The organism is Acinetobacter sp. 1207_04 (genome assembly GCF_052850415.1).
Window position 1 is genome coordinate 115,344 of sequence record NZ_VXCQ01000007.1, and the last position, 57,671, is coordinate 173,014.

General features: G+C 37.4%; 50 protein-coding genes, 4 tRNA genes, 1 other RNA gene and 1 pseudogene (2 of these 56 cut by a window edge). 33 read left to right on the forward strand and 23 right to left on the reverse strand.

The window, feature by feature from the left end; all coding sequences use genetic code 11:
• Positions 1 to 819, reverse strand: partial view of an AAA family ATPase gene (locus tag FW754_RS08195; RefSeq protein ID WP_446324351.1) — the 5' end (the start) only. It extends 1,806 nt beyond the left edge of the window; the window shows 819 of its 2,625 coding nt (coding positions 1–819); its start codon is at positions 817 to 819; the stop codon falls past the left edge of the window.
• A 181-nt stretch (positions 820 to 1,000) separates the two neighbouring features.
• Between FW754_RS08195 and FW754_RS08200 the strand changes: the two genes are divergently transcribed.
• From FW754_RS08200 to rpmE, 4 genes are all read left to right on the forward strand, one after another.
• Positions 1,001 to 3,199 (forward strand): AmpG family muropeptide MFS transporter, encoded by a 2,199-nt coding sequence (locus tag FW754_RS08200; RefSeq protein WP_446324352.1) that lies wholly within the window; start codon positions 1,001 to 1,003, stop codon positions 3,197 to 3,199.
• Positions 3,199 to 3,600: a lactoylglutathione lyase gene (gene gloA / locus FW754_RS08205; RefSeq protein WP_409511010.1), complete on the forward strand. Its 402-nt coding sequence runs from the start codon at positions 3,199 to 3,201 to the stop codon at positions 3,598 to 3,600. Before FW754_RS08200 ends, gloA begins: the two co-directional genes overlap by 1 nt.
• Before the next feature lie 174 nt (positions 3,601 to 3,774).
• Entirely contained in the window at positions 3,775 to 4,776 is a 1,002-nt protein-coding gene (locus FW754_RS08210) for a bile acid:sodium symporter family protein (RefSeq protein WP_409511011.1), read from the forward strand.
• Between the two features lie 218 nt (positions 4,777 to 4,994).
• Positions 4,995 to 5,222, forward strand: a complete 228-nt coding sequence (rpmE, locus tag FW754_RS08215) for a 50S ribosomal protein L31 (RefSeq protein ID WP_409511012.1) — start codon at positions 4,995 to 4,997, stop codon at positions 5,220 to 5,222.
• 129 nt (positions 5,223 to 5,351) lie between these two features.
• Here rpmE and FW754_RS08220 read toward each other — a convergent pair whose 3' ends face one another.
• The 3 genes from FW754_RS08220 to epmB are packed head-to-tail and all read right to left on the reverse strand — an operon-like array spanning position 5,352 to position 10,289.
• Complete coding sequence (locus FW754_RS08220; protein WP_446324353.1) at positions 5,352 to 7,520, reverse strand: EAL domain-containing protein; 2,169 nt, start codon at positions 7,518 to 7,520, stop codon at positions 5,352 to 5,354.
• The gene (locus FW754_RS08225) at positions 7,502 to 9,253 is read right to left on the reverse strand and encodes a GTPase (protein WP_409511014.1); all 1,752 of its coding nucleotides are present in this window, start codon (positions 9,251 to 9,253) and stop codon (positions 7,502 to 7,504) included. Before FW754_RS08225 ends, FW754_RS08220 begins: the two co-directional genes overlap by 19 nt.
• A 19-nt stretch (positions 9,254 to 9,272) precedes the next feature.
• Positions 9,273 to 10,289, reverse strand: a complete 1,017-nt coding sequence (gene epmB / locus FW754_RS08230) for an EF-P beta-lysylation protein EpmB (RefSeq protein ID WP_446324354.1) — start codon at positions 10,287 to 10,289, stop codon at positions 9,273 to 9,275.
• A gap of 285 nt (positions 10,290 to 10,574) precedes the next feature.
• Between epmB and efp the strand changes: the two genes are divergently transcribed.
• The 9 genes from efp to FW754_RS08275 all read left to right on the forward strand — a co-directional run bounded on the left by efp (position 10,575) and on the right by FW754_RS08275 (position 19,064).
• On the forward strand, positions 10,575 to 11,144 hold the full coding sequence (gene efp, locus FW754_RS08235) for an elongation factor P (protein WP_409511016.1): 570 nt from the start codon (positions 10,575 to 10,577) through the stop codon (positions 11,142 to 11,144).
• A gap of 271 nt (positions 11,145 to 11,415) precedes the next feature.
• On the forward strand, positions 11,416 to 13,518 hold the full coding sequence (locus FW754_RS08240) for a carbon starvation CstA family protein (RefSeq protein ID WP_446324355.1): 2,103 nt from the start codon (positions 11,416 to 11,418) through the stop codon (positions 13,516 to 13,518).
• Between the two features lie 18 nt (positions 13,519 to 13,536).
• A complete protein-coding gene (locus FW754_RS08245; protein WP_409511018.1) occupies positions 13,537 to 13,839 on the forward strand; it encodes a YbdD/YjiX family protein in 303 nt (100 codons plus the stop codon).
• A 172-nt stretch (positions 13,840 to 14,011) separates the two neighbouring features.
• Positions 14,012 to 14,971 carry an AAA family ATPase gene (locus FW754_RS08250; protein WP_446324356.1) on the forward strand — a complete coding sequence of 320 codons (960 nt, stop codon included), beginning with the start codon at positions 14,012 to 14,014 and terminating at the stop codon, positions 14,969 to 14,971.
• A 10-nt stretch (positions 14,972 to 14,981) separates the two neighbouring features.
• Positions 14,982 to 15,887: a DUF58 domain-containing protein gene (locus tag FW754_RS08255; RefSeq protein WP_409511081.1), complete on the forward strand. Its 906-nt coding sequence runs from the start codon at positions 14,982 to 14,984 to the stop codon at positions 15,885 to 15,887.
• A 91-nt stretch (positions 15,888 to 15,978) separates the two neighbouring features.
• Entirely contained in the window at positions 15,979 to 18,036 is a 2,058-nt protein-coding gene (locus FW754_RS08260) for a transglutaminase family protein (RefSeq protein ID WP_446324400.1), read from the forward strand.
• 25 nt (positions 18,037 to 18,061) lie between these two features.
• Positions 18,062 to 18,138 (forward strand) — tRNA-Val (locus FW754_RS08265).
• Between the two features lie 175 nt (positions 18,139 to 18,313).
• Positions 18,314 to 18,634, forward strand: coding sequence for a hypothetical protein (locus FW754_RS08270; RefSeq protein ID WP_446324357.1), 321 nt, complete (start codon positions 18,314 to 18,316; stop codon positions 18,632 to 18,634).
• Between the two features lie 130 nt (positions 18,635 to 18,764).
• Entirely contained in the window at positions 18,765 to 19,064 is a 300-nt protein-coding gene (locus tag FW754_RS08275; RefSeq protein WP_446324358.1) for a hypothetical protein, read from the forward strand.
• 366 nt (positions 19,065 to 19,430) lie between these two features.
• Here FW754_RS08275 and FW754_RS08280 read toward each other — a convergent pair whose 3' ends face one another.
• Positions 19,431 to 20,576 (reverse strand): DUF1624 domain-containing protein, encoded by a 1,146-nt coding sequence (locus FW754_RS08280; protein WP_446324359.1) that lies wholly within the window; start codon positions 20,574 to 20,576, stop codon positions 19,431 to 19,433.
• A 768-nt stretch (positions 20,577 to 21,344) separates the two neighbouring features.
• Here FW754_RS08280 and FW754_RS08285 point away from each other — a divergent pair.
• The 4 genes from FW754_RS08285 (at position 21,345) to FW754_RS08300 (ending at position 25,513) form a co-directional block, all read left to right on the forward strand.
• Positions 21,345 to 21,764 (forward strand): SDR family NAD(P)-dependent oxidoreductase, encoded by a 420-nt coding sequence (locus FW754_RS08285; RefSeq protein WP_446324360.1) that lies wholly within the window; start codon positions 21,345 to 21,347, stop codon positions 21,762 to 21,764.
• A 57-nt stretch (positions 21,765 to 21,821) separates the two neighbouring features.
• On the forward strand, positions 21,822 to 22,163 hold the full coding sequence (locus tag FW754_RS08290) for an SDR family oxidoreductase (protein ID WP_446324361.1): 342 nt from the start codon (positions 21,822 to 21,824) through the stop codon (positions 22,161 to 22,163).
• Positions 22,164 to 22,484: 321 nt separating this feature from the next.
• Positions 22,485 to 24,545: a TonB-dependent receptor domain-containing protein gene (locus tag FW754_RS08295; protein ID WP_446324362.1), complete on the forward strand. Its 2,061-nt coding sequence runs from the start codon at positions 22,485 to 22,487 to the stop codon at positions 24,543 to 24,545.
• Between the two features lie 248 nt (positions 24,546 to 24,793).
• Positions 24,794 to 25,513, forward strand: coding sequence for an SDR family NAD(P)-dependent oxidoreductase (locus FW754_RS08300; RefSeq protein ID WP_446324363.1), 720 nt, complete (start codon positions 24,794 to 24,796; stop codon positions 25,511 to 25,513).
• 46 nt (positions 25,514 to 25,559) lie between these two features.
• On the opposite strand, the gene FW754_RS08305 is transcribed toward FW754_RS08300, so the two are convergent.
• The 6 genes from FW754_RS08305 to FW754_RS08330 all read right to left on the reverse strand — a co-directional run bounded on the left by FW754_RS08305 (position 25,560) and on the right by FW754_RS08330 (position 28,957).
• A complete protein-coding gene (locus FW754_RS08305; RefSeq protein WP_446324364.1) occupies positions 25,560 to 26,192 on the reverse strand; it encodes a glutathione S-transferase family protein in 633 nt (210 codons plus the stop codon).
• A 115-nt stretch (positions 26,193 to 26,307) separates the two neighbouring features.
• On the reverse strand, positions 26,308 to 26,739 hold the full coding sequence (locus FW754_RS08310; protein ID WP_446324365.1) for a MarR family winged helix-turn-helix transcriptional regulator: 432 nt from the start codon (positions 26,737 to 26,739) through the stop codon (positions 26,308 to 26,310).
• 10 nt (positions 26,740 to 26,749) lie between these two features.
• Positions 26,750 to 27,175: an organic hydroperoxide resistance protein gene (locus tag FW754_RS08315; protein WP_446324366.1), complete on the reverse strand. Its 426-nt coding sequence runs from the start codon at positions 27,173 to 27,175 to the stop codon at positions 26,750 to 26,752.
• Positions 27,176 to 27,835: 660 nt separating this feature from the next.
• Positions 27,836 to 28,018: non-coding RNA, 6S RNA (ssrS, locus tag FW754_RS08320), on the reverse strand.
• A 100-nt stretch (positions 28,019 to 28,118) separates the two neighbouring features.
• Positions 28,119 to 28,403, reverse strand: a complete 285-nt coding sequence (locus FW754_RS08325) for a cell division protein ZapA (protein WP_409511031.1) — start codon at positions 28,401 to 28,403, stop codon at positions 28,119 to 28,121.
• A 2-nt stretch (positions 28,404 to 28,405) separates the two neighbouring features.
• Positions 28,406 to 28,957 (reverse strand): hypothetical protein, encoded by a 552-nt coding sequence (locus FW754_RS08330; RefSeq protein WP_446324367.1) that lies wholly within the window; start codon positions 28,955 to 28,957, stop codon positions 28,406 to 28,408.
• A gap of 65 nt (positions 28,958 to 29,022) precedes the next feature.
• Here FW754_RS08330 and FW754_RS08335 point away from each other — a divergent pair, with 65 nt between their 5' ends.
• From FW754_RS08335 to FW754_RS08350, 4 genes are all read left to right on the forward strand, one after another.
• Positions 29,023 to 29,655: a UPF0149 family protein gene (locus FW754_RS08335; RefSeq protein ID WP_409511033.1), complete on the forward strand. Its 633-nt coding sequence runs from the start codon at positions 29,023 to 29,025 to the stop codon at positions 29,653 to 29,655.
• 104 nt (positions 29,656 to 29,759) lie between these two features.
• The gene (gene pepP / locus FW754_RS08340) at positions 29,760 to 31,079 is read left to right on the forward strand and encodes a Xaa-Pro aminopeptidase (protein ID WP_446324368.1); all 1,320 of its coding nucleotides are present in this window, start codon (positions 29,760 to 29,762) and stop codon (positions 31,077 to 31,079) included.
• Positions 31,080 to 31,204: 125 nt separating this feature from the next.
• On the forward strand, positions 31,205 to 31,330 hold the full coding sequence (locus tag FW754_RS08345) for a hypothetical protein (protein ID WP_419347929.1): 126 nt from the start codon (positions 31,205 to 31,207) through the stop codon (positions 31,328 to 31,330).
• Positions 31,331 to 31,460: 130 nt separating this feature from the next.
• Positions 31,461 to 31,751: a DsbA family protein gene (locus FW754_RS08350; protein WP_409511036.1), complete on the forward strand. Its 291-nt coding sequence runs from the start codon at positions 31,461 to 31,463 to the stop codon at positions 31,749 to 31,751.
• Between the two features lie 32 nt (positions 31,752 to 31,783).
• Here FW754_RS08350 and FW754_RS08355 read toward each other — a convergent pair.
• Positions 31,784 to 32,190: pseudogene (locus FW754_RS08355) on the reverse strand (ASCH domain-containing protein).
• A gap of 172 nt (positions 32,191 to 32,362) precedes the next feature.
• Here FW754_RS08355 and FW754_RS08360 point away from each other — a divergent pair.
• The 3 genes from FW754_RS08360 to FW754_RS08370 all read left to right on the forward strand — a co-directional run bounded on the left by FW754_RS08360 (position 32,363) and on the right by FW754_RS08370 (position 35,245).
• Positions 32,363 to 33,571: an FAD-dependent oxidoreductase gene (locus FW754_RS08360; RefSeq protein WP_446324369.1), complete on the forward strand. Its 1,209-nt coding sequence runs from the start codon at positions 32,363 to 32,365 to the stop codon at positions 33,569 to 33,571.
• Positions 33,568 to 34,809 carry an FAD-dependent monooxygenase gene (locus FW754_RS08365; RefSeq protein WP_409511038.1) on the forward strand — a complete coding sequence of 414 codons (1,242 nt, stop codon included), beginning with the start codon at positions 33,568 to 33,570 and terminating at the stop codon, positions 34,807 to 34,809. The genes FW754_RS08360 and FW754_RS08365 overlap by 4 nt, the downstream gene beginning before the upstream one ends.
• Before the next feature lie 181 nt (positions 34,810 to 34,990).
• Positions 34,991 to 35,245 (forward strand): hypothetical protein, encoded by a 255-nt coding sequence (locus FW754_RS08370; RefSeq protein WP_409511039.1) that lies wholly within the window; start codon positions 34,991 to 34,993, stop codon positions 35,243 to 35,245.
• A gap of 85 nt (positions 35,246 to 35,330) precedes the next feature.
• On the opposite strand, the gene rsmI is transcribed toward FW754_RS08370, so the two are convergent.
• Positions 35,331 to 36,170, reverse strand: coding sequence for a 16S rRNA (cytidine(1402)-2'-O)-methyltransferase (rsmI, locus tag FW754_RS08375; RefSeq protein WP_409511040.1), 840 nt, complete (start codon positions 36,168 to 36,170; stop codon positions 35,331 to 35,333).
• A 218-nt stretch (positions 36,171 to 36,388) separates the two neighbouring features.
• On the opposite strand from rsmI, the gene FW754_RS08380 reads away from it, so the two are divergent.
• Genes FW754_RS08380 through FW754_RS08390 form a run of 3 tightly spaced genes read left to right on the forward strand, consistent with a single transcriptional unit; the run spans position 36,389 to position 38,446 of the window.
• Positions 36,389 to 36,802, forward strand: a complete 414-nt coding sequence (locus tag FW754_RS08380; protein WP_409511083.1) for a YraN family protein — start codon at positions 36,389 to 36,391, stop codon at positions 36,800 to 36,802.
• Between the two features lie 60 nt (positions 36,803 to 36,862).
• Positions 36,863 to 37,558, forward strand: coding sequence for a BON domain-containing protein (locus FW754_RS08385; RefSeq protein ID WP_409511041.1), 696 nt, complete (start codon positions 36,863 to 36,865; stop codon positions 37,556 to 37,558).
• Positions 37,559 to 37,561: 3 nt separating this feature from the next.
• The gene (locus FW754_RS08390) at positions 37,562 to 38,446 is read left to right on the forward strand and encodes an alpha/beta hydrolase (protein ID WP_446324370.1); all 885 of its coding nucleotides are present in this window, start codon (positions 37,562 to 37,564) and stop codon (positions 38,444 to 38,446) included.
• 124 nt (positions 38,447 to 38,570) lie between these two features.
• Here the strand turns inward: FW754_RS08390 and nudC are convergent, their stop codons facing one another.
• From nudC to dnaQ, 3 genes are all read right to left on the reverse strand, one after another.
• Positions 38,571 to 39,326 (reverse strand): NAD(+) diphosphatase, encoded by a 756-nt coding sequence (gene nudC, locus FW754_RS08395; protein ID WP_409511043.1) that lies wholly within the window; start codon positions 39,324 to 39,326, stop codon positions 38,571 to 38,573.
• Positions 39,327 to 40,970: a chemotaxis protein gene (locus FW754_RS08400; RefSeq protein WP_446324371.1), complete on the reverse strand. Its 1,644-nt coding sequence runs from the start codon at positions 40,968 to 40,970 to the stop codon at positions 39,327 to 39,329.
• A 127-nt stretch (positions 40,971 to 41,097) separates the two neighbouring features.
• Entirely contained in the window at positions 41,098 to 42,600 is a 1,503-nt protein-coding gene (gene dnaQ, locus FW754_RS08405) for a DNA polymerase III subunit epsilon (protein WP_446324372.1), read from the reverse strand.
• Positions 42,601 to 42,816: 216 nt separating this feature from the next.
• Between dnaQ and FW754_RS08410 the strand changes: the two genes are divergently transcribed.
• The 6 genes from FW754_RS08410 (at position 42,817) to FW754_RS08435 (ending at position 53,231) form a co-directional block, all read left to right on the forward strand.
• Complete coding sequence (locus FW754_RS08410) at positions 42,817 to 46,155, forward strand: LysM peptidoglycan-binding domain-containing protein (RefSeq protein ID WP_446324373.1); 3,339 nt, start codon at positions 42,817 to 42,819, stop codon at positions 46,153 to 46,155.
• A 136-nt stretch (positions 46,156 to 46,291) separates the two neighbouring features.
• Positions 46,292 to 48,103 (forward strand): extracellular solute-binding protein, encoded by a 1,812-nt coding sequence (locus tag FW754_RS08415; protein ID WP_446324374.1) that lies wholly within the window; start codon positions 46,292 to 46,294, stop codon positions 48,101 to 48,103.
• 71 nt (positions 48,104 to 48,174) lie between these two features.
• Positions 48,175 to 49,239: a microcin C ABC transporter permease YejB gene (locus tag FW754_RS08420; RefSeq protein WP_446324375.1), complete on the forward strand. Its 1,065-nt coding sequence runs from the start codon at positions 48,175 to 48,177 to the stop codon at positions 49,237 to 49,239.
• Positions 49,239 to 50,252: an ABC transporter permease gene (locus FW754_RS08425; RefSeq protein ID WP_419347957.1), complete on the forward strand. Its 1,014-nt coding sequence runs from the start codon at positions 49,239 to 49,241 to the stop codon at positions 50,250 to 50,252. The genes FW754_RS08420 and FW754_RS08425 overlap by 1 nt, the downstream gene beginning before the upstream one ends.
• Complete coding sequence (locus FW754_RS08430; protein WP_446324376.1) at positions 50,227 to 51,894, forward strand: ATP-binding cassette domain-containing protein; 1,668 nt, start codon at positions 50,227 to 50,229, stop codon at positions 51,892 to 51,894. Before FW754_RS08425 ends, FW754_RS08430 begins: the two co-directional genes overlap by 26 nt.
• Before the next feature lie 92 nt (positions 51,895 to 51,986).
• Positions 51,987 to 53,231, forward strand: a complete 1,245-nt coding sequence (locus tag FW754_RS08435) for an NADH:flavin oxidoreductase/NADH oxidase family protein (protein ID WP_446324377.1) — start codon at positions 51,987 to 51,989, stop codon at positions 53,229 to 53,231.
• A gap of 23 nt (positions 53,232 to 53,254) precedes the next feature.
• On the opposite strand, the gene FW754_RS08440 is transcribed toward FW754_RS08435, so the two are convergent.
• The 7 genes from FW754_RS08440 to FW754_RS08470 form a co-directional block, all read right to left on the reverse strand.
• A complete protein-coding gene (locus FW754_RS08440) occupies positions 53,255 to 53,956 on the reverse strand; it encodes a glutathione S-transferase (protein WP_446324378.1) in 702 nt (233 codons plus the stop codon).
• A gap of 195 nt (positions 53,957 to 54,151) precedes the next feature.
• Positions 54,152 to 54,227: transfer RNA gene (locus tag FW754_RS08445), tRNA-Glu, on the reverse strand.
• 42 nt (positions 54,228 to 54,269) lie between these two features.
• A tRNA-Glu gene (locus FW754_RS08450) sits at positions 54,270 to 54,345 on the reverse strand.
• A gap of 130 nt (positions 54,346 to 54,475) precedes the next feature.
• Positions 54,476 to 55,375, reverse strand: coding sequence for a hypothetical protein (locus FW754_RS08455; RefSeq protein WP_446324379.1), 900 nt, complete (start codon positions 55,373 to 55,375; stop codon positions 54,476 to 54,478).
• Between the two features lie 132 nt (positions 55,376 to 55,507).
• Entirely contained in the window at positions 55,508 to 56,932 is a 1,425-nt protein-coding gene (locus FW754_RS08460) for an amino acid permease (protein WP_419347969.1), read from the reverse strand.
• A gap of 117 nt (positions 56,933 to 57,049) precedes the next feature.
• A tRNA-Glu gene (locus FW754_RS08465) sits at positions 57,050 to 57,125 on the reverse strand.
• Between the two features lie 224 nt (positions 57,126 to 57,349).
• Positions 57,350 to 57,671, reverse strand: partial view of an amino acid permease gene (locus FW754_RS08470; protein ID WP_409511054.1) — the final stretch only. 1,106 nt of this gene lie beyond the right edge of the window; only the last 322 of its 1,428 coding nucleotides appear in the window; its start codon lies beyond the right edge, outside the window; its stop codon occupies positions 57,350 to 57,352.

The following is a 57,671-nucleotide window of genomic DNA, read 5'->3' on the forward strand; positions in this document are numbered from 1 at the left end:
TGCATCATCCTCTAAATCGCCTAATTGTAAACCTAGACGTTCGAGCTTTTTATCCATATAGCGGATATTGGCTGCAATTTCGGTGCGCTCTTTACTGGTCAATGCATTCATGTCTTCTTGCGACATTTCCTGCATTTTGTCATCTTTATAATGCGTGGGAATAAACACATGCTCATCATGGCGATTGATCAGTTTAAGATCAAACTCTTCGCCTTCACGAGTCAATTCAGCCAAAGCATGTTGTTGTTCATTACCAGTGATTTGGCGAATACGTTCAATTTGATTGTGATAGGTTTCCGCACTAAAGCGTCGTTCAAGCTGTTTTAAAATGGTTTGCCATGTTTGATGTAGTAATGTTGCAAATTTACTACCTTGACCTGCGGGAAAGCGTAGAGTAATGGGTTGGCGAGCATTTTTAAAATTATTGACATATACCCAATCGTCAGGCGTCGGCATAGACTTGGCATGTTGTTGAAGTAAACGCTTGATCATGGTGCGTTTACCAAGTCCGGCTGTTCCGACAGCAAAAATATTGTAGCCTGAATAAGGCAAGGCAATACCAGCTTCTACTGAAGCTTTAGCACGATCTTGACCTAAAAAGTTATTCAGTGGTTTAATTCGTTTAGTTGAACTTGGAACACGAGGTAAATTTAACAGGTGCGTCAGTTGTTCTGGTTTTAGTGCAGTCTGCATTAAGGTTTGTTGTATATCCGTCTGGTCAAAAGCAGTTGGAAGTAAATTTGGACTTTGGAGTGCTGTCGTTGTAATCGTCGTATTTGAAACAGGGGTTGAGCTCATTTGATCATGTTTCTGGGTCACAGGTGAAATCCAAAACTGCTAAAGGTTGAAAGTTTAAAGGTATACAGTATTGGGCGTAAATATCAAGCAGATTCAAATCAAATATCTGGATTTCAGCAATGCAGTAGCATAAAAACCATTGAAACTAATGTGATTAAGCGGTTGAATAGCGATATTTCTTTTTGCAGAAAACAATAAACGTATGTCTACGCAAAACTCAGCACAAAATGCGTCACCACCATCGGGGTGGAAGTCTGCCTTTATGGCATTTATGGATCGCCGTGCTCTCATTATGTTATTTCTTGGTTTTTCAGCCGGGATACCCATTTTATTGATCTTTTCAAGCCTATCTTTATGGCTTGGTGAAGCCGGTATTGAAAAAAGTGCAGTAACTTTTTTCAGTTGGGCAGCTTTGGGATATTCCTTTAAATTTGTTTGGGCACCATTGATTGATGAAATTCCTGTGCCTTATCTAACCAAAAAATTGGGACGGCGTAGAGCTTGGCTTCTCATTGCACAAATTTTGATTATTTGTGCAATTTCGATTATGGCTTTTTCAGATCCGTCACTTGGGCAGAGCTATTTGTATCAAATGGCTGTCGGTGCTGTATTACTTGGTTTTTCAGCGGCAACGCAAGATATCGTGATTGATGCTTATCGTATTGAATTGGCTGAAACGGAAATGCAAACCGTATTGGCTTCGACCTACAACGCAGGCTATCGTATCGGGATGATTGTTGCAGGTGCGGGCGCACTTTTTCTTGCCGCATCGCTTGGAACATCAAAAGGCAATTATATTTATGATGCATGGAAATATACTTACTTAGCGATGGCAGGTGTCATGGTAGTAGGTATTATAACCACACTGAGCATTCGTGAAGCACAAATTAATCGTGTCGATAAGCATTATAAAAATACCGATTATTATCGCTTGGTTGCTGTCTTTTTTGTTGCAGTGGTGAGTTTTGTTGCAAGTTATATTTTTTCAGGCAGTTTAACGGAAGCTTTGGCAAAACAATTTGAAATCAAAGATAGCTTTTTACTCTTTGCTTTAGAGGCTGTGCGTTTTGTTGGCTCAGGTGCAATAGCATTTTTTGCAGGCTATGGATTGGTGCAGGCAGGTGCCGTAAATAAGCAGATGGCCTATGACACTTGGGTCAGCCCAATTGCAGATTTCTTTAAACGCTATGGAGTGAAACTTGCTCTAGTTTTATTACTATTGATAGGTTTCTATCGTATTTCAGACATTATTGCTGGGGTAATTTCCAATGTGTTTTATCAAGATTTAAATTTTACCAAAGAACAAATTGCTGAAGCCGTTAAAATTTACGGTGTAATTTTCAGTCTTGTTGGTGGATTTTTAGGAGGCTTACTTGCACAACGCATGAACATTATGAAATTGATGTTTATTGGCGCAGTGTTGGCAAGCTCAACCAATCTGATTTTTATTGGTTTGGTCAAATCGGGACAGCCTTTAGCACCTGTCGATATTCAAGTCGGTTCACAACAGTTTACAGCACAGCCTGATGAAGTAGGTGCGTGGAAAGTTGCTGTACCTGCTCAGCTTCTTTCAGAAAATCAGCACATTTCAGTCAAAGCGCAATTTGCCGATCAGTCAGAGCAGATTGAAGTTCAAGCACCCTATTTGGTTGAAAATGGTCATGCACAGATTCAACTTTTACCTATAACAGGTGATAGCAAATTAACTACACAAGAGCTGAAGCAAAGTGTGGTAGTCAAAGGGCAAATTCTAGGTGTGAAAGATACCGATTTAAATGTAGATCAACCTGTACTTGTCAGCCTTGATGGTCAAACATTTAAAACCAAACTTGATAAAACAGGGATGTTTACTGCGATTGTTGATGCGGATGCTTTGCAAAAATCAGAAAGTAAAAGTATTGAAGCACGTTTGAATTTTGTTCAGTCAGAGCCTCTGGTTGCTGTTACACATGGTTATCTGATAAGTGATGTTGAACCACAGTTAAATGTTAATATTGAACCTATTGCGGCGGTTAATATAAACTCAAATACAGCATCAGTTGACATGGTTGAACTGAAAGGTAAGGTTATTGAGAAATATAGTTCCGCTTGGCTATACTTTGCAATTATTGTCGACAATTTGGCTTCAGGTTTGGCGGGAGCCGCATTTATTGCTTTCCTTTCAAGCTTGACAAGCGTGTCATTTACTGCAGTTCAGTACGCCATTTTTAGTTCACTCATGACTTTAACTCCTAAAATTTTAGGTGGATATTCAGGTACAATTGTCAGCAATATTGGATATCCAAAATTCTTTTTGATGACGACTTTAATTGGTATTCCAATTTTAATTCTTGTGGTCTGGGTTGGAAAACTATTAGGTGAACATCAAAAAACCATTCAAAATGAAAAAGGTGAATCATAATGCGCATGTTACATACCATGCTACGTGTAGGCAATTTAGAACAGTCTTTGGCGTTCTATACTGAAGTTCTCGGTATGACTTTATTACGTAAACGTGACTATGAAGAAGGACGTTTTACCCTTGCTTTTGTTGGCTATGGCGATGAAGAAAATAATACGGTACTTGAGTTAACGCATAATTGGGACACAAGTAGTTATGAGTTGGGTAATGCCTATGGTCATATCGCGATAGCTGTTGATGATGCTTACAAAGCGTGTGAAGACATAAAAGCACGTGGTGGTAATGTTGTTCGTGAAGCAGGACCAATGAAAGGTGGTGTGACGGTTATTGCATTTGTTGAAGACCCAGATGGTTATAAAATCGAGTTGATTCAGCAAGATCAAGATGCGAGAAACAATTAAGTTAAACGTGGAATGTTTAAAATAAATAATGAACATTTTCCTCATAATATGACTTAATCAAGTAAGCTCGGTAAGATGGTTATTTATCTTTAGGTAAAAATCATTTTACTGAGCTTTTTTGTATGTATTTGAAAAGTTCAGCATAGATTTTTTATCACTGACAGGATGTTGAATATGAATATATTAAAAATATTAGCATTGGATCGTTTTACGATACTACTTATCGTCATGGTTGCTTTAGCTTCATTTTTTCCTGTGCAAGGGCAAAGTGCGAGCATATTTGGTCAGATCACCACCATTGCGATTGCGATTTTATTCTTTTTGCATGGTGCTAAACTTTCACGTGAAGCGATTGTGCAAGGCATTATGCATTGGCGTTTACATGGCGTTGTCTTTGCTTTTACTTTTTTAATTTTTCCAATCTTAGGTCTACTTGCAAAACCATTTTTGCTACCTTTACTTGGACAACAGTTGTATTGGGGTTTTCTGTTTATGTGCTTTTTGCCATCAACAGTACAATCCTCCATTGCCTTTACTTCAGTTGCAAAAGGCAATGTTGCTGCGGCGGTGATCAGTGCATCATTTTCTAATTTGGTTGGTATGTTTATTACTCCTATTATGGTGAGTCTATTTATTTTTGGACAAACGCAGCATAACTATGATGCGACCTCATCGATCGTACAAATTGCATTACTCTTGCTTTTGCCTTTTGTTGCAGGGCAGGTGTTACGTCCTTATGTTTTTCCATATATGCAAAAAGTTCCCAGCATTGTGAAAGCCTTTGATCAAGGCACCATTTTGATGGTGGTTTATGGAGCATTTAGTGGTGCTGTCGTAGCAGGCTTGTGGAATCAAGTGAGTGGGATGACTTTGTTTATTCTTACAGTCGTTTGTTCAGTGTTTTTAACTATTGTCATGCTTTTGGCTTGGTATATTCCACGTTGGTTAGGCTTTAGTGTACCTGATCAAAAAGCGGTATTTTTTTGCGGTTCTAAAAAGACTTTAGCGAGTGGCGTACCGATGGCGCAGATTCTATTTGCAGGGCAACCTCTTGGCATGATTGTTTTGCCGATTATGATTTTTCACCAAATTCAACTGATGGTCTGTGGGATCATCGCCAATTATTGGGCGAATCAAAAGTCGGTTGACGTTGTGGAAGAATTGAAAGCAGAATAATTCGCTTATTACATTATTTTGAAGTATAATGTTGCCCACTTGTTGTGCTTAGCTCTGACGCTTATAGTCTCGGTGGGCTCAAAAGAAATGGTCTGTTGTGGTGTTGATCTGCGGGTTTATTGAAAAAATTTATTTTAAAATAAACTGCTTATTTCCTCATTTTGAGAGTGATCAATTGCGATGACAGCGAAACCTTTCTTAACTTAGGAGAATCGTCCATGCGCGCCGATATTCACCCAAAATACGAAACTTTAGTTGCGACTTGTTCATGTGGTAACGTAATCGAAACTCGTTCTGCTCTTGGTAAAGAAACGCTTTATCTTGACGTATGTTCAGCTTGTCACCCATTCTATACTGGTAAACAGAAGAATGTTGACACTGGCGGTCGTATCGACAAGTTCAAACAACGTTTTGCTGGTATGTCACGTTCTATCAAACGCGACTAATCTGCGAAAGCAAAAAAACGGGCATCTGCCCGTTTTTTTATGCCTAAAATAAGTGCAGAAACAATTTACGATTATCATGTGTAAAAAACCAAGTCGAAACTTGGTTTTTTAATGTGGAAAATACTTTAATTACTGATCTTGTACATCGGTTAAATGATCCATTCTCTTTTGGAAATAATCACCTTGAATAAAGCGTACATCGACATTCCAAGCATTAGCAAAAGCATTCATATCATTCAGATTTTTGAGTAAAAATACCAATGGTTTTATCATTGTGTAATGTTGAATCATATTTTGTAGTTCTGCTAATGATTTTTCATCAGCCAACATGTCCGTATATTTTTCATCTAATGACAGTAGTGCTAAATCTGTTTGTTTTACAATAGCTTCAGTTGAAATTGTTGAGCCGAAGTTACGTATAGCAATTTCTGCACCATGTTCACGTAATATATTAAATTGCTTTTGTGCTTCAATCGGACTTTTGGCAATATCTTCTTCATCAAACTGTAGAATGAGAGGATGTGATAATTTACTACCCACAATGGTGATGAGTTTTGCTACTAATTCAGGAAATTGCTTATCTTGAAATAAAATATGTCGATTCAAGTTGATGATGAGTTTAGCATCAGGATATTGCGTAATAAAATTATGTAATTGTTTACATGCTTCGACCATAATCCAACGATCAAGTTTAATTGATAATTCAACATCATCATCTAATTCGACTAAACTACAGGTTTTTTTCCAATTGTTTTCATAAATGAAACCACTAGTGACTTCATAAGTATATAAGTTTGTATCTTGTTTATCATACAGTTGCTGATACTTCAGATGAATTTCACCTTTTTCTAACTTCTGTTGAATTTCTTTTAAGATTGGTGACTCACGTTGTACAGGTTCAATATTGAGCGTAGGTTGAATGATTGGTGTATTGAGCGGTTGTACATTAGGTACTGATAGTTCTTCGTTTGAAATCAGCTCAATTGTGGTTTCTTGTAGTGTCGCTTCCAGTTGTAAGTCTGATGCAGATTCACGTTTTGGTAAAGACGTATCATAAGCCTTCGCCAATAAGCCTTCAAAATTTGCTTCGCTAAATGTTTCTAGTTGAATAGGGCTAAAACCAAGTTTGAGTTGTAAGGGGAATGTACGATTATTAATATTGAGTAATTGCTGTTTTTCTAAAGAGTTGAGTGCGGAAACTTTAGACTCAAGTGCTGTGGCAGATTCTGCTTGCATGATAATTGCGTGAAGAACGGTATTAATTTTAAAAACACGTTGTCCAGTTTGCTCTTTAATAAATGCTTTGAGTTGAGACAAATATGCTTTGGTATCAGCCCAATTTAAATGTAATATTTCGTCATCACATTTAGAAAAACTAAAAATAATTAGTGCATTGGCTGTAGCAGGTTGTTGAATCAAATGACGTTGAATCAAATGGAAGGTATCGTCTGCATTATTTGTTGGCGCTGATGCTACACTTGGTTGAGCGATTGGTGCAGTATTTGCAGTTTCTATTGCAATTTGTACCGTACCATCTTCACCTGGTAAAAACTCTATTTTGAGTGGATTTTCAGACAGAGCTTGTTCATTTTGTGTAGTAATTTCAAAACGACTAAGTTCAGTTTGCCCTTGCGTAAATTTTTTGAAACGAGTTTTGAAATCATTGAGATTTTTGGGTTTTAATACATCAAGAATCGGTAAGCCGAGAATGTCATCTTCGGAGCCGATACCAAATAATTTTAAATATTCCTCATTGGCTTGTGAATGCATACCTTCTTCAAGAGTAGCTACAGCTTTCTTTTGCTCTTGAACCAATGCTTGTGCTTGCGTCTTTGCTGTATCTAAATCGCAAAGTAAGTTTTTTTGTGCTTGTAATGTTCGGCTATATGATAGTGCACGTATAGTACTGATATAAACGCGTTCAGGGTGAGCAATATTGACAATGTCGTAAACACCTTTATGAATTAGGGTTTGATAATGCTCAGGCTTATAGTCTTGTGGTTTGAGTAATAGTACTGGAATATCAATTTGGGACGATGCATGAATGAGGGTAATCGCTTGTTCAAGTTTTAAATCATAAGCCTGACCAAAAATGACCAAATCCCAACGGGTATGCAATTGTTTTTCAAAGCTACTGAGGTCATCAAGCAAAAGGGCATGGACGGGATGATTTTTACTTTGAAATATATTAAGAATTTCATTATATCTGATTTGGTTATCATCAATGATTAACAGTCTAGTTTCAGACAGTTTTAGTTTCTTAGATAATAATAAATTTCTCATTTCAAGGCTTCCCATACATCTTGATTATTTAGGTCATTGGATTGCTGGTGAATATATTCATCAATTAGGATTTTTTGTTCATCATTCAAAAGTTCAAAATCAAATTGAACAACACTTTGAGTAATCAGTAAAGTTTTGATTAGATAAAGTTTAATTTCCTGATCATTTAAACGAAGATGAATGGCTTGCTGTTCTTTAAAGAAGGGAAGATTGGGTAGAAGTATAGAATTGACTACCTGATCGAGTTCTTGTGTCTGAATCAACAATGCAGGGTGATAATTGACATTTGAGTGGTCAGTAGAGACTTTGACAGCACATGGGAAAATATCCTGTGCCAATATTTCAATACCAACTTCATATGTTTTATTGATGGATTGTTTGATCCAACGGACAGTTGCGCCCTTCCATTTATTTTGTGAGTTTTCATTGACTAATAAAAACTCACCTGTACGTAAGCTTTTTGGTGCTTCATTTGCCCAACGAATACGATAGCCATGAATACTGATGTCTAAGACAGGAATTTGATGGATCTGCTTGGCTTCACGGTCTAAGGTTTTAATCAATTTAGGTGCACTAGAATCATTATTATTGGCAATGCTTGATTGCACATTGGACTCTGATTGAAATGCGTAATTATTTTTAAGTTGTAATGTTTCAGCAAAATTTTTCGCTTTAGATAAATAAAAATGCGCCGTTTGTAAACCAAAACATACACGTAACTGAGCAGAATACTCATAACGTTCATGTTGACGCTCAGGCGTACTGCCTAAAACATTTTGTACATGAAATTTGAGTGCAGTCGATAAATACATCTGCTCATTTTTAGACAAATATTCATTGTCTCTTTGAATAGTGATGTTGATATGTTCGAGTAGGCTTTGTGTCGAAATATATAAATTAGGTTGAAAACTTTCGTGTTGTCTGCGGTTATATACTGGTGGATGGTCTTTAGTGGTATCGACAATATAACGAGAGATAGATGATTCTCTTGGGAGTACTTGAATCATTTTTGACCAATCAAAACTACATTCATATAACGCTTGAATTTCACTTGGACGAATTTGATGAGTATTAAAAATATCGAGTAATAAGACTTGCGCATAGGCTTGTTGTATATTTTGAACAACATGATGCGTACCTTGTAGTTGATTAATATTAATTAGGTATTCTTCATTTTTAATCGCCATTTCATACAGGTTGTGTGTTGTATACCATTGATTTGATAATGCTGAGCTATATAACATTTGTTGCTGAACGAGCAGTAAACAAATTTGCTCAAGAGCATAATAGGTGGCAAGCGTACGTGCTGTTTTTAGATTTTTTCGCTCATTAAACTTGAACAGCGAAAATTTTTGGTTTAAGAGCTGATGATGGCTACGATGTACAATATCAACATAGATATTGGTGAAGTAAATGCGCAAGCGAATGGTCAATTCAATAATATGTTCATTGCGATCTGAGTGAAAAAGTCCTTGATTATTAAAATGTTTTTCTAAGCTAAGCAAAACATTTTCAATAAATGGGTGTAAGACCTGAATGAGATCAAAGCGCAGGGTTTCATCACAGCGTAATGTAGATATTTCATGAACCGCAGTCATAATGGCTTCTGAGGTATCGCCCAACTGCATAATTGAGAGTTTTGAAACCCATTGACTCAGTGCTTGTACAGTTGGCTCAGCAAAGCTCAACTGATCACGACTGAGAACCGTATTAGATTGGAAAATTTCAGAAGTTTCTTTATTTATCATTATGTTTTAACTCTTAAATTTAAAAGATTGTTACTCCATACAACGGGGTTTTATTTTGTTCTCCCGCAATTTCTCGGACAAGCTTAGGAACCAAATAGCCTGGTAAAGTCGCTAAAACCTCAGTGTAAATTTGATCAATTTTATTTGCTTCCAAATCAAAATGTTGAGCACCTTTTACTTTGTCTAAAACATGTAAATAGTACGGCATGACTCTCGCTTGAAATAATCTATGGCTCAATTCAGCTAAGATCTCGGCAGAGTCATTGACGCCTTTGAGCAAAACAGATTGATTTAAAACCAAAATATCCTGTTGAACAAGATTAGCTAATCTGCGACAAGTCAGATCATCCAATTCAGCAGGATGATTTGAGTGTACCACTAGAATAATCCGTAGCCTACTGTTTTTCAATAAGGAAACAAGCGCTTCATCGAGACGTTCTGAGATAGTCACAGGAACTCGTGAATGAATACGCAAAATTTGAATTTGATTGAGAGATTCTAGGCGTTCAAGCCATAAAGCGAGCTTTCGGTTGGATAATGTCAGTGGATCACCACCACTCAATATCACTTCATTAATATGTGGTTTGCTTAGAAGGTAATCACGAATATTAAGCCAGTCATCATTTTTAGGAAGATTTTCTTGATAAGGAAAGTGACGACGGAAACAGTATCGGCAATGAATGGCACAGGCACCTGTTAAGGTGAGTAAAAAGCGAGATTGATATTTGTGCAGTACGCCAGGAAGTTGATTAGCTTGTTCCTCACCTAGAGGGTCTGTGATAAATTCGATATGTTCTTCTAATTCGAGATGGTGTGGTAAAACTTGCAATAATAAGGGATCGAGAGGATTACCAATTTGCATTTTACTGACAAAAGCACGAGGGACACGTAATTTGAATTGTTCAGAAGCGAGCAATGCTCCCGAAAGTAAATCTTGTTCAGAAAGATTTAAGAGTTCGAGCAGTTCAGTCGGAGAGGTGATTAAATCGCTCATTTGCGATTGCCACTTTTGCTCTTGGTATATAAAGTTTGTCATGCCACGTTTGAATAAAATAATTAATTAATCGGTTTGGAGTTGTTTCAACTTTGCACTATAGATGTGCAACACCAATTGAAATGAAAGGGAATTGAAGATTTTACCCCCAAACTGCTTGGACAGGAATATTTTTTCGTTGCCCTGACATAGGTTGCTCATTTAGAATACATCCAAAATATGTAAAATGCATGTTTAGGTGACATTGCAAATGTTCGTTGTCTGAATACTTTGCCAATACCTATTTTGCATGTGTTGATTAATATAGTAAGTTTGGAGTGTGCCTGAATGGCCAATTATTCTACGAATGACTTTAAGCAAGGTCTTAAAGTAATGCTTGATGGTAACCCATGTTCAATCATGGAAAATGAATACGTTAAGCCAGGGAAAGGTCAAGCCTTTAACCGTGTAAAATTACGTAACCTAAAGTCAGGTAAAGTTTTAGAAAAAACGTTTAAATCAAATGAAACACTAGAAAGCGCAGACATCGTAGATGTAGAGATGGAATATCTTTATAACGATGGTGAATTGTGGAACTTTATGGATCCTGTAACATTTGAACAAATCACTGCAGACAAAGTTGCAATGGGCGATGCTGCAAAATGGTTAAAAGACGATTCAAATGAAAAATGTACAATTATGCTGTTCAATGGTGTTCCATTGTCAGTGAGCCCGCCAAACTTCGTGGTATTGAAGATTGTTGAAACTGATCCAGGCGTACGCGGGGATACTTCAGGCGGTGGCGGTAAGCCAGCTAAACTTGAAACAGGTGCAGTTGTACGTGTTCCATTGTTTGTACAGCAAGAAGAAAGTGTGCGTGTGGATACACGTACAGGTGATTATTTAGAACGTGCATAATTACGTATAAATGATCTATGATTGAAGGGATGATGAAAATCATCCCTTTTTTATTGAATGATAGAAAAGTATAAGAATCAAAAAATGATGAGTATGACTAATGCTAAATTTATGTCATATTCGTCATATAAGTTTAAAATAATGTTATGCCAAAGTCGTAGATGAAAATAAAAAGATGAGGAGTAGAGTCAACAGAAAAGTGTCACACGAAAATGCATTGCGCTTTATAAAAACAATGGAACTGCTTTTGTAATCAGGATGTGAGGTCTGCATGGAAAATACAGAAAAAAAATCATCACCCTTATCAAAATTGATTTGGGTGATTGTTGCTATTATCGGAGCCGTATCTTTTGGGATACTAGCTGTCAGTCGTGGTGAGCATGTCAATGCTGTTTGGCTCGTGCTTGCTGCTGTGTGTGTGTATAGCATAGCCTACCGTTTTTACAGCTTATTTATTGCGACAAAAGTTTTTGAACTTGATGCACGACGTTTAACGCCTGCGCATCGACTTGCTGACGGTTTGGATTATGTGCCCACCAATAAGCATGTTCTTTTTGGACATCATTTTGCAGCCATTGCAGGAGCGGGTCCATTGGTGGGTCCTATTCTAGCTGCACAAATGGGTTATTTGCCCGGTACGATTTGGCTTCTCGTCGGTGTGGTATTAGCAGGTGCTGTTCAAGATTTCTTGGTTCTGTTTATTTCGACTCGCCGTGATGGACGTTCGCTCGGTGAAATGGCAAAACAAGAATTGGGTTCATTTGCAGGTGTGATCGTAATGCTCGGTGCATTAGGGGTAATGATTATTATCCTTGCCGTACTTGCGTTAGTGGTCGTAAAAGCATTGACCAATAGTCCATGGGGTGTGTTCACAATTGCGGCGACTATTCCAATTGCACTGTTCATGGGCGTATATATGCGTTATATCCGTCCCGGTAAAATTGCTGAAGTTTCCATTATTGGTTTTGTCTTGATGATGGCTGCCATTATATATGGTGGTGATGTTGCTCAACATGCCTATTGGGGACCATTCTTTACTCTAACAGGTACGCAACTGACTTGGGCGCTGATCATTTATGGCTTTGTTGCTTCAGTTTTACCTGTTTGGTTATTGCTTGCACCGCGCGATTATTTATCAACATTCTTAAAAATTGGTGTGATTGTTGGTCTAGCAATTGGCATTTTGGTAGCAATGCCGATGTTGAAAATGCCTGCGACAACACATTTTATTGATGGTACGGGTCCTGTGTTTGCAGGTTCTATGTTTCCATTCCTATTTATTACGATTGCTTGTGGTGCAATTTCAGGATTCCACGCACTTGTTTCATCAGGTACAACACCAAAACTGATCGATAACGAAGTTAATATTCGTGTGATTGGTTATGGTGGTATGTTGATGGAATCATTCGTTGCAATTATGGCAATGATTTGCGCAACAGTTCTTGAGCCGGGTGTTTATTTCGCGATTAACTCACCTGCGGCAGTTTTGGGTACAACCGTTGAGTCGGCTGCTGAAGCGGTACGTACTTTAGGTTTTGTCGTTACACCTGAAGCACTGAGTTTGTTAGCAAAGGAAGTGGGTGAAAATACCATTTTATCTCGTACAGGTGGTGCACCTACATTTGCAATTGGTATGGCACATATCATTACCGAGATTTTCAACAACCGTTCAATGATGGCATTTTGGTATCACTTTGCTATTCTGTTTGAAGCACTGTTTATTTTAACTGCTGTAGACGCAGGCACACGTGCTTGTCGTTTTATGGTTCAAGACACAGTGGGTATAGTAGTTCCTGCTCTAAAAAACTCACATAACTTTGTGGGGAATTTAATTGGTACAGGTGTCGCAGTTGCAGGTTGGGGCTTCTTCGTTTATCAAGGTGTGGTCGATCCACTCGGTGGTATTAACAGCTTATGGCCGTTATTTGGTATTGGTAACCAAATGTTGGCAGCAATGGCATTGACACTCGGTACAGTAATTTTGTTTAAGATGAAGAAAGAAAAATATGTTTGGGTTACCATTGTCCCAACAGTATTCTTAATCATTACCTGTATGACAGCAGGTTGGCAAAAGATTTTCCATTCCAATCCTAAAATTGGTTTCTTGGCACAAGCAGATAAGTTCAAGGCTGCAATTGCGAAGGGTGAAATTTTAAAACCTGCCAAAACGCTTGAAGAAATGCAAACGATTGTATTCTCAAATCAGATCAACGCTGCGCTGTGTGCATTTTTTATGATCGTTGCGATTATTATGATTATTGTTGCAATTGGAGTGATTCGCCGTGCATTGGCAAATCCTGAACCAAGCGTAAATGAAAGCGAAGCGATATATGTTGATCCTTCAGAAACCATCGTGACGTCAGCGAAACATTAAGATGAGAAGGTGAGTGGTATGAATCTAAAATTTGCAAAAAATGGTAAAACAGTGATTTATAAAATCATTAAAATGACCGTGATGGCGCAGAAGGATTTAATCTTTTCTCCAAAAAATTGGTCACGAATTGCGACTTTATGGACACGTTTACAGCAAAGTTTCAGATTGATGGTTGGGGTTCCTGATTATCAAACTTATGTGGAACATATGCAAAAAAATCATCCTGACTTAGAGCCAATGGACGAAAAAACCTTTCATCGTTATTGTGTCGATGCTCGTTATCCAACAGCAGGTGGAACTTTGAAGAAGTGTCCGTGTTGATGTGTAGATAAGATATTAAAAAGTAAAAACGGCTCTTCGGTGCCGTTTTTTTATATTCTGAATTTGATGCATTAGTTAGGCATAAAATTAGACGAATGATTAATCTTTGAGTATTTGTTAAAACCGTGTATGTTGAACCGAGCATCATCAATTAGATTAGGAAAAATAGATTATGATTTGGGGATTGAAAAAACAACAACAAAATGAAGAAGTCACATTACTTGCTGATGATGTACTGACACCATTTTATCCTCAAATTGATGCCTTCTTAAGCCAGATCAATCAAATCATTTTAGATAAGCCTGAGCAGACGCAACTTGCTTTATGTAGCTTGCTCGCAGGTGGACATTTACTTTTTGAAGATTTACCTGGTTTAGGGAAAACCACGTTGGCAAGCAGTTTGTCACACCTCGCAGGCTTGCAGTTTCAGCGGATTCAATTTACCAATGACATGCTTGCAAGTGATGTGATTGGCATCAATATGTTTAATCAAAAAGAACATCAATTTGATTTTAAACAAGGTCCTATTTTTACTCAAATTTTATTGGCTGATGAAATCAATCGCAGTAGTCCGAAAACCCAAAGTGCTTTGCTTGAAGCGATGGAAGAAGGCAATGTCACCGTCGATGGTACACGTTATGAATTACCCAAACCATTTTGGGTGATTGCGACACAAAATCCACTGTTTCAAAGTGGTACATATGCCTTGCCTGAATCGCAACTTGATCGCTTTTTGATGCGCTTGTCTTTAGGTTATCCATCACGCTTGGCAGAAAAACAACTCTTACAACAAGATGCTCGTCAAAAAATGATCAATACGTTGCAAGCAGTGTTTAAGAGTGAAGATATTTTACAATTACAACAATGGGTGCGTCAGATTTATTTAAGTGATGCTGTACTTGAGTATTTACTTGATTTAACAGAAGAAACACGGAAAGGACGACATGGTTTGTCTACGCGTGGTGTGCTAGCACTGAAATTGGCAGCTCAAGCACATGCTCTGATTAGTAAACGTAGTTTTGTGACTCTTGATGATGTCCAAGCTGTTTTTGTTGCGGTGGCATCCCATCGGATTGGACTAGGCGAAGCGGAAACACGTTTATTGATGCAGCAGGTTGAAGCGAAAGGATAGTGTCATGTCAATGCGGATGAAGTTTCGACAATGGCTCAGTCAGCGTTTTCAATACCATGGCGTAAAAACTTTACGCCAAAATGATGTTTTAGTATTTATTTATAAACAAGGTTTCCTTTATTTAGTCTTGATTCTCATTACATTCATTGCAGGAATTAACTATGCAAATAACTTGATTTTAGGTTTTTGCTTTTTGATGAGTGCAATTTTATGTATCAGTTTTTACGTGACATTTAAACAACTGCATGCTTTAAGTATTGAGGTGATTGCACCTAAAATTGGACGATCAGGTGACGCTTTAACGCTACGACTATCTTTTAAGCAGGCAACGTTGAGCCCTAAATATTTACAAATTCGCTATGCACATCAGGTGGAGCCTGTTTTATTACAACAACTTAATCAACAAGTAGAACTAATTTTTCAGCCAACTGAACGAGGGTGGTTTGTTGTTCCTGAAATCCAAATATTTTCGACTTATCCTTTGGGGTTAGTTCGTGCGTGGACGTATTGTTATTTTCAAGGAGAGATTTGGATTGCACCAAAAGCTATGGATTCTCAGAAGGAAAATTCACAAGCTTCGAGTAGTGGTGAACCTGATCTTGATGAATTTCGGGAATTAAGAGCATTCAGAGAAGGTGATTCTTTACAAGCGGTGTCTTGGAAGCAGGCTGCACGAGGGCAGGGCTTATATATTAAACAATTTGAAGATCAATTTGATGCAAAAATAGTAGAAATTGATTATGCACAGATGCCATCGACATCACACGAAGAGCGTTTAAGTTTAATGATGGGTATGGTGGACCGTTGTGAAGCTGAAAATATGTTGTATAGCATGAAATTACCAACACAACAGTTAGTTGTTGGGCATGGGGAAATACAATTTTTCAATGCACAATTAATGTTGGCAAAGGCGTGATATGAATATTTTTAAATGGCGCTCAGTACAGCCTAGTCAACAAGATCAGAAACAACAAAATTATGTGCAGCAAAAGCCTGCAAGTACAACAATTACAAGACTTACACGTCTAAGTGTATTGTTAACACTTGCGATTATTTGGATTGCTGAATTAGCGTATTTCCCCATAGCATTGAGTGTGATTTTTGCATGTATGTGGATCAATTTGCTATGGAACTATAAAAATTCAATTCAGCCATTTCACATTCAAAAAACATTATCAAATCAAACTAAAAATAGAATCCAGCAGGGGATTAAAGTCATTTTGACGCTATTCGCTTTAATGGTGATTTGGCTGAAATATGGTACTTTTGTGGGTGTTGAAGCAGGCACAGCAGCACTCGCAACATTTTTATATGGCAAAGCGCTCGAAACAAAACAATCACGGGACTATATCGTGTTGTTTAATTTTGCATTATTTGTTAGTGCTAGTCTTTTCTTGCACAGCCAATCGGTGTTGATGGCGATGATGGTACTGTGTAGTTTATTAGGAAGTTTGGTTGGTTTATATCAACTGCAAACGGGGCATTATGTTCAGAGCGGTCAAACGCAGGCCTCCTTAAAAACAGATACAGTGCATGTACTAAAAGTGATGGGACTTGCGGTTCCTTTTTTTGTTCTACTTTTCATGTTTTTTCCACGCTTGCCGCCATTATGGCAAATTCCTGTGAGTAGTCAGCAAGGTGTAACAGGAATCAGTGATCGTATGTCACCAGGTGATATTGCGGAGCTTTCGCAATCTTCTGCGCTTGCGTTTCGAGTGATGGGTGATTTAAAAAAATTACCACCCCGACAAGATTTATATTGGCGGGCAATGGTGCTTGATCAATATGATGGTCAGACTTGGACAAGTCATCCAAGTAATCAAAGTGTATTCAATATTACGCCTGAAACAACATCTACCATTAAACAGACTTTTAATTATCAATATCTTACGGCAGATAACCAAACGCATTGGGTGATGGGGCTTGAGGCGTCTATTCCCAATCAAAGTGGTTTTCAGGTCAATCTAGATGGTGCAATTATTCCAACACGTGCTGTGCAACGTACACAACCGATTCAACTACAGTGGGTTGGCAAGCAACTTCCTGTCGAGAGTGATGTATCCTCAAATATATTTTTAAATCAAATAAATACACGCTTTCAACAACACTATGATCCAAAGTCACAGCAGCTTGCTATGCATCTTTGGAATACGGCACAACACCAACCAAAGCAGTATGTTCAGCATGTTTTGGCTTGGTATAAACAGAATCATTTCTCTTATACGCTCACGCCTGGAACATTGGCGCAGAACAGAGTGGATGGGTTTTTATTTCAAAGTCGTCAGGGTTTCTGTGAGCATTATGCTTCGAGTTTTACCATGTTGATGCGCTATGTTGGTATTCCTGCACGTGTAGTAGTGGGTTATCAAGGGGGGCAATTTGCCCCTGATGGTCAGAGTTGGGAAATTCGACAAATGGATGCACATGCATGGACGGAAGTTCAGTTGGATGGAAAATGGCAAAGAATAGATCCGACTTTTATCATTGCACCGAACCGAATTGATCAGGGTATGCAAGATTTTATGCAAAATGATCAATCTGTATTTGGTGAAAATTCAACGAGTATATGGAAATATCAGCAATTTAATGCTTTAAAAACGCTACGTGTATGGAGTGATTACGCTAGTTATCAGTGGCAAAGTAAAGTAGTTGGTTATGACGCTGAAAAGCAGACTAGTTGGATGGCAAAACTAGGTTTAACATCAAGTTATTCATTTGCTTTAGTGTTAATGCTTGGTTTGTTGGGGCTAGGAGGACTGTATTTTATAGTTGTTCAAATTCGACAATATTTAGCCATTTCAGCAGTAGATCGAATTCTGTATCGTTTTTCGAAGCATTTAGATGAGCCATTTTATAAACAAACATCTGAAACATTTGAGCAATGGATGTTTCGCTTATCTGAGTATGCTGATATTCAAACATCATTCTTAGAGGCAAATCAGATTTATCAAAAAATTGTATATATGAAGCAGGAAGATAAAATGCTTTTAAAACAGTTGGATGTTTTGCTTAAACAATGTGCATCTGAATTAAAAAATAATAAAAAGGCTTGTCATGTGCTATGAAAATGAATACTATTCTCAGCACTTCAGGTGTATAGCTCAGTTGGTTAGAGCGCTACGTTGACATCGTAGAGGTCAGCAGTTCGAGTCTGCTTATACCTACCAAGATTCAAAGCTAGAAATAGCAAGGGTTCTAAGCAAAAACAATAGTTTAGAACCCTTTTTTTATGCCTATAATAATATGTGCTATTGTTTCGGTAGTTTCGGAAACATGCGAAATTGAGTAATTATCGAAACTAATTTACGTCAAATTTACGTCAAACATTTTGAGTTTTACGTCATGAAAATACCAAAACCTAGAAAACGCGGTGAAGCCTATTACATTGAGATTATGATTAATGGGAAACGCTCATCTGCAACTCGTGACACGATAAAAGAATGCACTCAATCGGTTTACAAACGCCTCATGGAACTGCAACTTAAATATGAAAAAGAATTAAAAGACTTAGATAAGCCCAAATGTAGTCTGAGTGAACTTTTTAATTTATATTACGAAAAAGTCGGGCAATTTACCAAATCCAAAAATTATATTAAAAACCATATTAAATGGCTTGATCGTTATTATGGCGATTTAGTTGAGTGCTCGGTTCACGACTTTTGAAGTTTGTTAAGAAGTTTATGGTGTACCTAATTATCTAAGTAGTATTAATACCATTTTACTAAACGAAGTTACAACGCTATTCCGTCTTAGTAATTATAAAAAGGGGGCACATGCAGGTTTTATTTTACATATGACTGATGCACTACAAACTCAGGAAGATGTTCAGGATTTAGAAGACTCTCTTGAAAATTCAAAAGGGGCAGAGAACTTTAAGAATCTATTAATTTACACAGCTGGTGGGATGAAAGATGGTGTTAAAGTTATTCCACTGGCAGAAGTTGCAGCTAAAGATGAATTTTACAATATAAAAATTGCCAGTCGTGATGATCAACTTGCAGGGCATCGCATACCACCACAATTGATTGGCGTTGTACCACAAAATGCAGGTGGTTTTAGTAATGTCGAAAAAGTAGCTAAAGTTTTTTATTAGAATGAAATTGTGTATTACTAAAATCCACTGAAACAGATCAATGAAAGGTTAAGGATTGAGGTCATAAAATTCAAAAATTATGAACTTTTATCACGAGGTGTGTAGTCAAATTATTTATATGTAGAAATTTTTGGAAATAAAAAAAGCCCAACATCCTGTTGGGCTTTTCCGTACTAATACCTGACACTCCGTGTACTTTATCTTATTATCTTTGTCAGAACATCATGTTCCTGATGTTTCATAGTATAGAAAGCTTTTTTTTAACCACATATTGGCAAAATTCTTAAAATATTGTGAGCCTAAGCGCACAATATTCTATGCTGAAGTTATCATACATAAGCATTAGCGTACTAAATTTCGATTTAACTATAAATATTTAAGAAAAGGAATTTGCTTATTTTTATGTTTAAATTCAGAAAATTTTAGTATTAATGGATATAGTAATACACTTAAAATAATAGTGATTAACCATAATGTTATTACATGATTGACTCCGAAATATTGCCCATGAGTTGTTCCCCATATCGCGACTGAAATGGCATAGAGTGCTTTAAGTACAAATAAATGAACGATGTAGAAAAACATTGGTACTGAGCCAAAAACTATCAAAGGTTTTACCCAGTTTTTATATTGAACTTTATCTAACAGTGCTAAGAGAATAAAGCCAACACCTACATTAAAAAGCGTAAATAACAATGATGGTGGATATTTTGTTAAGTTAAAAAAACTCATAATTGTTTCGAGTAAGCTAGGCATCGTTGACCATGCTTGATCACCGTAAAGATTAATAAATCGTAAAATAAAAAATAAACTAATGCTTATGACACCAATGCCAAGTAATGCAATATTACGATTATGACTCTCTTGTTTAGAATCAAATAAGCGGCTACCTATACAGTAACCTAAAGTAATAATACCAATCCAAGGCAAGACTGGATAAGATGTTCTTAGGCGAATTCCGCCTAGCTCTATCCACCCTCGTTCATAGAAAATAAACCAAAAATTCTGAAGAAGTGGCATATCTACAAATGAAATTTTTTCTAACAAGTTGTGACCAAAGATAATGAATAGACTGATTATCCAAAGCCATTTTTTGGAAAAACCAATCAATAATGATAAAGCCACCATACTTAGACCAATAGCCCAAATGACTTGTAAGTAAATGACATCTGGTGGAAATTGACCTGTCCAAGCAAAATTAATAACGACTAATTCTAGAAAAATGAGGAAAAAACCACGTTTAAGTAAAAACTCTCGTGTCTTTGTTAAGCTATTGTATTTTGCTTGATATAAATAGGCAGATAACCCAGTAAGTATGACAAAAACAGGTGCGCATAAATGAGCTAATGTCCTACTGAAAAATAGGAATCCTTCTGTGTCAGCTATAACCATTGGATCTGTAACTTGATGATGTAAGTAGAATGTCTCTCTAACATGATCTAGCATCATAATCAGAATCACGAGGCCTCTTAATGCATCTATTGCTTGTAAACGATCAAATGTACGAGTCATAAGAATAAATCATTAAAACAAAGAAATGGAATGTTATACTATTACGTAAACGAGGTGAAGCTATAATAGGAATTATTCTTATTTAATTAGAAGTATTGAAATTTTTAAACGAATTGTTTTCTTTTACTCTTATAAATAAAAAAGCCCAACTACTTATTGGGCTTTTTTACATATTTGATGCTTTAGGTATAAGCCCTGTTGTACCTTTAACATTTCCTTGTTCTTTCATTTTTCTTATTATTTGGAGCATCCTGCTCTCTATGTGTTCAAGATAAGAAATTGTGTTCAATCCGTAAATTGGCAAAATCCTTCAATGATTGTACGCCTAGGCGTATAACACGGTTAAATTATCCCAAGATTTGTCTGAAGGAATAGGGGGTAATTTAAGCACTAAATAAATTGATAACACAGAGGAAATGCTTGATTTGATTGAAAAGCATTCAAAATTATTGGGCGAAATATACTAGTTTTGTTTATAAAAAAGTCGATATGTTTCTATATCGGCTTTTGGCTAGTTTTATGAATATTTGATTGAGGCTAATCGATTGATATTACAGGCTTATTAAAAATAGATTTCGCATAACGACCCATTATGTTAAATGGAAGTAATGAATATAAAATTTTTTGGGGTCTAAATTTTTTTTATATTTATTTATCTCGGTTCAAAATACTAAGTACAACTCTGTTCTTTTAGATTAAAATTTAAAGGTCAGAGTAAATAATAAAACCTAAATATAAATCAATAATTGTGCTGAAGGAACTAAGGTTATGAGTGATGAAGTTGTTGTTGTTATTGGCAGTGGTGCTATTGCACAAGCCATTACTCGTCGTATTGGTACTAGCAAAATAATATTATTAGCGGATATCAAAGCAGAAAATATGATCACTGTTGTTGATACACTATCTAAAGTTGGATTCATTGTTCATACACAAATTGTAGATGTTGGAGATAGAGCATCAATACAAAATTTAGTAAGTAAAGCTAATCAGTTAGGTCATATTGTAAATGTGATACACACGGCTGGGCTTTCACCCTCCCAAGCATCTGCTGAAGCAATATTGAAAGTAGATTTATATGGAACTGCAGTCGTTCTTGAAGAGTTTGGTCACATTATTTCTAAGAATGGATCTGCAATTGTAATAGGATCACAATCCAGTCATAGACTCGATATAGATGCTATATCTTAGAGACAAGCTCATGCTTTAGCGACATCTGCACCAGAAGAGCTATTAGAGCTTTCTTTTGTGAAAGAAATTACAGAGAGTTTATACGCATATCAAATCTCTAAACGAGGTAATGCTCTTCGTGTTTCTGCAGAAGCGGTGAAATGGGGTAAACGCGGAGCAAGAGTCAATTGTATAAGTGCTGGTATTATTTATACACCACTTGCATATGACGAGTTAAATAGCCTAGAGCGTGGCGAATTTTACCGAAAAATGTTGAGCAGCTCGCCTGCAGGAAGAGGCGGAACGCCTGATGAAATTGCAGCTTTAGTCGAATTTATATCGGGATCAAATGGAAACTACATAACAGGAAGTGATTTTTTGATTGATGGTGGTGCTACAGCAATGTATAGATACGGATAAAATGTAAAAATAGAGTCATAATTAGTGTATTTAATTCAGAAATTTTAAAATTAACATAAACACTTCATGTGAAATAAAAAATGGGAGCTTTAGACTCCCATTTTTACTGCTTTTAAGGGGAATTTTCCTCCAATATTTTGGCTAGGTTTACCTGATCAAATTGTTTAGATTATCAAATTAAAATTTTTATTCGTTTTATCAAAGAGCACTTTTATCTGTGAATCATGCAATTGTTAATGATTATCATTAGCAATTAATTTCTTATTAAGATATAGTATGGAAATTTTTTTCATAATTCACAACATATTAGGCGTATTTAACATGAATAAACAATTAGTGCTAAAAGTACTTTCTTTTTCAGTACTCTCAGTAATGTCTGTCTCAACTTATGCCAACAATACAAATGATGAAATGGAGAAGTTACCGACAATTGTAATTTCAGCAAGTAGTCAAGCAGTAGATATTAAAGAAGCACCTGCAAGTATTAGTGTTATCACAAGCGAAGATATTGAAAAACAACCAGTAGGAAGCCTCGCAGAACTCTTAAGTAAAGTTCCTGGTGTTACTGGTGGTATTAGTCCATCAGGTGACGGATCAAAAATTAAGTTACGTGGTTTACCAGACAATTACACGCTTATTTTAGTTGATGGTAAACGTATTGGATCTTCTAGAGATACTAACTATCGTCCAGATTTAGGTCGTCAGGATTTAAATTGGATTACACCCGATATGATTGAAAGAATTGAAGTTGTTCGTGGACCTATGTCATCTCTTTATGGCTCAGATGCAATGGGAGGGGTTATTAATATTATTACTAAAAAAATCCCAAATAACTGGGGGGGGAATGTCACTTTGAATTATACCCAACCTACAACATCTTCAAATTTAGGTAATTCTTTACAAACAGGTGTAGTCGTTGCAGGCCCACTAACAGATACACTTGGTATACGACTAACTGCTGGATTAACTGAGCGTGAAGCAGATAAAAAATATATTGATGGTAGTGGTACAACGGGTTCTCAAGACCAAAATTACAATGCAATGTTACATTATAAGCCAACAGATAAACACGCTTTAAGTTTTGAAGTAGGTCATAGTATTCAAAAAAATGAAGAAGGTTCATCAATTGATCTAGAAACAGGTGATGAATACACAACAAGTTGGGGAGCAAGTAAATTAGAGCACAATTCAATGAGCATTTCACATGATGGTGAATGGGGTATTGGGAAATCTAAATTAAGTGCATATTACAATGATTATGACTCAAGTATTTCAGACTCAAAAACAAAGTCCAATGAATTAATCATAGAAGGTAGTTTAAGCATGCCATTTCAGGCAGTGTTTGAACAAGAATTAACGGTTGGTGGTCAGTGGAAGAAACAAGAATTAACCAACTCCGACACAATAGGAACTCTTCCTGGTGGTAGTTGGGATGGTCAAAGTTATACAAATCCTAAAGTAGATAATAAAAGTTGGGCATTTTTCCTCGAAAACAATATTAATCTTCTAGATAATTTGAAATTAACTGTAGGTGATCGTTTAGATCATGATGAAAAATATGGAACACATCATAGTCCACGTGGTTACTTAGTTTTTAGCGCTACAGATGATCTAGTTGTTAAAGGTGGAGTTTCAAAAGGGTTCCGTGCACCCACCGTAAAAGAGTCTACAGCAGGTGCGGCAACTCAATCTGGCGGACGAGGATGTAATGGTTTAAAAGGTCAAGTTTGGAAAGATATGGAAACTGGTAAAGACCTGACTTACGTAAGCGGTGGTTGCTATATGACAGGTAACCCTAATCTTCAACCTGAAGAAAGTACGAATTATGAAATTGGTATTAATTATACAGGTTTAGGGACAGATATCGGTTTGACATTTTTTAATACAGATTTTAAAAACAAAATTGACTATTCTCCTTTAGGTGTTAGAAACGGTGTTTGGTTTACACGTAATGAAAATATTCAAAGCGCTGTAACTCGTGGTTTTGAAATGGTTGTAAACCTTCCAATTTTAGAAAATCTAAAATTGAACAATAATGCAACTTATTTTTTAAAAGCAAAAAATGAAGATACAGGAAATACTCTATTAACAACTTCAAAGTTAATCATAAACTCTTCACTAAATTGGCAACCTACAGATCCACTAAATATTGATTTGTCTGCTCAATATTTAGGTAAGCAATATTTAACAGAAACGACAACAACTTCATCTATGCAAAAACCCCATACGATTGTGAATTTGGCAAGTAACTATAAGGTAAACGATAAGTTGATAGTACGTGGCGGTTTCATTAACTTATTTGACAAAAAACTATCAAATGGATCAGATAGTTATTTAGTTGAACGTCAAAAAGTGTTTGTAGGTGCAACTTATAAATTCTAAGTCACTAAAATGGTTTTAAATTCTATGTGAATACTTAATTTCTACTTATCGTGAATAAGATAATTAAAAAAGCTACTTCACATAGAAGAAGTTTTAAGCAAAATGTAAACTCAAAAATGGGGGTTTAGGCTCTCATTTTTACTATTTTTTTAAATTTGTTATCTATGGTAGCTAGGTTAAATAGAAGCTTGACCTCAAGTTAAGATTAGGTTTTATAGTTAAAGCATTTTAAACATTGATGATAATTTATGAGTAATTTGAGTAAGAACTTTTTAATCTATGGTGTTAGTAAAGGGCTAGGTAAGGCAATTATTCAATCAATACCTGAGTCACATGATGTTATTTATGGGATTTCTCGTTCCATTCCTATTAGCATGGCTAATCTAAATTGGATTGAAGCTGACCTATCATCTAGTGAGACTTCAGTTCATCAAATAAAAGAAATCATAAATGATAATAAAATAGATGTTTTAATTTACAACGTAGGTATTTGGGAAACGAATGCTTTTACAGATGAATATGATTTTGAAAAAATATCACCACTTGAAATTAATCAAATGATAAGTACCAATATCACGACTTGTATTCAATCTCTCCAAGCATTACTTAAAAATTTAAGAGCCTCTAATAATGCGAAAGTCATTTTAATTGGGTCAACTTGGGGGGTAGAAAATCATAATGGAAAGGAATTAATTTTCTCTGCAACTAAATTTGCTTTAAGAGGGGTTGCTGAATCCCTAAGAGAGATATTACGTAATGATTTGATCGGTGTAAGTATTTTAAACTTAGGGTACTTAGCTACAGAATATGAAATAGATACCCCTATAGATAAGGTATTAAAAGAAACAGATTACTCTTTAATTCCATTAGCAGATGTAATACACGCTATTAAATTTATTATGTCTACTTCTAAGGGAGCTTGTGTTAAAGAAATTTTAATGCCAGCAATGAAAGATATAAATGTTTAATTAGAATAATAAAAGCCCAAAATGATGCTGGGCTTTTTCCATATTTTTACTTTAAGTTTAAAGAATTTTCAATTTCAACAGTATTTCTCCAACTCGCCAGCATTGTTAAACCATCGACATAACTTTTAATATGTGGGTAATTTTCTGCCTGATTTAATTTATAAATTAGACTATTTAATGCGAAGCCCATCATAAAATCGGCACCCGTTAAACGATTTGCAACAAAGTACTTTTTATTTTCTAAATAGTCATTTAAAAAACTAAACACTTTGTCAAATTCTACTTGGGCATAATTTTCTAAAAATACTAATTTAGTGCCATGCTGACTCTCAATAGAATTAAATATTTTTAATAAGTAGGGCACCATTGCCGAACTTTCGGAAAAATGAATCCACTGTAAATAATCAGCATAATCTGAGTCATTAATATCGGGTGCTAATTGAGGCGCTAATTTTTGAATTAATAATTCAATTATTGCACCAGATTCAATAATTGCTTTTCCATTCCATTCAATCACTGGAGATTTACCCAATGGGTGAATCGTTTTCAATGCTTCTGGGGCTAAATGTGTGGTTGGGTCTCGATAATATTTTTTTAATTCATACGGCTGTTTAATTTCTTCCAATAACCAAAGTATACGAAAAGAGCGTGATTGGTCTAAATGGTGTAATGTAATCAAAACAATTTCTACCTTTTAAAACTGAAACAGGTTAATGAGCTAGATTACTTTTATAAGTTGATCCCTTATTTATAAAAGTATTTTAAATCATTGGGTTGTTAAATAAATTGAATATTTAAATAGCTTTGGATAAGGCTTGAACTAAAGACTGTATTTCACTTCGCAATTCTCCAATATTAGATATGTTTAACTGATCGGAAAGTTTTTTTGGAATATTTACAGCCAATTCTTTTATCTCTGATCCCTTAGTCGTAGGCGAGACTAGAACTCTTCGTTCATCATTAGAGTCTCTACGACGGTTAATAAAACCTGAGTTTTCCATCCGTTTAAGTAATGGTGTCAAAGTTCCACTATCTAAATACAAGCAATGTCCAAGATCACCTACACTCACATAATCACGTTCCCATAACACAAGCATTACTAAATATTGAGAATACGTAAGACCTAAAGGTTCCAGTAAAGGTCTGTATACTTTTACTAGCAAGTTTGATGCAGCATATAGAGGAAAACATAACTGCTTATCTAGTTTCAGATGATCATTAGACATATAGAAATCTTTATTGAGTTTTTACAGTGAGCGATACTTCTATATTACCTCGAATCGCATTGGAATAAGGACAAACCTTATCTGCTTCACTGACAATTAATTCAGCAGTTTCTTGATCTAGATCTGTAATCGTTACTTCTAATGCTACTGTTAGAGCAAAACCACCATGATCATTTGATTTCAATCCAACTGTGGCAATTACTTCAATATCATTATCTCGAACTTTATTGTTTTTATTTCGTGATACATGAATAACAGCATTACCAAAACAAGATGCATAACCTGCTGCAAATAATTGTTCAGGGTTTGTAGCATTACCTTTACCACCTAATGCTTTTGGTAAAGCAAGACTAAGATTTAATAAGTCATCTTCGCTATGAATATTTCCGTTACGACCGCCAACTGCTTTAACTTGTGTTGAATATAGAGTGCTCATTATTGTGCCTTTATTTGGATGGCAATTAAATTGATAGCAATATAATTGCTTAGTATTGTAGCTATGTCAAATTTTAAAAATTATGGTTAAAAATTTCCTTTAAGATCAATATACTATATTAAGAATTTTTCGCGTTAAACCAAACGCAGTCTCTACACCTAATGGACCACTTACTAAATGTCTTGTTTTTGATGCATGCAGACATCAGGTGTAAAGCCCATTTTTTAAAGGCTGTCAGGCATTTTAATTAATTGATAAAGCCTTTTGAAATTATATTGTTGAAAATGCTTTTTATAGTAGGTTTGGTCAACAAAGGCACTTTAATGTATAAACACCATATTTACCATTAGTTCTCTTTTATTATAACTATTGGGCTTTCTGGTTTTAATAAAGTATGTTTCTATCTGAGTTACGATAAGTCCAAAATCAATAGCTAAAGAATCATGATATTTTTTATCTGATTACACTAAGGGCAGACTATCGATAAATGGTTTTGTGAGCTTAAATCTTTGAGCCATTTTATGTTAGGCGATATGAAGCGATATATGGAAATATAGCACAATATTTCTACTGTCTACCATATACCTACTTCTATACAGTTTTAATGGAAAAATATACGAAAAAGTAATTAAGAGTTTGTATAAATTGTTGTTAAAAATAAAATACTCCGAAGATGCCGCTGCACAGTCATTACCCTGAACCCGATGAGTTCAAGGTGGACACGACGCATACTTGCTGGGTTTCCCACTCGAAGGTGGGCATACACTCTAAATATGCAGAACGCATCCGGAGATATAAGTATCGGCAGGGATATAGACTCACTGGCAAACATCTCAGAGTTGTACTTAGTATACCAAATCTTGCAAATCAGGCAAATCATCAGTGCTTAAAAAAGCATAAAACAACGACTTTGTCTTAACAACCGCACAAAGAAAAAGCAGTTTTATACTGCTTTTTCAACATCTTCGATAATAGTGTTAAGTAATCGTTCACACTGTGCATATTCTTGTAACGATTTATTCATGCTGAGAACTTCTTGCATTAATTCTAAAGCCACCATGATCATTAACTTATTGTGTTCCATATTCGGCGCTTTACGACGGAACTCTTGAAATTTTTCATTCAGTAATTGACCCGCACGTTCTAAATCGGCTTTTTGATTATTGGTGGTTGAAAGACGGAATGTTTGTTCAATCAGGCGTAATTCGACAGTGACATTTTCAGACATGATTAAACTTCCTCACTTGAATCGGTTGGGTGAGCAAGCTGTTGGATTTCTTGCGCATGCTGATCTTGTTCTGTACCTAATATAGACAGTCGTTGAATAATGGCTTCGACTTTGCCTTTTGCATGTTCATTTTTTTGAATGAGATTTTCACGTTCAGACTGCAAATTTTTAATGTCTTGTTGAGTCCGCTGCTGTTCAGCTTGCAATTTTTCTTTCACAAGACGCAATTCATTACGTTCAGCCAAAATTTCTTGGAAACGATTTTTAAGATCAGTACAACTTTTTTCAAGACGGCTATAACGCTCAGCCAATGCAGTTGCATCGGTATTGAGCTGAGAGTGTGTGCCTTTTAAGCTATTCAATTGTTCAGTCAGATTGTCAATTTCATCCTGCTTTTGTGTTATCAGATTGTTTTTATGATTAATTTGGGTATGAGTTTGCTCAGCATTATGTGTTTTATCTTTCAATAATGCGGCATTGTCACTTTCAGATTTTTCAAGGCGTGTTCTTAAAACGCCAATTTGCGTCTGTAGACGCTGTAATTGTTCTAACATAACGAGGTCGCACAGATCTGCAATCAAAGGTAATATATAGAGAAGTATAGAGATTGGATAAGCGAATGCAAGACGATATTTCAGGTTGGTCGGATTGGAACCAAAATTTTGATGAGATTGAAGAAATTTCAAGCCCGAGTGAGTTACATGGCTTACTTACAGGTATAGTTTGTGTGACAGAATCGCCGAACCGTGAAGAATGGTTACAAATATTATCGACGCTTGATGTACCTACATTAGATGAAAATGCGGTGAATATGCTTGCAGAAGAAGCAGAAGACATTGCACATTCATTATCTGAAGATGAACTCGATTATTTGCCGATGCTTCCTGATGATAGTCATACACTTTCAGAGCGTGTGCAAGCACTAGCCGATTGGTGTGCGGGCGTGGTGTTAGGTTTTGGTTTAGCTTCAGGTCGTATTCGTGCGGAAGAAGAAGAGTTGATCGAAAGTTTACAAGATGTTGCTTCAGTTGAATTTGATGAAGATGACAATGATGAAGAAGGCGAAGAAAGCTATCAAGAATTGTATGAATTTGTTCGCTTGATTCCTGTTTCATTGTCAATGGGACGTAAAAAAATTCCTGTTTTAGAAAGTTCATTGTTACAACACTTTCACAATAAAGCGGCTAAAACTGTTTCAGAAACAGAAGCACAAACAGTTGTTGAAATGTTTACGCCTCATCGCCCAAGCTAAATTGAGCTAAATATCAAATTAGTATTATTAAAATGGATGTGCTTTCGAGTGCATCCATTTTCTCCTTAAATTTTATTAATCATTAAAAATAAGCTGAATAGTGCATGAACTTAACGCAAGCCGATTTTCAGGAACGTCGTGACCGCCTGGCTGAACAAATGGGTCCCAACAGTATTGCAATTATTGCAACAAGTCCTGAAGTAATGCGTAATCGAGATGCCGATTATAAATTCCGTGCAGACAGTAGCTTCTTCTATCTGACAGGATTTGCAGAGCCTGAAGCTGTTGCAACCATTGAAACAGATGAAAGTGGTGAAGAATATGTCTATACACTCTTTTGTCGTGAACGCGACCGTGAAATGGAAATTTGGAATGGTTATCGAGCAGGTATTGATGGTGCAGTCGATGACTATGAAGCAGACGAAGCGTGTGCAATCGATTTGCTCGATGAAGAAATTCTAGAAAAACTTAAAAATAAGCAAAAGCTTTATGCTCGATTGGGGCAACGTACAGATTTTGATGCGCGTATTACTGGTTGGATTCAAAAAGCAGAACAGCAAAGCCGTGGTGGCGGTGATGTACCCTCAGAAATTCAGCAGTTAGATCGTATACTTGATGAAATGCGTTTGCATAAATCCACCAAAGAAATTCAGCTCATGCAAATTGCCTCTGATATTTCAGCGGAAGCACATACGCGCGCTATGCAAGCTGTTCAACCGAACATGATGGAATATGCCCTTGAAGCCGAACTAAATTATGTCTTCGGTAAAAATGGCTGCGTACCATCGTATAACAGCATTGTCGGTGGTGGTAGAAATGGCTGTATTTTGCATTATGTAGAAAATAATCAACCGTTGAAAGATGGTGATTTGGTGCTGATAGATGCAGCATGTGAATATCAACTTTACGCCTCAGACATTACCCGTACATTCCCTGTAAATGGCAAGTTTAGTCCTGAACAAAAAGCCTTATATCAAGTGGTTTTGGATGCACAAATCGCCGCAATTGATGCTATACGTATTGGCAATAACTATAAAGAACCACATCGTGTTGCAGTGCAAATTTTGGTTCAAGGTTTACTTGATTTAGGTATTATGCAGGGCACTCTTGAAAGTATTATCGCCGATGACAGCTATCGTCAATTCTACATGCATGGTACAGGGCATTGGCTCGGTATGGATGTGCATGATGTTGGATCGTATAAACTGGATGGCGAATATCGTACTTACGAAGAAGGTATGGTTGTAACTGTTGAACCTGGTTTGTATATTGCGCCTGATGATGAGTCGGTCGATGAAAAATGGCGTGGCATTGGCATTCGGATTGAAGATGATGTGGTTGCAACAGCAAGTGGGCCACTCGTTTTGACTAAAAATGTTGTTAAATCAATTGATGATATTGAAGCATTGATGGCTCAATCTTAAAAATGCTTTTGAAGTGGTGACGGAATATTGTGTGAATAAAATTACATAGCAAGAAAGAATGGATGTGAATGGCTTAAATTTTTTGTGATATTTTAGATTTCCTAAAGATAGGGCAGGGAATAATAATGACCACTTTATTTATTCCCGTCACTGCTGAAGACCATATTCAAGGCGATACAACTCACTTGTTGAACTTGTTATGTATGGCGATTATGAATGTCCTTATAGCGGCAAAGCGTATCCTGTTATGAAGCAAGCTCAGTAAGCATTAGGCAACCAATTAAAATTTATATTTAGAAATTTTCCGCTAAGTTTCCATCCACATGCTTTACATGCGCAATTTCTGCTGAGGTTGTCGGTGATTTGGGCTAGTTTTGGGAAATGCACGATATTTTGTATGAAAACCAAACTAAACCAAAGTTAGAGGATTTTTATCTTCTCAGTTATGTACGCCGATTGGGCTTAGATACTGAAAAATTTGAAGAATTACTTCGTAATCCGAAATATATTACAAAAATAAAAAAAGACATGAGAGGTGCATTAAAAAGTGGTTTCAATGGCACGCATATATTTAATATTAATGGTATGAAATATAGCGGCGATTACACCGAAATAACAGAAATATTGGCGTATATTCAGGCATTGAAGTCTAATTATTTTCGCTTAAGTTGATTTTTAAGTTGGCTTTTTTGTAAATATAATTTTTATTCTGAATGATATTCAAGTGATAAGTTGATTGTATATATTTTTCTTTTAGCAATGGTCTTTATTGGTTTGTGCAGTGGGCGAATATTTGTGATGACCCAAGCATAATATCCTGTCTCCCAATATGAAGCACATGCTATTTCTATCTCATCTTCTTGCCATTTATGTATAGATTCAATGTCGACAAGTGCTATGGCTAAGCCTTCTTCCTCAAAAAAATCTTTGTTTAAAAAGTTGTTGTTTTCAACAATTACTAAATCTTTTAATGGAAGTGTAGGGGGTGCCAGGAGCGAATTTCTAAAGTTTTAAGACCATTCATAATTTTCACACCACTTGGAGCAACAATTGATAAAGCACTGTAAATCAAAATAATTCCATCCTTAAATTTGTGTTGAAAATTGAGCATTTAAAATATCAGTCTTACATTTTAATTTGTATGAATTGAGTGCGAAAATGGCGACAAAAAACGATTTCAATATAAAAACCAGCCACCTTGATGTAATATAAAATAAATCAAGATTATACGTATTGGCGCAAAAAAAATTGTGATGCAATACTAAAATAGAAAGGATTAACACATGCAACAAGAAGTCATCATTGTTGGTGGTGGGATGGTGGGATTGAGTCTCGCTTTGATGTTGGCAAAAACCAATATTGCGGTCAAATTGCTCGAAGCAATTAAGTATCCCAATTATGATGATGCAAATCTTGCACCGTACCATTCAAGTTTTGATGCAAGAAATAGCGCTTTGTCACGCCGTAGTGTACAAATTTACCAAGAATTAGGGCTTTGGAATGCCTTGCAAGAACATGCAACGCCCATTTTAGAAGTCAATATTACGGAACAAGGTGGCTTTGGTAAAGCACGACTCAAAGCAGGCCAAGAAAAAATCGAAAGCTTTGGGCAAGTCATTGAAAATGCATGGTTAGGACGTGTTTTACTCACTGAGGTCAAACAACAACCTTTAATTGAATTGATTGATGGCGTACAAGTTACCTCACTGATACAAGATACCGATTTTGCATATATTGAAGCCAAACGTGGCGACTATACGCATAAGTTACAATCAAAATTGGTCATTGCGGCAGATGGACGAGATTCATTTTGCCGTCAAGCCTTAGGTATTGGTGCATCCGTGCATGACTATGATCAAGTGGCGATTGTTACGACTGTACAAACCTCAAAACCACATGAGCATGTCGGTTTTGAACGTTTTAGTCCACTTGGGCCGTTGGCATTGTTACCATTACCGGGTGAATATCGTCGTTCAGTGGTCTGGCCTGTAAAAAAAGGCACTGAAGGTGAATGGTTGGGCGATGAAAACGATCAACATTTCCTTGATGCCTTGCAGCAGACTTACGGTGATCGTGCAGGAAAATTCCAAAAAACTGGAAAGCGTTTTAGTTTCCCACTTTCACAAGTACTCGCAGAAAAGCAGGCAGTTGGGCGTGTGGTACTTATGGGTAATGCTGCACACACCATTCATCCCGTTGCAGGGCAAGGTTTTAATCTGTGTATGCGTGATGCTTATGTGCTTGTACGCTATTTAAAAGAGCAAATTGAGAAAAATGCAGATGTCGGTGATGCAAAAGTATTGCAAGACTATGAAAAATCTCGCCTGACCGATCAAAAACGTGTGATCAAATTCTGCGATTCCGTTGTTCGTGGCTTCAGTAATCAAAATCCGGTGCTGAAATTCATTCGTAATTCAGGACTCATTGCTTTTGAAACTATTCCAGGCTTTAAACCATTGGTTGCAAGCTATGCGATGGGGTTGAAAGCATGAACAAGCCTGTAGATATGCTCGATGTGGTGATTATTGGCGGTGGTTTAGTTGGTGGCTTAACGGCATTACTGCTTGCCAAAGGTGGTATACAAGCGACTGTTTTGGATGCTGCCCCTATTTTGGATGCGGAAAAAGTCTTATCAGTAGCCAATCCACGTGTACTTGCCTTGAGTCAGGCGACTATTCATCTGTTAAAGACGGTGAATGTATGGGATAAACTTGCTCGTCAAATGCCCTATACAGGCATGCAAGTGTGGAATAAAAATGGCTATGGTGAAATTAATTTTGGTCAAGCTTCGCAAAAAATGCCGAGTGATGAACAAAGTTTAGGATCAATGGTTGAGCCAAGTATTTTGAATCTTGCGATTCAACAGCAAATGCTACAACAGGTTCAAGATTATCGTACACAAGTAAAAGTGGTACGGGTTGAACAAGGTGTTCATTGTTGGATTGTTCAACTTGCCGATGGTACGACACTTAAAACTAAGCTAGTGATTGGTGCAGATGGTGCAAACTCATTTGTTCGTGAACAGGCAATGATTGAATTGGACGTACTTGATTATCAACAAGCAGGTTTAAGTTGCGCGATTCGTACAACAATGCCGCATCAATATGTAGCACGACAAATTTTTCTACCGACAGGGCCATTGGCATTTTTACCAATGGCAAGTTTAAATGCCGAGCAAGCGGAACATTGGATTTCGATTGTGTGGACATTGCCTGATGATTATGCCGATGAATATTCAGCATTGAATGATGCACAATTTATGCAATTATTGACACGTGAAAGCCATCATATGCTTGGTGAAGTGTTAGAGGTGACACCGCGTGCTAAATTCCCACTCAAAGCACGTGCGGCGCAGCGTTATGTGAAAGCAGGTTTGGCTTTGATTGGTGATGCTGCACACGTGATTCATCCACTTGCAGGACAGGGCGTAAATATTGGTTGTCTTGATGCTGCGGTACTCTGCGATGTCTTGCTCAAAGATAAACAACGTGGTGTTTGGGCACATGAACAGACTTTAAAGCGTTACGAACATCAACGTAAAGGTCAAAATGATGCCATGATGCATAGTATGTCAGCACTCGGTTTTATAGAAACATCTGAATTGTTCCCATTCGTTTGGGCACGTAATTTTGGACTAAAACAGGTGGAAAATCAGGCAACATTGAAGGCGCTATTTTTGGCACAAGCCAATGGATTATCGAGTCTTAAACAGACACAATATGCCATTTAATGTTGTTGGTGATATTTTTTAAACAGTCATTGAAATAAAATTACTAATTTGATCAAAAAAGATACGTTTTTTTTATATTAACCTCTAGTCGAAATCTGTAGAGCTTGCTACATTTCTCTATAAATAATCATCATATTTTGGTGAATGGATTTAAATCATTTATTGGGGAGTCAAAATAGATATGACTGATGCAAATGACGATTATGATGATGACGCTACAGGTGGCGCTGTCGATGATGACGAAGCACAAGCTGCTGAAAAAGGTGCTGCTGCAAGTGACTCTACGGTAAGCGATTCTGATTTGGCAGAAGCAGAAACGCTAACAGTAACAGCAAAGCTCAAGCAACGTGCTGCATTGGAAGATGAAGTCGCTGCATTTTTAGCCCGTGGTGGACGCATTACAGAAGTGCCACCTGATGAGTCTGCAAAAGACTAATCGCTAATAACATGCAAGTGATTGCAAAAAGCACCGAAATTTCGGTGCTTTTTATTTTTAAATTTTAGATTGATTGGTATTGGCTTTAAATTTTATCAGTCAATTCCAAAGCTCGCTGATACGCCACTTTTTTCTTAATCCCAGTTAAATCTGCCGCCAATTGTGATGCCGCTTTAACCGATAAATCTTCAAGTAAACGTAATAATAATTTATCGAGTTTTTCCTGATCCATATCTTTTTCTTCAGGTGAACCACCAATCACCAAAACAATTTCACCTTTTTGTTGATGATGATCACTTTCAATAAAGCTCACTAATTCACCTAAGGTCATTTTCTTGATGGTCTCAAAAGTCTTGGTAATTTCACGAGCGAAACCAACAGGACGATCTGCACCAAAGACATTCGCCATATCTTTGACACTGTCTAAAATACGATGTGGTGCTTCATAAATAATCATGGTTTGCGTTTCATGTTTAAGTTTTTCTAATTGAATCAAACGCTGAGATTGTTTTGATGATAAAAAGCCTTCAAAACTAAAACGATCACTTGGCAAACCAACGGCACTAAGCGCTGCAATCGCGGCACATGCACCTGGAACAGGAGTTACACGAATGCCATGTTCTTGCGCTGCACGAACCAATTTAAAGCCAGGATCGCTAATCAATGGTGTTCCTGCATCACTAATCAGCGCAATATTTTTGCCACTTTTGAGTGTTTCAATCAGTATATCAATTTTGTTACTTTCATTATGATCATGACATGCAGTCAATGGCGTTGCGATATTATAATGCTTCATTAAATGTGCAGATTGGCGTGTGTCTTCTGCGGCAATAATCGTAACAGATTTTAAAACTTCAATTGCACGGTAAGTCATATCATCCATGTGCCCAATGGGGGTCGCAACGACAAATAATTGAGCACTCATGAGATTTCTCCGTGGGAAATAGTGAAAGATAAAAATTAGATCAAACTCGCATATCACGAATTTAGATGGTAGACCGAGTATTTTACCTGATTATCATGGTGAGATGGGTTCTCAATGGTGTTGGATATAGAGGTATTTTAATGATAAGAGTGACGAAGACAAAAAATATCAAAGAGCAACAAATAAATCAAAATGAAGTTGTTGTAAAGATCGCCTCAATTTCACACCAATTGGGACAATGGGGCGAGCAACAGACCGCATTTGAATTAAAACAAGCCGGTTTTGATATTATTGAGCAAAATTTTTATAGTCGTTATGGTGAAATTGATATTATTGCAATCAAACAGCAAGAGCTACTATTTGTTGAAGTAAAAGCACGAGCTAAAACACAAAGAGGTACTGCTGTTGAAGCTGTAACATGGACAAAACAGCAAAAAATGATCAAGACTGTTTTGTATTTTTTAGAGAAAAACCCTCAATTTCACGAGTTTTATTTACGTTTTGATATTTTTTGTTTTGATTTTCATCAAGTATTTGCAAAAAACGTACAGTATGACTTTTCCAAATACACGTATGATCTGCAATGGATAGAAAATGCATTTACAATGGACACAGAGTTTATTAATCTGTGATTAACGATTGAGCAGTTGTCTAAAAAACAAAGAGATATAGAATTGAAGGAGTCTTGCTGAGTGTTGAATAAAATAGTAATGACCATGCTTTGTGTTGTGAGTTTATCAGGTTGTGCCAGCTTTATTGCGGGTGGTACAGGTTCAGCACCTGTGGGTACGGACAGTGGTGTGAGATCTCTAGGACAAGTATTTATTGATTCTTCAATTGATCGTACGGCAAAAATTAATTTATATAAATTAGACAGTCGCTTTAAACAGTCACGTGTAAATATCAATAGTTTTCACAGTAATGTTTTACTGACAGGTCAGGTGCCTGATGCACATTTAAAACAACTTGCCGAGGACAATGTACGCTCAATGAGTGATGTAAAAACTGTACATAACTATATTACAGTTGGTGATCAAATTAGCTACAACACCATTATGCAAGACACGACTGTTACTGCAAATACACGTGGTTTAATTATGAAAGCGCCTATTGTTTCTGACAATAAGGTCATGATTCATACGGAAGATGGCGTGTTGTATGTGTTAGGTCGCTTAAATACGGCTGAATCGAATGATTTAAATGATGTACTACAAAAAATTGGCAATGTGACAAAAATCGTAACGCTCATTGATAATGTAGATGAGAATAATGCTAACCAAGCATCATCATTTGTATCGCCAACAGGGGGTGTACTTGCACAACCTATGATTCAGACCCCTGTAGCCATTGATCCTGATGCTGTTGAACCTGAAGCGAATGTCCAATAAGTTATGTTTAATCCAATACAGTATTTACAGCAACAGTTTGGTCAAAAGTATACGTATTTACGAGATGCTTATGAGGGATTTCGTATTTATGATTTCGGTAGTACCGCAATTAATCGTTTTACTCCAAGTAAAGGCTATCGGGTTCAGCATAACATTGCCTATGGATTAAAAGCACGTCAGCGCTTAGATTTGTATATTTCTGAGCAAGGACAAAATAGACCGCTGATTGTTTTTGTACATGGTGGTGCATGGTGTCATGGTGATAAACGAGATTATCGGTTTGTTGGTGAGGCATTTGCTCGTTTTGGTTATGATGTTGCCGTAATTAATTACCATCTCGCACCACAGCATAAGTTTCCACGTTATGTTGATGACTTGGCTTTGGCACTTGAGTTTCTCGATCAGCAACAACAAAAATTGGCTGTTTCAACTACGAAAATTGCCTTGATGGGGCACTCTGCAGGGGCGTTTAATATTACGTCCTTACTTTATAATCCACAGAATTTTGGAAGTCATGTTCGTCAAAAAATTAAAACCGTGATTGGTATCGCAGGGCCATACCATTTTGACTATAAAGGTGACCCATTGGCTGAACCTGCATTTGATCAGCAAGTGCCTTATCAACAAGTGATGCCATATTATTTTGTGGAAAAAAATGATATTCAGCACTATTTATTTTTGGCGGAAAATGACCAATTGGTGAAGCCAAAGAATAGCTATGATTTTCAACAGAAACTGCTAGAGCAGGGTAATCATTGCGTTGTCCGGATTATTCCAAAAACAGGGCATGTGTCGATTATGGGTAGTGTTTCGAGCATCTTTAGTCGTTTCTTTCAAACACGCTCTGCTGTGATCAAGGCACTTGATTCAGCAATGAAGAATGATTGAGTAGCGTGTTTTTTAAAAGACATCAGCCTTTAAAAAAACATGATTTAAACTTAGAGCCTTAAAATAAAAAAGATGTCTTAGCATCTTTTTTTATTACAATATTGATTTGCATAGATTCATATACTTAATCAGGCATTTGATTACCGTGAATGACATGCTGAATCATTGAATGTGCAATACTGCCTGCAAATGGAATTTCAGGAAGTTGGTCAAATTTGAAAAACTCTGCATCACTGATTTCTTCTTCCTGTAATACAATTTCACCGCTTTCATATTCTGCTTTAAATGCAAGCATTAGATTGCTTGGAAATGGCCAAGGTTGACTTGCCAAATACTGCACATTTTTAACTTTGATGCCGACTTCTTCTAAAGTTTCACGCTGTACAGCTTCTTCTAGCGTTTCACCGACTTCAACAAAACCTGCAATGAGACCATACATATTACTCGTATTTTTTGCATTTTTTGCGAGTAGGACTTCATCACCGCCACGCGTAATTACTGTGATAATACACGGTTGAACACGTGGGTATTGATGATAATTACAAGCAGGACAAACCATTGCATATTCAGTTGGATGGATTTCTGTCGTATGTCCGCAGTGACTACAAAATTTATGGTTACGACGCCATTCTAAAAGTTGTACAGCACGACTTGCAGATTCAAATTGGCTTTTCGTCCATTGACTGATGAGTTGTCGAATAGAAACCAATTGAAAGCCTTCAGGAATGCTTTCATCGGCACGTAAGTCACGGGCAATCACTTGATCACCCGCATTGAAAATCAAATCACTTGCTATTTTTTCAACTTGAGGCAGTTGAAAGTTCACATCGACTAATAATTGTTGGCGATGAAAAATATAGGCAAGTGAAAGTTCTGACATTTACGCCACCAATTTGAGTTGTTCACTGCCACGTAAAGCGACATCAAACATAGACTGAAGAACAGGTTGTTTATTTTGTAAATTATCAATCATCATATCTGCGCTCGCAAGAACATCTAAAATGATATTGATTTGTGCAGTATTAGGTACTTGCTCGCTTTGAAGCTGTTGCTGTAAAAATTCAGCACTTTGCATTAGAGCTTTATGACCTTCTTTTTGACCTAAAAATAATAATGCACCACTCACTTCTTTGAGTTGCGATGGAATTGTTTCTAAGTTGGCATTTTCAGTATCTTTGATTTGTGTCACCAAAGCTTGACTACTTAAATCGATTAGGACTTTTGACTCTGTTAAAAGCATATCATGTGCTTCATCAAGACGATCAAGTGAAATATTCATATTGTTGACACGGAGCTGTAAACGGCTAGAACTGTAATTACGCTCTAAAATACCAATAGAATTCATTGCCGACAAAATGCTATTCATCAACTGCTGAGCATAGTTCTCATTTTGGATCATATTGGACTGAGTCAGCAAATCAGCTTGTTGTTTTAATTCAATATAGGCTTCATTGAGATTTAAAACTTTAAATACATGAGCAAGATCAAGCAGTTTAGTTTTCAATTCTTGTGCTTTTTCTTCAGTCATATTCTGATAATTATATTCAATATCATTTCTGATTTGCGCCATTTCTTCAGTGACTAAACTACTTACACTGTGAATGGTATTTTGATCAGGACCATACAAATGGCGGCTAAACACTTGAAGTTGAGCATCTGACAATATGTCTTCACCGACATGAAGTTGTTCACGAATACTTTGTGAGGTTTCATCATCTTGGCTAATACAAAGACTGAGAACGTTCGCAACATCATTTAATGCTGGTGTGTAATGTGCTGTATCTTTAAAGAAATTCGCCATTTGCGTTTCAATAGAAATAAATGTTCTTAAACGTGCTTCATTTATAAACAATTCATCAATTTGATTAAATGCAACGTAAACCAAATTCCAATATTGCGCTGATGGGGTTGAAGTAGAAAGGTTGGCTAAATATGCACCGACCAATTTAATGCCTTGTAAATCAAGCTTTGTTTCAGTTTGCTTAAGTAAGTTCTTGAGGCTGATTTTGTAGAGTTTATGCACATAGTCTGATTTTTCGAGTTCAGGTGCTTGAGGTAAGTCAAATCCAGGGTTGATACAATCAAGTAGCGGAACAATGGCTTGACCTTCTTGGGTCAGCGGTTTGCCTAAACAGACTTCTAAGCGGTTCAGCGTATCAATTAAAAATTGTGGAACTTTAACTTCGCGTAAACTACTGAATTCGATATAACGCTTCAGCATGGTCGTACCTTCGCTCAGTGCAATCACATCCTGTGTTTGAATATCACGAGGGTCTTTCATGATTTTACGCATGAGCTCTGCGCAGTATGCTGTAATTTGCGCAAGGCTTGGCATATCAATTAACATGAGTACTTGAGCGCATTGTTCAAATTGAGCTAATGCATCATCAATCCCAAAAGGCAACGCTTGATCTTCGACCAAACTGCTGACCGCAGATTCAACCAATTGGATTGAATTGTCGACTTCCTTTTTAATTATTAATAATGCTGTCGGGTCAAAATGTATTGAGGTTTGGTAAGACATCGATCTGCACCTTTCCTAAGTCTTTAAATGTTCTGTTGTAGTCTCAAAATGAGACGGATTTGTTCTATGTTTTAATATAACTGAAGTCTGTAGCTTTTACAGAAGAAATACACAGTTAAAATAAATTTTATTTGGCAAAAAGGCAAGGTTCATGCTGTTTTTCTTGGAATTCTTTGATCCAGTTCTCATGTGCTTCAAGCTCTTCATTTGATGGTGTAATGACTGAAAGAGAAACATCAATATTTCTACGTTCACCTTGAAGCTCCATGTTATTTTGATTTGATGAGAGGGCATCAATGTCTAATAAAACCTGTCCACCTGTCATTGCAAGATAAACGTCAGCTAAAATTTCAGCATCGAGTAATGCACCATGGAACGTACGATCACGTTGTGGAATCTCATAACGACGCACTAAAGCATCTAATGAGTTTTTCTGTCCCGGATGTTTACTTTTCGCCATCGCAAGAGTGTCTGTGACTACACAAACCTCCGATAACGCCTGAAAACCACTACGTTTAAACTCCATGTCAAGGAAGTTCATATCGAAGGTTGCGTTATGCGCGATGATTTCTGCACCTTTTAAATAGTCAAATAAACCTTGTGCAATTTCATCATATTTTGGTTTATCTGTTAAAAACTCATCCGTAATACCATGGATTCGTTCAGAGTCACCGACTTCTTTTCCAGGATTGATATAAATATGAATTGAACTGCCTGTCAGCTTGCGATTGATCATTTCAATTGCACCGACCTCAATAATACGGTCAGTATCTTGAAAATAGAAACCTGTAGTTTCCGTATCTAAAATGAGTTGGCGAGTTCCTTGTAAATTTTTTGTCGCAGGGGTAATCACAATTTGCGGATGTAACTCGGTCATATTCTTTATTGTCGTTGTTGGTTGAATGTCAGTCATATTATGTTGAATGCTTGATGGGGGGGATTCTGTTGTTGCAGCGTGATTATTCATGGTATGGGTATGCGTAACACCATCAAATTCAATTGATGTATGTGTTTCTATTTCTATATTGGATAACTCTTCCTCAGGTTCGGATTCCATCAAATCGAAGCCGAAGGGATCGTCGAGTAACCAATCTTGTTCAGCTTTTTTTTTAGCGTCAACACTTGCTTGCTCAGATGGGACAGTTTCAATGCTTGAGACTAAGGTACTTGGTAAAATGGATTGTGTTAAACCACCTTTTTTCATTTGTTCTACGGTTTTTTCTACGCCTAAATTTGCCAATTGATCTGCCATTTCATTGCCTGGATGACCTGCATGACCTTTAATCCAATTCCATTCAATATCACGACCTTGGCAAGTTTGGTCTAACTTTTTCCAAAGATCGGGATTTTTAACATCTTTCCAATTTTTCTTTTTCCAACCTTGAATCCATTCGGTAATGCCACGTTTTACATAGTTAGAATCTGTCCATAAGATGAGTTTTGCGTTGGTCGGGCAAAATGCAATTCCTTCAATGGCTGCGGTCAACTCCATACGATTATTGGTAGTTTCAACTTCACCACCACACAATTTATGCTCTGCTGTTTCAGTAATGATATACGCACCCCACCCCCCTAAGCCAGGATTGCCTTTACATGCACCATCGACATAAAGCGTAATTGTTTCAGACATAGTTTGGACCAACGAATTAAATTTAAGAGTTGAACATCGGGGTTGAAGAATTTATTGTATACGCAAATCGGCGATTTCAGTGCCCGATCTCGGTTTTTTTTAATTTCTTGTAACATTTATATGCAAATTGCATGCACTTCGTGCCTTGTTTGTATTGGGTGCTCAATTAAAATGGCTTTTATAAAATAATTTACTATGCGTTGTTCGGAATCCTGTATGTCTAAACCAACCACAGCAGTGTGGCAGCCCTCTGCTCCAAATATTTTCAAATTTTCGCTTTTAACGTCTGCATTGGCAGCATTAGGTTTAGCGACAGGTTGTTCCTCAACCCCAAATACAGGCAAAGTCCAATCTTCCAAACAGTTAGGAATGTTGGATGCCAATAGTTTAGATTCACTTGAAGACTTACTTTCTGCAACCGATATGCGTGCAGTAGAGGGTGATCGTCTCTTGATTTTAAAACATGGTGATGTGTGGAAGCGCATGACAGTGGGTTTTAAAATGGATGAAAATCGTTGGGATTCTCGTATTGAAGCACAGCGTAGTTGGTTTATTTCACGTCAGCCTTATATCGATCGTTTAAGCGCACGAGCGAGTCGTTATTTGTATCACACGGTAAAAGAAGCAGAGCGTCGTGGTTTACCGACTGAGCTGGCATTACTCCCAGTCATTGAAAGTTCATATGATCCAGCTGCAACGAGTAGTGCAGCGGCTGCAGGGATGTGGCAGTTTATTCCCAGTACAGGAAAGATTTACGGCTTAAAACAAAATACGGCTTATGATGGTCGCCGTGATGTTGTTGAATCAACACGTGCAGCCTATGAGTTTTTAGGTAGTTTATACAATCAGTTTGGTTCATGGGAGCTGGCACTTGCGGCTTATAATGCGGGACCAGGACGAATTCAACAGGCGATTAACCGAAATCAAGCGGCAGGTTTGCCAACTGATTATTGGTCTTTAAAATTACCGCAAGAAACCATGAATTATGTACCACGTTTCTTGGCAGTTGCACAAATTATTAAAACACCCTCAAATTATGGGGTGAGTTTACCACCTATTGCTAACCGTCCGCATTTCCGTGAAGTAGCAGTTGCACCAGGATCATCCCTAAATCAGATTGCTGCGAGTGTTGGTTTAAGCCGTGCTGAGTTGTATCAATTAAATCCTGGTCATCGTGGTGAAGTGGTCGATGCATCAAGCACAATGCGTATTTTAATTCCTGCTGATGTTAATCCTTCAGTCGATGCAAAATTACGTACATTGTCCGCATCATCAGGAGGATTGTGGGCAACGTCTGTACCTACAGCGACCACGCAGTCATCAAACACATTGACACAAACAATTACGCCTTCAAAAATGACACCTCCGTCATTGAACTCATCAACGACAGCTAGTGTGACGACACGCCCTGCGACAACAACAGCCCCAACCAACCCAATAACAACAAACGCCATTACAACATTAAAAAATACCCCTCAGGGTGCTAATGCTTTAGCAAATTTTGCATCTAATGCTGATATTCCGAGCGCGCCACGTATTCCTGTTGCTGTAACGCAAGCTAAAAATATTCAACCGGTGAGAGTTGAGCCGCCGATTTCAAGTCAAGAAATAAAGCAAATTCAGGAAGCTGTTAAAGCTGAAGGCTTGAAAGAGTCTGTTAAACAAGTTCTTGAACCGCAGCCAACTCAAGCTGAAAGAGAAGCGGTGGTACGTGAACTGACAGCACTTGCACCACAAGGTACAGAAGTCGTTGATCCTGCTGATGGCAAAATTAAGCTCACAGCAATTCAAACAAGTCAGTCGGTTGCACAGCAAAAAGGTCAGGAAGTTACAGTTGGTTTTGCTTACCCGAAAGGTTTAGCAGAAGCAAATGTAGTAACACCTGAAGAAGCGAAGCTAAATCAAGGTAAAACGTTCACTAAAACAGATAGTGATGTAGTTGTCGTACCACCAAAAGGAAAACGTAGTACTTATATTGTTTTACCTGGAGATACTTTAGCAACTATTGCATTAAAAAATGGTGTGAACTGGCGTGATGTTGCCAAATGGAACCAAGTCGATCCAAGTACAACACTGTATGTGGGAACAACGCTATATTTATATGATGCAAAACCACAAGTAGATACTTCGGAAGTCATTAAAAAAGTTGATCCGAAGTTAAGCTCTTATGTGGTTAAACCCAATGATAGTCTGACAGGCGTTGCTGAGCAATTTGGCTTAAGTGTTTCTGATTTAGCCAATATGAATAACTTGACAGTTACAAGTAACTTATTGGTTGGGCAGAAGTTAAATCTTATTGCATCTGCTAAAAAAGCAGAGCCGACAAAAGCTCAGACAAATGAGACACATTCGACTAAACAAGCAGCTAAAATTAAGACCAAAACTTATACCGTACAACGTGGTGAATATTTAAAACTCATCGCAGATCGTTATGCATTGTCTAATCAAGAACTTGCTGACTTAACATCGGGATTATCTGCAAACAGTAGCTTGATGGTTGGGCAAAAAATTAATGTTCCTTTAAATGAGGTCGCGAAAGACAGTACAGCTAAACTTGAATCTAAAGTGGTCGATCAGACCAAGTTTAAAGATGTCAAAGCCGATAGCGAATATAAAACCACACAGCTCAAAACGGAAAGTTATAAAGTTCAAAGTGGTGACACGCTTTCAAGTATTGCGATGCAGTCTAAAATGACATTATCTGAACTTGCCGATTTAAATAATCTATCAACCTCTAAAGGTTTGATGGCGGGTCAAACACTCAAAATTCCGGCAGGAAGTGTAATGCCTGACAGTTATACCGTGCAGTCGGGTGATAGTCTGATTGCGGTAGCGGCAAAGTATAATTTGTCTGTAAGTCAAGTTGCCGATTGGAATAATATCAATACCAATGCGGGTTTATTTGTTGGGCAGAAGCTTAAATTGAATGATGATGGTCATTCTAAAACAGTAGCGAAACAGGAAAAAGTTACACAAGATAAGACGACACAAGACAGTACAAAACAAGATAAAGCGAAGCAAGAAAAACTGAGCGATATTTATGTGGTGAAATCTGGTGATACACTTGCAAGTGTGGCGAAAAAGTATCATTTACAGTTAAATTTTCTCGCTGACTTAAATGGTCTATCTCGTACAGCTCAAATTCAGGTTGGGCAACGCCTTAAAACTGATGGGGAATTACCCAATAAATCCGCAGTGGCTAAAGACAAAGAGGAAGTAATAACCAATGCAAAAAGTAGTTCAAAAGTTGCAGGTAAAAATACTGAAGCGTATACAGTAAAAGCGGGAGATTCACTGAATGCTATTGCGAGTCGTACGGGAATACCTGTTCAGCAACTTGCACAGTTGAATGACCTGAATGCAAAAGCAGGGTTACAGCGTGGACAGCAAATTTTAGTACCAAAAACGGTGACTGAATATAAAGTTCGTAGTGGTGACTCACTGATCCGTCTTGCTTCAAAATATAATATGGATGTGAGTACTTTGGCTGAAATGAATGATTTGAAGCCAAATTCACCTTTACGTTTAGGCGCAGTAATTAAAGTTCCGAATTGAGTGAATGATCTATTCACAACATCTGAAATAAAGCTCAAAATACAGCGCATTTGAAATGCGCTGTATTTGTTTATATAAGGAAAAGGAAACCCAGTTGATGCAAATGTGTGGTTTAAGGCAACAGGATGTTAAATATATGCTAGGTATATTCCTTGCACTATTAAGTCCATTGACATGGTCAGCTGTGCAGACTATGCCTTATATTGCCACGCACACGCAGCCGAAATATACACATCTTAAAGTTATGCCTTATGCCAATGCGACTGCGCCCAAAGGTGGAGCACTGAGCCGAGCGAGTCAGGGAACTTTTGACAATTTAAACAGTATGAATGGGCGAGGTACTGAAACGCAGGGTGTTAATTATTTATTTGATACTTTGATGGATCCATCATTAGATGAACCGGGTGTTTTGTACCCGCTATTGGCGGAGCGTGTAACTTTTGATGTCAATCAACCTAAAGACATTATTTTTCATTTAAATCCTCAAGCACGTTTTAGTAATAGCATGGCATTGACGGCTGAAGATGTGAAGTATACTTTTGATTTATATCAGCAAAAATCGAATTTGGGTTTGCAGATGTATTTATCTGACTTAGTGAAAACCGAAGTCATCTCAAAATATACAGTGAAAATGACTTTTAAAAATAATAAAAATGTTGAAATGCCGCGGATTGTTGCGACTTTGCCAATTTATTCGAGTGCAGAGTGGAAAAAACGTGATTTTAGTAAAGCGACTTTGCAACCGATTTTAGGTTCAGGACCTTATGTGATAGATCGTATTGATGCTGGGCGCAGTATTCGCTATAAGCGTAACCCTAATTATTGGGGGCGTACTTTGCCAGTCAATATGGGTCGCTATAATTTCGATACATTGACTTATGTGTATTATCGTAATAACGAGGTTGCCTTTGAGGGATTTAAATCGGGGCAATATACTTTGCATGAAGAGTTATTTACACGAACGTGGGTCACAGGCTACAACTTTCCTGCGGTAACAGCAGGCATGGTAAAAAAAATAGCAATCAAAACAGCCAAACCTGTCGCAACGCAGACTTTTGTGATGAATAATCGTCGCAGTCCATTCAATGATATTCATTTTCGTCAGGCAATCAGTTATGCCTATGATTTTGAATGGATGAATAAGGCGTTGTTTTATGGTCAATATCAAAGGTTACAAAGTTATTTTCAAAATAGTGAATTAGCAGCAACAGGTACGCCTAGCCCTACTGAAATGTTATTTTTAAAACCTATTTTGCCTCGCCTGAATCCTGTACAGCGTCAGGCTGTACTTGCAGAATGGAAAGCGCCTGTAAGTGATGCAAGTGGTTTTAACCGTAAAAACTTACTTGAAGCTCGACAGATTTTGCTTAAGGCAGGTTATCGTTATCACAATGGATTATTACTCGACCTGAAAAATAAACCCATTCGTATCGAATTTTTACTTGATCCTGAAAAACCGCAACAGAGTGTTATTCCATTTGTACGCAATTTGAAGAAGTTAGGAATTTCAGTCAGTATTCGTCAGGTTGATGTCCCTCAATATTTGGAAAGGAAACGTAAAGCCGATTTTGATATGACCATGAATGAAATGCCACAATCGTTGACGCCTGGTAATGAGCAGATGCAGATGTGGGGCAGTCATGCTGCAAATGAGGTCGGTAATTACAATTATGCAGGTATTCGCAATGCTGTAATTGATCAAGCAATACAAGAGGTGATTGATGCACCGAATCGGCAACAATTGATTATTCAAACTAAAATTCTCGATCGTTTGTTACGTTCGGGCTATTATCAAATTCTCACTGGGGCAAAAGATAAGACATGGTTGGCGTATTGGAATATCTATCAGCAACCAAGTCGGCAAGCGCGACTGTCTATTGGGCTTGATTATTGGTGGGTCGATGCGATGCAGGCTCAAAAAGTGAGCCGTTATCTGCGTAAACCATAAATTAAGTCAGCTATACGTTGAATCTATCATCAGGTGATGTCTTGATACGAAACCATGCAAAGTAGGTCATTATGAGTCAATATATTTTAAAAAGACTACTGTTGATTATTCCGACATTGTTGGCAATATTATTGATTAATTTTGTGGTGATTCAAATTGCACCCGGTGGACCTGTGGAGCAAGCTGTTCATCAGGCTGAAAATTTTCAAGGAATGGCACAACAAGGTACTTTGAGTGGTATCAGTGATAGCCATTATCGTGGTGGGCAGGGGTTAAGTGATGACATGATCGCTAAAATTGAAGCGCAATATGGCTTCGATAAACCGATGCATGAACGCTTTTGGCTGATGTTAAAAGGCTACATGCATTTTGATTTTGGTACGAGTTTTTTTAAGGATAAAACGGTCACGGCATTGATTATGGAGAAAATGCCTGTGACCATATCGCTTGGACTGTGGAGTACCTTGCTGATTTATCTGATTTCTATTCCACTTGGTATTCGTAAAGCACGCTTACATGGTACGGTATTTGATCGTACAACATCTTTACTGCTTGCAGTGGGCTATGCAGTGCCGGTCTTTGTCTTTGCGGTCTTACTGATTGTATTTTTTGCAGGTGGATCATATTTTCAATGGTTTCCGCTACAGGGTTTAGTCTCTGAAAATTTTGCATCCCTAAGCTTGATTGGAAAAATTACCGATTACTTTTGGCATATGGCTTTACCATTGTTGACGATGTTGTTGGGCGGTTTTGCTAGCTTAACGTATTTGACCAAATACTCATTTATAGAAGAAATGCATAAGCCTTATGTGGTGTCTGCGCGCGCAAAAGGCTTGTCTGAAAATCGTGTGTTGTATGGGCATGTCTTTCGCAATGCAATGCTCGTTGTCATCGCAGGTTTACCCGAAGCTTTAGTGGGTATTTTTTTGATGGGCAATGTTTTTATTGAAATTATTTTTAATCTTGATGGCATAGGTTTGCTCGGTTTTGAGGCGATTCAACAACGAGATTATCCAGTCATTTTTGGTATTTTATTTATTTTTACTCTGGTTGGTTTGTTACTTCGTTTAGTGGGTGATGTGCTGTATCAAATTATTGATCCACGCATTAGCTTTGATCTTTGGGGTGCAAAATAATGTCACCTTTAATGAGCGCTCGATTTCAAAGATTTCGACAGCATAAATTAGGTTTTGGTTGTTTTATCCTATTTATGTTGATTTTTATTGCCACATTGGCTGTGCAATGGATCGCTAATGATAAGCCGATTTTGATTAAATATGATCAGCAGTATTATTTTCCGATTGTTAAAGCTTACCCTGAAACAACATTTGATGGGGTTTTTGAAACTGAAGCTGATTATAAAGATCCTGCTGTACAACAACTCGTTGAAGCCAAAGGTTGGATGATATGGCCACTGATTCCATACGCAGATCAAACGCCTAATTTGGCACTCGATGTACCTGTACCTTCTGCACCATCAGCACAAAATTGGCTCGGTACAGATGATCAAGGACGAGATGTTTTGGCGCGTTTACTCTACGGTTTGCGTGTGTCTTTGCTCTTTGGTTTAGGTTTGACCTTACTTGCCTCTTTGATTGGAATCTGTGTCGGTGCAATTCAAGGCTATTATGGAGGATGGGTCGATCTGATTGGGCAGCGTATTATTGAAGTTTGGGGTGGCTTGCCGACACTGTTTATGGTCATGGTTTTGGTGAGTATTTTGACCCCCAACGTGTATTGGCTTTTTGTGATTATGTTGCTTTTCGGATGGTCATCCTTAGTTGGTTTGGTACGTGCCGAATTTTTACGGGCACGTCATTTGGATTATGTTCGTGCAGCACGAGCGCTCGGTGTACGTGACCACGTGATTATGTTTCGGCATATTTTACCCAACGCCATGAGTTCGGCATTATCACAAATTCCATTTATGTTGACTGCAAATATTACAGCACTAACGGCGCTTGATTTTCTTGGTTATGGCTTACCACCGGGTTCAGCATCAATTGGTGAGTTATTGCTACAAGGAAAAAATAATTTAAATGCACCGTGGCTAGCATTGTCTGGATTTTTTACTTTGGCTTTGGTGCTTTCTTTACTCATTTATATTGGAGAGGCAGCACGAGATGCATTCGATCCACGACAACACTAAAACAAATCAAGTGAGTACACCAAATGCTGAACCAATCAAAGAAAAACTCTTATCAGTTGAGCATTTAAGTATTCAATATCAACAACAAATGTTGGTACAGAACCTAAATTTTGATTTGCATAGTAATGAAATATTAGCCATTGTAGGAGAAAGTGGTTCAGGAAAATCATTAACGGCTTTGGCGATGCTGAATTTATTGCCGAATGGCTTGAAAGCCTCGGGAAAGATTAATTATCACAATCTAGATTTAAATCAAAGTCAAAGTTCAAATAAAGATCTAGTCCAGGATGTTTTACAGCTGAATGATGTTGAGCTTAGACAACTTCGCGGTCAAAGAATTGCAATGATTTTTCAAGAGCCGATGACAGCACTCAATCCATTGCATCGTGTAGAGAAAATTGTCGGTGAAGTACTAATATTATCGGGTTTAACACAAGAACAGGCACGCAAAAAGTCAGTTGCATTGTTGCAAGATGTTGGACTTGAAGATGCTGGATTTCTATTGAAACGTTATCCGCATGAATTGTCAGGTGGTGAGCGTCAGCGTGTGATGATTGCGGCGGCATTGGCAACTGAACCTGACATTATTATTGCAGATGAGCCGACGACGGCTTTAGATGTAACCTCACAAGCACATGTATTGAATTTATTGCAATTGTTGGTATTGAACAAAAAAATGGCATTGATTTTGATTAGCCATGATTTGAATCTTGTTCATCGATATGCCAATCATGTCATTGTGATGCATCAAGGTGTTATTGAAGAACAAGGTTCAGTTCAGCACATTTTTCAGCATGCAAAATCGGACTATACACAACACTTACTTGATCATGATTATGGACTACCTAATGCATTACCCGAAAATGCAGAACGTATCCTGACTTTAGAAAAGGTTGGGGTTAGATTTCCAATAAAGACAGGTTTACTCAATCGGATCAAAGATTATGTGGTTGCTGTAGAGCCACTCAACTTACGCCTAAAGCAAGGTGAAAGTGTTGGCATTGTGGGTGAAAGTGGTGCAGGAAAATCATCACTTGCCTTGGCTGTAGCACGTTTGATTGAAAGTTCAGGTCAGATTTATTTAGTCAATCAAGATTTGAATAAACTTAAAGAGCGTAAATTACGTCCTTTACGTGCCGATTTTCAAATTGTGTTTCAAGATCCATTTTCAAGTTTAAATCCTCGCATGAATGTGGAACAGTTAATTGCAGAAGGTTTAGCATTACGTAATCCAAAAATGCAGGATGTTGATGCGCAGATTGATGATGTTTTGCAACGTGTAGAGCTTTCAACAGCATTTCGTTTGCGTTATCCCAGTGAATTGTCGGGTGGGCAAAGACAGCGTGTGGCATTGGCTCGGGCATTGGTCTTAAAGCCGAAGTTACTTATTTTAGATGAGCCAACCTCGGCATTGGATCAAAGTACGCAAGGTTCAATGATTCGTCTATTGAGAAAATTACAACTGCAAGACCAAATGAGTTATTTGTTGATTAGCCATGATTTACATGTTGTACGTGCCTTGTGTCAGAAAGTCATGGTATTACGTGATGCGGAAGTGGTGGAGTTTCAAGACACGGAATCGTTATTTGAAAAGCCTTTACATGAATATACGCAACGATTGATTAAAGCGAGTCTCTATTAATACTGCACTTTTCAATTTGACAAACAGTATTGTCAACTTTAAACTCAGTACGAAATTAGGTAGAGTAAAAACTCTAAAAGGAAGCCAGAATAATGAATCGAATTGCTGAACCCTTAAAAATTAAAAATACCACATTCAAAAACCGAATCATTAAAGGTGCAATGAGTGAGGCACTTGCCAACCAAGCAGGACAACCGAACCATTTGCATTTGGGATTGTATGAGGCATGGGCAAAAGGCGGTTTAGGTTGTGCGATTACAGGCAATGTGATGGTTGACTACCGTGCTAAAAATGAGCCAGGTGTAGTCGTCATCGAAACGGAGCGTGATCTTGTAAAGCTTAAAGAATGGGCAGATATCGGTAAGAAATATGGCATGGTGCAATTAATTCAATTGTCACATCCAGGTCGCCAGTGTCCTAAAGGGTTAAATAAAGAAACAGTTGCACCTTCTGCTGTGCCTTTTAGTCCATTGTTGGCAACAACCTTTGCCACGCCTCGTGAGTTGCGTGAGGATGAAATTCTCGACATTATTCAGCGTTTTGCAACGTCTGCGGTGATTTGTGAGAAAGCAGGTTTTGAAGGTATTCAATTGCATGGTGCGCATGGTTATTTGATTAGTGAGTTTTTATCACCGTTGACGAATAAGCGAAATGATCAATGGGGTGGTTCAATTGAAAACCGTATGCGTTTTTTATTGGAAATCTATAAAGCAGTCCGTGCGGAAACTTCAGATAATTTTATTATTTCAGTAAAATTGAACTCTGCCGATTTCCAACGTGGTGGTATTACAGAAGAAGAAGTCGTTGAGGTGTTTAAAGCGATTGATACTGCTGGTATTGATCTCATTGAAATTTCAGGTGGTACTTATGAAGCACCTGCAATGGCAGGTGCAAAAGCTGAAAAACGTAAGCAAAGTAGTATTGCTCGTGAAGCATACTTCCTCGACTTTGCTGAAAAAATTCGTAAAGAAGTGAAGTGCCATTTGATGGTGACAGGCGGTTTCCGTACTGTTGTAGGTATGAATGCTGCTTTGGATAGTGGGGCGTGCGAGTTTATTGGTATTGCACGACCATTGGCTGTAGAAACGGATTTAACAGATCGTCTCATTGCAGGGCAAGATGTGCGTTATGCTGTGGAACAGATTAAAACAGGTATTACTTTTGTCGATAAAATGGCGATTATGGAAATTATTTGGTATGCAGCACAATTTAAAGCCATTGGTGAAGGTAAAAAGCCAAATCCAAAATTATCACCATTTAAAGTATTTTTAGGTTATGCAAAAAATAATGTGAAGGCAGTGATTCAGGGGCGTGTGAACTCTCGTAAATCGGCTTAAGCTTAATTGCCAAGCTGTTTGAATTACTTTGATGTGATTTGCCAGTAATTTTGAAATAGATCAGTAGACCATTGTCCTTTTTGTAGCGATGCTTGAAAGGCAGGTCTGCTTTTTATTTGCTGTAAATAATTTACGAGTGCAGGGTAATGTGCAAAGTCAGGGTAGGCGTAAGCACTTGCTTGTAGTGGAAACCATAAGAGAATATCTGCATAAGTAAAATCTTCTCCCGTGAGCCAAATTTGATTTTTGGCATGGTTTTTTTCTAAGTGTGTATTGAGTATTTGCAACTGTGTTTGAATTTCAGGATTTAAATAACCTTTGTTGAATGCAGCTTTAAAGGCAATACTGACAAAGCGAACAAGCCAAGGTGTTTGCTGAGCTATTTGGCTAAATACTTGTTTGAGGGCAAGATTGGGCATAAAGCTTGCATCAGCATAATGTTGATAAAAACAAAAGTTCCAATAGTCTTGTTGGTTGGGATAGATAATGAGCTTCTGTTGTTTTTGACATAAGTATTCAGCGATTGCACTCGTTTCAGTAAGTCTAAGTTGATTTTGTGCATCATTATCTTGTATCAGGAGTGTTGGAAATTTTAACGGTTGTCCATTTTCATTTTTCGTATGCGTAGAATGGATTTCAAGTTGATAATCAAGTTGTAATTCTTCAAGCAGCCAAACGATACGTTGTGAGCGAGAGTTTGGGTGGTGATGTAACTTGAGTTTCATTGTATTTTTATTCTGTAAGCTATTTAGTTTTGATCATAAAGTATATTGTATGAGAAAAATAGAAAATGTAAGTCAATAGAATTGCATGTTGATCATGCAAATGAATAAAATATAAATCAATAATACATAAAAAAGCCTGAGTCACAATGCTCAGGCTTTTTTGTTGAATTAAAAAATAAATTTCAATTCTGAATGTGGCGTCCCTACGGGGATTCGAACCCCGGTTACCGCCGTGAAAGGGCGATGTCCTAGGCCTCTAGACGATAGGGACAATAGAGTGAGGCACTATCTGAAACTTTTATACCAATTAAATTGGCGTCCCTACGGGGATTCGAACCCCGGTTACCGCCGTGAAAGGGCGATGTCCTAGGCCTCTAGACGATAGGGACGTTTCAGAGGTGGGCGTATATTAGGGTGAATATGGGGATGTGTCAAACCTTTTTCTGAGCCAAAATAGGAAATATCGTTCAGATGTTTAAAAAAGTAGCAAAAAATAGATAATCGTTTAAAAATAAAACGTTATTTGGGGGGTGGGTTTAAAAATAATTCTAAAATATTTTGAATGACTGCAGGGTGTTGCAGATAGCCTGTAATTTTATGTGGTGAATTTACAAAAGTTGAAATTGAGGTGTTAATAATTTCGGGATTAAAATTAAAAGGTTCGTTGATTAATGGGAATGTTGTTAAAAAATCATCGGGTGAATAAAAATTATGCCAATCACCATTTAAACTTGTTGGTCTTGTAATTGGTTGCATCAATTTTGATTGAATCACCTTAAAAGCTAGTGGTGAACCTAGGGTGATAAATCGTTGTATACAATATTCAGCATTGAGTTGTTGCAAGAGATTGTATGCAATGACTGTCCCTAGTGAGTGTGAAACGATAATATATTCTTCGCCTTTTTCTAAGCAGGCTAAAATGCGTTGATGTACTTCATTCATAAATTCAGTATTTGCTAAATATAAATAGGTTTCTATTAAAAACTTATGAATTAAGCTTTCATGTAATTTTGGGAAATTATTAAGAATTAAAGAAAACTCTTTTAAGGCTTTGTCTTTTACGAGTTGTGAGCCTAGATATAGGCGTGTAGAGAGTTTTAAATTTTGATTTGGGGTGAAGTAGGGCAGTATTGGAATACGAGTTGATTGTGTAACGACACTTGGTTGGGCTTGTACGCACTTGTGTAAGTGGAATTTTAAGAGAGATTTGGGTAAGAAGGCATCTAAATCAAAAGTGTTGCTCAATTGGTGTTCAGTGATTAAGTCGGCATAAAAAGGTAACGCAATATCTAAGTTTTCAATTTTTACGGGGAGATGGAGTTCATTAATACCAAGTTTAAAAATATCAAGCCAATGTTGCTTTAAGCTTTCAGCATTATAGGTTTGTTGATTCATACCATGAATAAAAATAATTTTCATTGTAATGCTTAAATATTCTTATATAGATGATTCTAATTTAAGGATTTTATTGAAAATATGCTGTATCAGAATGTAAAAAAGTGTAGCGAAGGGCTACACTTTTTAAGAAAAATATGGCGTGTTTCAATTGGCTTAGCTTTGATCTTTTGCTTTATAGAATACAGCATAGCTGGTATAGCACAGCGTAATAAAGATCAGACAACTGATGAAACCTGCCCACATTTCAGGATCAAATACCATACTGATACAGGTGATCAAACAGAAGAAGAAACCGAGTATAGGTACTATTGGAAACAGTGGAGCGGCAAAACCTAACTCAGCAGTTGTATGTCCCTCTTTATACCATTGGCGGCGGAAGTTGAATTGGCTGAGACAGATACTCATCCATACAATTACCATGGTAAATGCAGCAACACCCAGTAAGTTTTTGAAAATCAATTCAGGTGAAAATTGTTCTGAAAGTAGCCCAGGTAATGCACCCATCATGGTGACCATTACAGCAACATAAGGAATACCACGTTTGTTGACTTTTGCGAATACTGCAGGTAATTGTTTTTTGTTGGAGAGTGCCCACATCATGCGTGATGCTGCAAATAACCCTGAGTTGGCAGCAGACAGAAGTGCGGTGATAATCACAAAACGAATAATATCTACTGCATACGGAATACCAATATGGTTAAACACGGTCACGAAAGGACTGCTACTAACACCGTGAGCATCTAATCCTGCCATGTTATGTGGCAGTAATGCACTGATGACGATGATTGTACCGACAAAGAAAATCAATAAACGCCAAATGGCTGTGTTGATGGCTTTAGGGACATTTTTAGCAGGATCTTCGGTTTCACCTGCTGCAACGCCAATTAGCTCAGTTCCTGAAAAGGCAAAGTTGACAATCAGCATGGTGGTGAAAATAGGAATTAAGCCGTTGGGAAACCAACCTGAAGCAGTCAAGTTGCTAAAGAGTGGTGCAGATTCATAACCTTGATAATTGATGATACCGAAAATAGCCAATAAGCCTAAAATGATAAAGGCAATGACAGTAATGACCTTGACCAATGCAAGCCAAAATTCAGACTCGGCAAACCATCGGGTTGAGCTCATATTTAAGCCAAAGACTACCGCTGCAAAGATAATTGTCCATAGCCACATGGAAATATCAGGAAACCATTCTTGCATGAGTAGTGCAGCAGCAGTAAATTCTGTGCCTAATGTTGCAGCCCAAGTGAGCCAATAGAGCCAAGTGATTGTATAGCCAGTGCCTGGACCAATGTATTTGTTGGCATAGCTACCAAAAGAGCCTGATTCGGGCATGTGTACCGCAAGTTCACCTAAACAAAGCATGACCATGTAAGCAATGATGCCACCAAGGATATAGGAAATGATTGCGCCAACAGGACCAGTTTGAGCAATGACTTCACCAGAACCTAAAAACAAGCCTGTACCAATAGCACCGCCGAGTGAGATCATCACCAAATGACGAGTACTCATTGCACGTTTTAACGGTGCAGAGGAAGATGACTGTACAGCATCCTGCTGAGAGTGTGGAGATTGCATAATAAGAAAGTTAACAACGTGAAGCGGGTTATTGTAGTGATATTATGAAATAGTGCAATTGAGAAATGATGGAAATAAAATTGAGGATGATTTTTATAATAAAGATAAAGCAGAATATGGCGTCCCTACGGGGATTCGAACCCCGGTTACCGCCGTGAAAGGGCGATGTCCTAGGCCTCTAGACGATAGGGACGTTTAGAAGATGGCGCTATAATATGGATATTTAATGGGGCTGTCAAACAAGAAATTGGATTTTTTATAGCATTGTGAATCGATTGGATGAAAAATAGCAAATTAAGATAAAAAGAACATAATTTTTATAGAAAACAGGGGCAAATATTTACCCCTGAATAATTGAATAGACGTTCTACGCACAGTTTTTAACGTATCTGTATTTGATCTTTATAAATCTTCAAATTATTTTTTAGGATGATATAACCAATAGTAACTTGCATAACAGGCTGCCATAAAGATTAAGCAACCAATGAAACCTGAAAGCATTTCAGGGTCTGCAGCCATACTTAACCCCGTAACTGTACAGGCAACAAAGCCGAGAATGGGCACAAGTGGGAATAATGGTGTTTTAAATTTCAATTCGGCAAGAGTATGACCTTCACGCAACCATTTACGTCGGAAATTAAATTGACTCCAGCAAATACTCATCCACACAATGACCATGGTGAATGCTGCAACACCCAGTAGATTTTTAAAGATCACATCTGCGCCAAATTGTTCAGAG

Bases quoted from the DNA above. Each gene is read 5' to 3' on its own strand.
- FW754_RS08200 (WP_446324352.1), top strand. From the start codon at position 1,001: ATGTCTACGCAAAACTCAGCACAAAATGCGTCACCACCATCGGGGTGG.
- gloA (WP_409511010.1), top strand. From the start codon at position 3,199: ATGCGCATGTTACATACCATGCTACGTGTAGGCAATTTAGAACAGTCT.
- FW754_RS08210 (WP_409511011.1), top strand. From the start codon at position 3,775: ATGAATATATTAAAAATATTAGCATTGGATCGTTTTACGATACTACTT.
- rpmE (WP_409511012.1), top strand. From the start codon at position 4,995: ATGCGCGCCGATATTCACCCAAAATACGAAACTTTAGTTGCGACTTGT.
- FW754_RS08220 (WP_446324353.1), bottom strand. From the start codon at position 7,520: ATGGGAAGCCTTGAAATGAGAAATTTATTATTATCTAAGAAACTAAAA.
- FW754_RS08225 (WP_409511014.1), bottom strand. From the start codon at position 9,253: ATGATAAATAAAGAAACTTCTGAAATTTTCCAATCTAATACGGTTCTC.
- epmB (WP_446324354.1), bottom strand. From the start codon at position 10,289: ATGACAAACTTTATATACCAAGAGCAAAAGTGGCAATCGCAAATGAGC.
- efp (WP_409511016.1), top strand. From the start codon at position 10,575: ATGGCCAATTATTCTACGAATGACTTTAAGCAAGGTCTTAAAGTAATG.
- FW754_RS08240 (WP_446324355.1), top strand. From the start codon at position 11,416: ATGGAAAATACAGAAAAAAAATCATCACCCTTATCAAAATTGATTTGG.
- FW754_RS08245 (WP_409511018.1), top strand. From the start codon at position 13,537: ATGAATCTAAAATTTGCAAAAAATGGTAAAACAGTGATTTATAAAATC.
- FW754_RS08250 (WP_446324356.1), top strand. From the start codon at position 14,012: ATGATTTGGGGATTGAAAAAACAACAACAAAATGAAGAAGTCACATTA.
- FW754_RS08255 (WP_409511081.1), top strand. From the start codon at position 14,982: ATGCGGATGAAGTTTCGACAATGGCTCAGTCAGCGTTTTCAATACCAT.
- FW754_RS08270 (WP_446324357.1), top strand. From the start codon at position 18,314: ATGAAAATACCAAAACCTAGAAAACGCGGTGAAGCCTATTACATTGAG.
- FW754_RS08275 (WP_446324358.1), top strand. From the start codon at position 18,765: ATGACTGATGCACTACAAACTCAGGAAGATGTTCAGGATTTAGAAGAC.
- FW754_RS08280 (WP_446324359.1), bottom strand. From the start codon at position 20,576: ATGACTCGTACATTTGATCGTTTACAAGCAATAGATGCATTAAGAGGC.
- FW754_RS08285 (WP_446324360.1), top strand. From the start codon at position 21,345: ATGAGTGATGAAGTTGTTGTTGTTATTGGCAGTGGTGCTATTGCACAA.
- FW754_RS08295 (WP_446324362.1), top strand. From the start codon at position 22,485: ATGAATAAACAATTAGTGCTAAAAGTACTTTCTTTTTCAGTACTCTCA.
- FW754_RS08300 (WP_446324363.1), top strand. From the start codon at position 24,794: ATGAGTAATTTGAGTAAGAACTTTTTAATCTATGGTGTTAGTAAAGGG.
- FW754_RS08310 (WP_446324365.1), bottom strand. From the start codon at position 26,739: ATGTCTAATGATCATCTGAAACTAGATAAGCAGTTATGTTTTCCTCTA.
- FW754_RS08315 (WP_446324366.1), bottom strand. From the start codon at position 27,175: ATGAGCACTCTATATTCAACACAAGTTAAAGCAGTTGGCGGTCGTAAC.
- FW754_RS08325 (WP_409511031.1), bottom strand. From the start codon at position 28,403: ATGTCTGAAAATGTCACTGTCGAATTACGCCTGATTGAACAAACATTC.
- FW754_RS08330 (WP_446324367.1), bottom strand. From the start codon at position 28,957: ATGTTAGAACAATTACAGCGTCTACAGACGCAAATTGGCGTTTTAAGA.
- FW754_RS08335 (WP_409511033.1), top strand. From the start codon at position 29,023: ATGCAAGACGATATTTCAGGTTGGTCGGATTGGAACCAAAATTTTGAT.
- pepP (WP_446324368.1), top strand. From the start codon at position 29,760: ATGAACTTAACGCAAGCCGATTTTCAGGAACGTCGTGACCGCCTGGCT.
- FW754_RS08345 (WP_419347929.1), top strand. From the start codon at position 31,205: ATGACCACTTTATTTATTCCCGTCACTGCTGAAGACCATATTCAAGGC.
- FW754_RS08350 (WP_409511036.1), top strand. From the start codon at position 31,461: ATGCACGATATTTTGTATGAAAACCAAACTAAACCAAAGTTAGAGGAT.
- FW754_RS08360 (WP_446324369.1), top strand. From the start codon at position 32,363: ATGCAACAAGAAGTCATCATTGTTGGTGGTGGGATGGTGGGATTGAGT.
- FW754_RS08365 (WP_409511038.1), top strand. From the start codon at position 33,568: ATGAACAAGCCTGTAGATATGCTCGATGTGGTGATTATTGGCGGTGGT.
- FW754_RS08370 (WP_409511039.1), top strand. From the start codon at position 34,991: ATGACTGATGCAAATGACGATTATGATGATGACGCTACAGGTGGCGCT.
- rsmI (WP_409511040.1), bottom strand. From the start codon at position 36,170: ATGAGTGCTCAATTATTTGTCGTTGCGACCCCCATTGGGCACATGGAT.
- FW754_RS08390 (WP_446324370.1), top strand. From the start codon at position 37,562: ATGTTTAATCCAATACAGTATTTACAGCAACAGTTTGGTCAAAAGTAT.
- nudC (WP_409511043.1), bottom strand. From the start codon at position 39,326: ATGTCAGAACTTTCACTTGCCTATATTTTTCATCGCCAACAATTATTA.
- FW754_RS08400 (WP_446324371.1), bottom strand. From the start codon at position 40,970: ATGTCTTACCAAACCTCAATACATTTTGACCCGACAGCATTATTAATA.
- dnaQ (WP_446324372.1), bottom strand. From the start codon at position 42,600: ATGTCTGAAACAATTACGCTTTATGTCGATGGTGCATGTAAAGGCAAT.
- FW754_RS08410 (WP_446324373.1), top strand. From the start codon at position 42,817: ATGTCTAAACCAACCACAGCAGTGTGGCAGCCCTCTGCTCCAAATATT.
- FW754_RS08415 (WP_446324374.1), top strand. From the start codon at position 46,292: ATGCTAGGTATATTCCTTGCACTATTAAGTCCATTGACATGGTCAGCT.
- FW754_RS08420 (WP_446324375.1), top strand. From the start codon at position 48,175: ATGAGTCAATATATTTTAAAAAGACTACTGTTGATTATTCCGACATTG.
- FW754_RS08425 (WP_419347957.1), top strand. From the start codon at position 49,239: ATGTCACCTTTAATGAGCGCTCGATTTCAAAGATTTCGACAGCATAAA.
- FW754_RS08430 (WP_446324376.1), top strand. From the start codon at position 50,227: ATGCATTCGATCCACGACAACACTAAAACAAATCAAGTGAGTACACCA.
- FW754_RS08435 (WP_446324377.1), top strand. From the start codon at position 51,987: ATGAATCGAATTGCTGAACCCTTAAAAATTAAAAATACCACATTCAAA.
- FW754_RS08440 (WP_446324378.1), bottom strand. From the start codon at position 53,956: ATGAAACTCAAGTTACATCACCACCCAAACTCTCGCTCACAACGTATC.
- FW754_RS08455 (WP_446324379.1), bottom strand. From the start codon at position 55,375: ATGAAAATTATTTTTATTCATGGTATGAATCAACAAACCTATAATGCT.
- FW754_RS08460 (WP_419347969.1), bottom strand. From the start codon at position 56,932: ATGCAATCTCCACACTCTCAGCAGGATGCTGTACAGTCATCTTCCTCT.